Here is a 55,349-nt window from a genome sequence, read left to right on the forward strand (position 1 = left end):
GCTGGCGCGGCAGGCGATCGAGCAGTTCTTCCAGTTCGAGAATTTTCGCCGCTTCTTCCACCTGTCTGTCGATTTGCGCCTTCGGCAGCTTGCTCAGCTTCAGGCCGAAGGCGAGGTTTTCGCGCACCGTCATATGCGGATAGAGGGCGTAGTTCTGGAACACCATCGCGATGCCACGTGATTTTGGCGCCAGGTTGTTGACGATTTTGTCCCCAATCCGCACCTCGCCGCCGCTGATGGTTTCCAGACCCGCCAGCATGCGCAGGGTGGTCGATTTGGCGCAGCCGGAGGGGCCGACGATCACCATAAATTCGCCATCGGCAATCTTCAGGTCGATACCATGCACCGCTTTAAACCCGTTGGAGTAAACTTTTTCCAGTTTGTTGAAAATGACTTCAGCCATGATATTTCCCTCTTAACCTTTGATTCCGCTGCTGGTCACGCCCTGCACGAAGTAGCGTTGAGCCAGGAAGAAGACAATGATGGACGGCAGAATGGAGATACTCGCCATTGCCAGAATTTCGTTCCACGGCGCGCCTTCCGTGACGTCGATAGACATTTTTAGCGCCAGCGCGATGGGATACTTATCGACGCTATAGACGTAGATCAGCGGACCGATAAAGTCGTTCATCGACCACATGAACTGGAACAGCGCCACCGAGATAATGGCCGGCTTGAGGATCGGCACGACCACGTACCACAGCACCTGAATGGAGTTGCAGCCGTCGATCTGCGCTGCTTCTTCCATATCGCGTGGGACGCCACGCAGAAACTGGATCAGCATGAAGACAAAGAATCCCTGGGTGGCGAAGGCCAGCGGCAGGTACAGCGGCAGATAGCTGTTCAGCATCCCCATTTCACGGAACATCAGGTACTGCGGGATCAGCAGGACGGTGCTCGGCAGCAGCATGGTGGTGATGAGCGTCGCGAACCAGAACTTCTTCCACGGGATCTCAAAGCGTGCAAAGCCGTACGCCACAATGGTGGAGGAGATGATCGTTAACACCACCTTCGGGATCACATACTTAAAGGTGTTAAGCATATAGTGGCCGAAATGGTATTCGGTGCCGGTCTTCCAGCCGTTGATAAACCCGTCCCAGGTTGCGTGGGCAGGCCACAGTCCGAGGGTGGTGAAGATCTCATGGTTCGGCTTGAACGAGGCGGAGAACATCCATGCCAGCGGGTAGAGCATCAGCAGGCCGACCAATATCAACACGACGTAGCGCACCACCCGACTCACTTTTTCCCGACGCAGCGTACGAGCGACCTCACGATCGGCGTTGCTCATTACCGGCGTCATCTGTTGAATATCAGCCATTTTTGCCTCCCTTATCGGCGGAGTAGAAGACCCAGTATTTCGATGACTTAAAGGCTATCGATGCAAAGACCGCGACGACGAGGAACAGCACCCACGCCAGCGCGGCGCCATAGCCCATGTCGAAGTACTTAAAGGCGGTATCGTAGATATAGAGTGAGAACAGGTAGGTGTAATAGGTCGGGCCGCCGCCGGTTATCACGTACGGGCCGGTAAACTCCTGGAACGCCTGGGTGGTCTGCATAATAAAGTTGAAGAAAATGACCGGGGTAATCAGCGGCACGGTGACCTTCATGAACATCTGCCACTTTGAGGCGCCGTCGATCATCGCCGCCTCATACTGCGACTGCGGAACGTTCTGCAGCGCGGCGAGGAAGATGACCATCGCGGAACCAAACTGCCAGACGCGCAGCAGGGTGACCGACATCAGCGCCAGCGAAGGCTCCCCCAGCCAGTTGACGGCATCGATGCCAAAGACGGCGAGGAAGCTATTCAGCAGGCCGTCAATGGCGAACAGGGCGCGCCACAGTACCGCAATAGCCACCGAGCTGCCGAGAATCGACGGAATGTAGTAGGCGGTACGGAAAAAGCCGATGCCGCGCAGTTTGAAATTGAGCACAAAAGCAATGCCGAGGGCGAAAGCCAGTTTTAAGGGAATAGTTAAAAAAACGTAGGCAAAGGTCACGCCCATCGATTTCCAGAACAGGCTGTCCTCGGTCAACATATAGCGATAGTTTTCGATGCCGTTAAATACCGGCGGGCTCATCAAGTCGTACTCAGTAAAACTGAGAAAGAAAGATGAAACAAAGGGAAAAGCGGTAAAGACGATCAGCCCGATGATATAGGGCGATATCCATGCCAATCCCAGCAGCTTGTTTTCATTCATACATACCTACCTGGCTTACGCGTTGTAATACGGATTCGGTGATGCGGCGCTGTCGGCCTTTTACTGCTGACAACGCAAAAGTGTCTGAACGCTTCCTCTGATTAACATATCCTTGTTAATGAATGGGTTAGTATTTAAGTGAGCCAGCAAGTGGCGTGCTTTCAGGCTCGCTTTTATACGGCTATATTTTTTATAAAACACCGTTTTAATTTCATTTTATTGCAATTTGTTTCTGCGTCATGCAGATCTGGGCGGAAATGTGATCAAAGTCGAAACGATGTTTCAAAAAGGTGAGGTGGTAAGCATTTTAGGGGTCTGCGGGAGCCTGAAAAGAATGAAGGTTCAGCGTTAACTGAGCGAAAAATATTATTACCAGGATAATGATTGTGACGGCATCTTTTTTAATGCCTGCGATAAGACGTAAACCGGGGACGGTGAATGCCCCCGTCATGGATCAGCGTGAGAGAAAATCTTCGCGGACCGGCGTGAAGGTATCGAGCAGCGTGCCGGGCTGCAGGCAGACGCAGCCGTGCATGATCCCTGGCTGCTTATACAACGTATCGCCGGCACTGACGACGCGCGTCTCCTCGCCGATGGTGAATTCAAACTCACCGGAGAGCACATAGGTGAGCTGTTCGTGGGGATGGTTATGCATCGGGCCGACGGCGCCGGCGGCAAAATTCACCTCCACGGCCATCATTTTTCCGTCGTGGGCCAGAATGCGGCGGGTTACGCCATTGCCGAGGTCTTCAAGGGTGGTGTCTTTATAGAAAATAAACATCGGGCGGTCCTGTTGTTAAAGTGAAACATTGTTTCACTTTAACTTATCCCACTCTTCATGAAAAAGAAATACGCGGCCAGAGAAGTGGAAAGTTGATCACAAGTTTGCTTCACTGGCAGAAACGACATAAGGAGCAGAAGATGAAAACCATTGGCCTGTTAGGCGGCATGAGCTGGGAGTCCACGATCCCCTATTATCGGTTGATCAATGAGGGCGTTAAGGCGCGACTGGGCGGCCTGCACTCTGCCAGCCTGGTGCTGCACAGCGTCGATTTTCACGACATCGAAGCCTGCCAGTCCGCCGGCGACTGGGAGCGCGCCGGGGCGATCCTTGCCGACGCCGCGGTCGGGCTGCAGCAGGCGGGGGCCGAAGGCATTGTCCTGTGTACCAACACCATGCATAAAGTCGCGGATGCCATCGCCGCCCGCTGCCAGGTTCCCTTCCTGCATATCGCCGATGCCACCGGGCGGGCGATTGCCGCCAAAGGCCAGCGCCGGGTCGCGCTGCTGGGCACCCGCTATACCATGGAGCAGACCTTTTACCGCGGCCGTCTGCAGGAGCAGTTTGCCATCGAGACGCTGATCCCCGAGGCTGACGATCGGGCGCGGATCAATCAGATCATCTTCGACGAACTCTGTCTCGGCACCTTCAGCGAGGCGTCGCGGGATTATTATCTGCAGGTGATCGCCGCCCTGGCGGAGCAGGGGGCGGAAGGGGTTATTTTCGGCTGTACGGAAATTGGCCTGCTGGTGCCTGCCGAGCTCAGCCCGCTGCCGGTCTTTGACACTGCGGCGATCCACGCAGAAGACGCGGTCAACTTTATGCTCTCTGCAGGACCGACGCCAGCGGCGTGAGGATCTGCGGCAGACTCTCCTGCAGGTGCGCAACAAAGGCGTCGACCAGCGCCGATCGCGGGCGGTGGAGCGGGCGGATCAGGCTGACGGTAAACGGCACCTCGACGCTAAAGCGGCGCACCACCACGCCGCTATCGGCATAGTCCAGAGCGGTCAAGGGATTCACCACCGAGATCCCGGCGCCGGCGCGCACCATGGCGCAGATCGAGGCCGCGCTGTGGGTTTCGACCACCATCCGCCGTTTAACCTGATGCTCAAGGAACAGGGCGTCGAGCAGCTGGCGATAGCTGTCGGTGCGCGACAGGCTGATGTAGTTTTCGCCCTGAAAATCGGCGGGGGTCAGCGTCGTCTGCACCGCCAGCGGATGGCCGGCAGGCAGCACGCAGACTTCATTCAGCGTCAGCAGTGGGGTGCGTTCGGTGCCCGCCGGGGTATGCAGGGTCTCCGTCAGGCCGAGGTCATGGCGCTGGGCGGAGAGCCACTCCTCCAGCAGCGGCGACTCCTGGGGGACGATCTGCAGGCTGACCTCCGGGTAGCGAGCGAGAAAGGGCGGCAACAGCAGCGGCAGAAAGGACTGGGAAAAGACCGGCAGGCAGGCGATCGACAGCTCGCCCTGGCGGAACTCGCGCAGGCTCTCGGCGGCGCTGACGATGCGGTCCAGGCCGTACCAGGAACGCTGAACCTCCTCAAACAAACGCAGGCCCTGCACCGTCGGTTGCAGGCGACCGCGGGTCCGTTCAAACAGCTGCAGGCCGAGCACTTTCTCAAAGCGCGCCAGCTCGCGGCTGACCGTGGGTTGTGAGGTGTGCAGCATCCGCGCCGCTTCGGTCAGATTGCCGGTGGTCATCACCGCGTGAAAGATTTCGATATGACGCAAATTAACGGCTGGCATGCGGTCTCCATGAGGCTCGGCTGTAACCATATCATTTTTGCATAGAGTCGCGATAAAACGATATTTTTTATTCGTCCGCCACTGTGGCGTAATCGAAAAAAAACAGCGACCAACACACGCACTGCACCGGAGTTCTTATGCCACACTCGCTTTACGCCACCGATACTGACCTGACCGCGGATAACCTGCTGCGCCTGCCCGCGGAATTTGGCTGTCCAGTCTGGGTCTATGATGCGCAGATTATTCGCCGCCAGATTGCCCAGCTCAGCCAGTTTGACGTGGTACGTTTTGCGCAAAAAGCCTGCTCTAACATTCATATTCTGCGTCTGATGCGTGAGCAGGGGGTGAAGGTGGACTCGGTGTCGCTGGGGGAGATCGAGCGGGCGCTGGCGGCGGGCTACGATCCGCAGCAGAATCCAGAGGATATCGTCTTTACCGCCGATCTGATCGACGACGCCACCCTCGATCGGGTGAAAGCGTTACAGATCCCGGTGAACGCCGGCTCGATCGACATGCTGAGCCAGCTGGGCGAGGTGTCGCCGGGCCATCGCGTCTGGCTGCGCGTCAACCCGGGCTTTGGTCACGGCCACAGCCAGAAAACCAATACCGGCGGGGAGAACAGCAAGCATGGCATCTGGTACAGCCACCTGCCGGCGGCGCTGGAAGTGATGCGTCGCTATCAGCTGCAGCTGGTCGGGATCCATATGCATATTGGCTCTGGCGTTGACTACGGTCACCTGGAGCAGGTGTGCGGCGCGATGGTGCGTCAGGTCGTCGACTTTGGCCAGGATCTGCAGGCCATCTCCGCCGGCGGCGGTCTGTCGATTCCTTACCGCGAAGGCGAAGAGGCCATCGACACCGCCCACTATTATGGCCTGTGGAACCGCGCCAGGGAGCAGATCGCGGCCCATCTGGGGCACCCGGTGAAACTGGAGATTGAACCCGGACGCTTCCTGGTGGCCGAGTCCGGCGTGCTGGTGTCGCAGGTGCGCAGCGTGAAAGAGATGGGAAGCCGTCACTTTGTGCTGATTGACGCCGGCTTTAACGACCTAATGCGCCCGGCGATGTACGGCAGCTATCACCATATCACCGCTCTGGCGGCGGATGGTCGCGATCTCAGCGCCGCGTCGCAGGTGGAAACCGTGGTGGCCGGGCCGCTGTGCGAATCCGGGGACGTCTTTACCCAGCAGGAAGGGGGCAAAGTCGAGACCCGCCTGCTGCCGGCGGTGGTGCCTGGGGACTATCTGGTGCTCCATGACACCGGCGCCTACGGGGCTTCGATGTCATCCAACTATAACAGCCGTCCACTGCTGCCGGAGGTGCTGTTTGATGGCGGCAAGGCGCGGCTGATCCGCCGTCGCCAGACCATTCAGGAGCTGCTGGCCTTAGAGCTTATTTAAAAAAGGTCCCGTCGTTACCGACTCGCGCAACACCAGCGTGCCGGTAAACGGCGGGATCGTTTCTATCGGCTGCTGGTTAGCAAGCTTGATCGCCTGATCGATAGCCGTGGTGATCATGTTGTCGATCGGCAGATAGACCGTCGACAGCCCCGGCTCCAGCCATTTCGCGCTTGGCGCATCGTCGAAGCCAAACAGTGACACATCCTGTGGAATACGCAGCCCCGCCTGATGCAGCGCCTTTGACGCCCCCAGCGCCATATCATCGTTACAGGAAAACAGCGCGCTGAAGCGGGCTTTCTCGTCCAGCAGTTCCCGGCACAGTTCGTAGCCGCGGGTCATCGTCGAGTCCCCGTACTTCACCCGGCTCGGATCCCACTCAATACCATGTTTTATCAGCGCGTTGCGGTAGCCCTGCAGGCGAGCCTGGCCGGTAGGGGTGTGCATCGGGACGGTCATGCAGGCGATATCGCGGTGGCCCTGGGTAATCAGATACTCCACGGCCTGAAAGGCGGCTTCCTGCTGCTCGAAGAACACGCAGCGTTCGCGGGCCTGCGCCACATCGCGGTTAATCACCACCAGCGGCATGGCGATCGAATTAATCAGCGACATGATCGCCTTTTCGCTCATGTGCCGGGTATAGAGGATGATCGCATCGCATTGCCGGTCGGCGAGCATCTGCACCGCTTCCTCTTCGCGCTCCGGCGTATCATGACCGTCAGTGACAATAAGCTGCTTTCCCCAGGCTTCCGTCTGGCGTGAAGCCTGCTGCAGCAGACGGCCAAAGTAGAAGCCGTCGAAGGTGGAGACGACCAGCCCGATACTATTGCTGGTCTGATTGGCCAGCGAGCGTGCGAGAAAATTCGGCCGGTAGCCCAGCTCTTCCATCGCTTTAAAGACCTGTTGGCGGGTGCTCTCTTTCACCTGACCTGTGCCGTTCAACACGCGGGAAACCGTCGCTTTCGAGACGCCTGCGCGAATTGAGACATCCAGCATTGTAGCCATTCATCGATTCCTGATTTCACGTGGTAAAGCGCAGTTTATCACAGACCGAAAAGGGACATATCGACGGGGCGGGGCGGAAAAACCATCGCGATCACGCTTTTGGCAGGAACTGACGAGCCGGCATAGTCTGGTATGCCAATGTCGATTCTATCGGATATTTGGGATACCACAGTGCGCGTTGCGAGCGCTGTCACAGAACTATTTTTGCCTGGCGACTATGTTTTGGTATGCCAAAAGTCTCTGGCTGTTCACCTGCCGCAATAAGCCCTTTACTCTGAGGTACTCTTTTATGGCATTACAGGACAAACTGATCGACGCGCTGGGGCGTTTCGCGACGACATTCAACAGCTATCGCTACATTATGGCGATCAAATCGGCGTTTATTACTCTGATGCCGGTGATCATCGTCGGGGCCTTTTCGGTACTGATCTCCAATATGGTGCTGGATCCGAAGAATGGGCTCGCCAGCTTTTCCTCGCTCTCCTTTCTTGCGGCGCTGAAGCCGATCACCAGCGCGCTCAACTACGCCACGCTCAATTTCCTCAATATCGGCGCCGTGTTTCTGATCGGTATTGAGCTGGGGCGGATCAACGGCATCAAAAGCCTGTTTCCCGGCCTGCTGGCGGTGATCTGCTTTATCTGCGTGACGCCGACGACGGTGGAGATGATGGTCGATGGCCAGATGCACGTGGTGAAAGATGTCCTGCTGCGTCAGTTCTCCGATACCCGCAGTCTGTTCCTTGGGATGTTCATCGCCATTCTGTCAGTGGAGATTTACTGCTGGCTGGAGGGGCGCAAGGGACTGAAAATTAAAATGCCGGATACTGTGCCGCCGAATGTCTCCGCCTCTTTTTCGGCGCTGATCCCGGCGATCATCACCACCACCGCGATCGCCACCTTGGGTTTTCTCTTTCACCAGCTGACGGGGATGTATCTCTACGATGCGGTCTACCAGGTGGTGCAGCAGCCGCTGGAGCGGGTAGTGCAGAGCCTGCCGGGGATCCTGCTGCTGATGTTCGTCGCCCAGCTGTTCTGGGTGATCGGCATTCACGGCAACCAGATGATCAAGCCGATCCGCGAGCCGCTGCTTCTGGGGGCGATCACCGTCAATATGAGCGCTTTTGAGCAGGGAAAAGAGGTACCGAACATTATCACGATGCCCTTCTGGGACGTCTACATGAGCATCGGCGGCTCGGGGCTGACCATCGGCCTGCTGATTGCGGTGATGATCGCCACGAAGCGTAAAGAGATGAAAGAGATCGCCAAGCTGTCGATAGGCCCGGGGCTGTTCAATATTAACGAGCCGGTGATCTTCGGGATGCCGATCATGCTCAACCCGATCCTCGCTATCCCGTTTATCATCACCCCGCTGGTGACCGGCAGCATCGGCTATTTCGCCACCCTGACCGGCTTCGCCGGCAAGGCGGTAGTGATGGTGCCCTGGACCACGCCGCCGCTGATCAACGCCTGGCTCTCCACCGCCGGCTCGATGGGGGCGGTGGTGACCCAGCTTATCTGCATCGTGACCGCGGTGCTTATCTATCTCCCTTTCGTCAAAATCGCCTCCCGCCGTGCCGATGCCGCACAGCGTCAGGCCGACAATCAACAGACCGCCAACCCTGTCTGAGGAGCCTATGACTACCGTACGGATGACCATTCCCGATGATTTTATCCTTGGCGCGGCGGCTTCCGCCTGGCAGACCGAGGGCTGGAGCGGGAAAAAACCGGGGCAGGACTCCTGGCCCGATCTCTGGTACAAAAACGACCGCCACGTCTGGCATAACGGCTATGGCCCGGCGGTGGCCACCGATTTTATCAACCGCTTTCAGGAAGATGTGCAGTTGATGAAGCTGGCCGGGCTGACCCACTACCGCACCTCAATCAACTGGTCGCGCTTTCTGACCGACTATGAAAACGTCACGGTGGATGAGGAGTATGCGGCCTATTACGACCAGCTGTTCGATGCGCTGCTGGCCAACGGCATCACGCCGATGATCTGCCTTGAGCATTATGAATTGCCCGGCTATCTGCTGGAAAAGTATGGCGGCTGGGGGTCGAAAACGGTGGTCGAGCTGTTTGTGCGCTACGCGGAGCAGGTCTTTGCCCGCTACCACCCGAAGGTGACCCGCTGGTTTACCTTTAATGAGCCAATTGTGGTACAGACCCGGGTCTATCTGGATGCCCTGCGCTGGCCCTATGAGCAGAACACCAGCACCTGGATGCAGTGGAACTATCATAAGGTGCTGGCGACCGCCAGCGTCGTGAAGCGGTTTCGCGAGCTCGGCTATCCCGGGACCGTCGGCTGCATTCTCAATCCGGAGGTGACCTACCCACGCTCACGCGCCCCCCATGACCTGCGCGCGGCGGAGATCTACGATCTGTTCTACAACCGCATGTTCCTCGACCCGCTGGTGCACGGGGTCTGGCCGCCGGAGCTTCTTGCACTGCTCGAGCAGCATCAGGTGACGTGGGAGACCAGCGAGGAGGATCTGGCGATTATTCGCGAGCACACCGTCGATGAGCTGGGGATTAATCTTTACTACCCGCACCGGGTCAAAGCCCCGTCGCGGGCCTGGCATCCGCATACCCCGTTTCATCCGGCCTGGTATTATGAGCCGTTTGAGCTGCCCGGCCGGCGAATGAACGCCTCCCGCGGCTGGGAAATCTACCCGCAAATCATCTTTGATATGGCAATGCGGATAAAAAATGACTATCGCAACATCCCCTGGTTCGTGGCGGAGAGCGGGATGGGCGTGGAAAACGAAGACCAGTTCCGTAACCGCGAAGGCACCATCGATGACAGTTACCGCATCCGTTTCATCAGCGAACATCTGTGGCACACCCTGCGCGCCCGTGAGGCAGGGGCCAACTGCCAGGGCTATATGTTGTGGGCGTTTACCGACAACGTATCGCCGATGAACGCTTTTAAAAACCGCTACGGGCTTATCGAAATCGACCTGCAAAACCATCGCGCCCGGCGACCCAAAGCCTCGGCGCACTGGTTTCGTCAGCTGGGCGAACGGCGTGAACTGGTGCTGGATATCGATGATGAATACCGCTAGCCGGGGGCAATATTTGCTAAGATAGCGGCGTATTTGACTCGCAGGCATGTAACGCACAGGTGATTTTGTGGAAAAAGCGATAATTCCGCCGGAAAAGAAGCCCTATCAGGAGATTGGTGATGACTTACGCGCCCAGATCGCGCAGGGGCGCTACCCGGTCGGGTCGCGTTTGCCGCCGGAACGCCATATTGCCGAAACCTACGGCGTCAGCCGGACCATCGTGCGCGAAGCGCTGCTGATGCTGGAGCTGCAGGGGACGGTGGATATTCGTCAGGGATCCGGGGTGTACGTCATGCGTATTCCCCACGAGAACGACAGCGAAGAGGAGCAATTGCTCAGCAGCGACGTCGGTCCGTTTGAAATTCTGCAGGCGCGCCAGCTGCTGGAGAGCAATATCGCCGCCTTTGCCGCGAAAATGGCCACCCGCGCCGATATCGACAATCTGAAGCGGATTATCGAGCAGGAGCAGCGGGCTATCGCTCTCAACGACACCGCGCAGGATAACGCTCGTCTGTTCCATCTGGTGCTGGCCGGGGCGACGCAGAACCAGATGCTGCTGGCGACGGTAGAGCGGATCTGGCTGCAGATGGACAGCAGCCCGCTGTGGCAGCAGTTCAATGTGCATATTGCCAGCCGCGCCTGGCGGCTGAAGTGGCTCGGTGACCGACAGACGCTGCTCGCCGCGCTGCGGCGTCGCGATGTGATGGGCGCCTGGCAGGCGATGTGGCAGCATCTGGAAAACGTCAAAAACAGCCTGCTGGAGCTGTCCGATGAAGACGCCCCCGACTTTGACGGCTATCTGTTCGACTCGGTGCCGATTTTTCAGGGGAAGCTGGTATGACGATCCTGCCGCTGTACGCTGCGCCGCAGTACGCCCCGCAGGTGACCGACTGGCTGTGGCGCGCCTTTGGCGGCGAGACGCTGCCGCGGGAGTTTTTCGCCAGCATTGTGCAGCATAGCCAGACGGCGGAGGCGCTGCCGTTGACCTTTATTGCCGTGGAAGGCGAGCAGTTGCTCGGCACGATTGGCCTCTGGCGCTGCGACTTGATCAGCCGCCAGGATCTGTTTCCCTGGCTGGCGGCGCTGTACGTCGCGCCCGCCGCCCGCGGTCAGGGGCTGGCCGGAAAACTGCAGCGGCATGTGATCGATTATGCCCGCCGCGCGGGCTTTCGGGAGCTCTATCTCTACTCCGCCTGCCGGGATTTCTATGAACGCTTCGGCTGGCGCTACCTCGGCGAGGGGCTGGATTACCCGGCCACCGCCGTGCATCTCTATCGCTACGATTTATCGCCTTCCAGCGGGGCCACCACCGAGTGACGGCGCACCAGCGTCGGGCTGAACAGGTGGGTGATCTCCGGCGCCGGGCGGTGCTCCGCCAGCGCTAATGCCAGCTCGGCCGCCTGGGTCGCCATGGTGACGATCGGGTAGCGCACAGTGGTCAGCCGCGGGCGGACATAGCGGGAGATCAGGACATCGTCGAAGCCAATCAGCGAAATCTCCCGCGGCACGTCGATGCCGTTGTCGTTGAGTACGCCCATCGCGCCGGCGGCCATCGAGTCGTTATAGCAGGCGACGGCGCTAAAGTGGCGGCCGCGGCCAAGCAGTTCGGTCATGGCCTGTTCGCCGCCGCTTTCATCCGGTTCAGCAAAGGCGACCAGCCGGTCGTTGCACGGCAGGCCGCTCTCTTCCAGCGCCGCGTAGTACCCCTGCAGCCGATCTTCCGCATCGGAGATATGGTGGTTTGAGCACAGATAGCCGATACGCGTGTGCCCCTGCTGGATCAAATGGCGGGTCGCCAGCCAGGCGCCATAGCGGTCGTCCAGCGCGACGCAGCGGGTTTCGTACCCGGGCAGGATGCGGTTGATCAGCACCATGCCGGGGATCTGCTTCATTAACCCCGCCAGTTCCTCATCGGGGATCATTTTGGCGTGCACCACCAGCGCCGCGCAGCGGTGGCGGATCAACTGCTCTATCGCCTGGCGTTCCTTCTGCACGTTGTGGTAGCCATTGCCAATCAGCAAAAAGTTGCCGGTGCGGTAAGCCACCTGTTCGACGGCTTTGACCATCGCGCCGAAGAAGGGGTCGGAGACATCACCCACCACCAGGCCGACGGTTTCCGTTGACTGCTGGGCCAGGGCCCGGGCGTTCGCGTTGGGGTGATAGTTCAGGGTTTCCATCGCCGCGCCCACGGACTGACGCGAGGCTTCGCTGGCTTTGGGAGAGTTATTGATGACGCGGGAGACGGTAGCGACGGAGACTCCTGCGAGTCGGGCTACATCCTTAATTGTCGCCATACCATGCCTTTTATAGGGTAAGCGTTTACATACTGCTATGTTACGGGAAAGAGCGGCAGATTCAAGGCGCGGCGGCGAAGGAATGGCGCAAATGTGATTCAGACCGGGCTTATGGGTAACCTGTTTACATTGACGCCATCGCTAATTGAAACCGGCGCAGGGAAATACAAACCTTTGCTTACACTTTGCGATGCGCTGTTGCGAATGTTCGCTGGTTTGTTCGCGGATCAGGTTGATATTCTGGCTATCCCAGAGGTATTGATAGGTGGAGTCAACGCCAAGTTGACCACTTTACTTACACCAGCCTGCGCAGATGCGCAGGTTTTTTTTTGCCCGCCGTCGACGTTGTTACAGATACCGAAAATCGTAATACCTGGTTGCACTTAGGCTCACTCCCTTGCGTTTTCCCGCTGGCCCGTTACGGTCGAAAAACGCGACAATCGAGATCCCAGAGGTATTGATAGGTGAGTTTCTTAGGTACGCTCTTCGTACTGAACGTCTTACACCGACCTGCGCAGATGCGCAGGTTTTTTTTATTCCGAAAATCTCCCCGCTGCACTGCTTTCCCACGCCTTCTCGTGTAACCTGCTTTGACTCATCAACCGGTCACATGGAGTTGTTATGCTTTTGGGATTTTTCAGACTGCTGTTCAAGGGGTTATACCGGGTCAGACTGACCGGCGACACGCAGGCTTTATACCAGCAAAAGGTCTTAATTACCCCGAACCACGTCTCTTTCCTCGACGGCATTCTGCTGGCACTGTTTTTGCCGGTCCGACCGGTTTTTGCGGTCTATAGCTCAATCAGCCAGCGCTGGTTTATGCGCGCGCTGACGCCGATTATCGACTTTGTGCCGCTGGACCCGACCAAACCGATGTCGATCAAACATCTGGTGCGCCTCATTGAGCAGGGGCGGCCGGTGGTTATCTTCCCGGAGGGGCGAATTTCGGTCAGCGGCTCGCTGATGAAAATTTATGACGGCGCCGCCTTTGTCGCCGCCAAATCGCAGGCGACCATCGTGCCGTTACGCATTGAAGGCGCCGAACTGACGCCGTTCAGCCGGCTGAAGGGGCTGGTGAAACGTCGCCTGTTCCCGCGTATTCAGCTGCATTTGCTGCCGCCCACCCATCTGCCGATGCCCGAGGCGCCGCGCGCCCGCGACCGGCGGAAAATCGCCGGAGAAATGCTGCATCAAATCATGATGGAAGCCCGGATGGCAGTGCGTCCGCGGGAAACCCTGTATGAGTCGCTGCTGGCGGCGCAGGACCGCTTCGGCGCGCGCAAACCCTGTGTGGAGGATATTAACTTCCAGCCGGATACCTATCGCAAGCTGCTGACCAAAACCCTGTTTGTCGCCCGCATTCTGGAAAAATACAGCCAGCAGGGCGAGAAGATCGGCCTGATGCTACCCAACGCCGGCATCAGCGCGGCGGTGATTTTCGGCGCTATCGCCCGTGGGCGCATTCCGGCGATGATGAACTATACCGCTGGGGTGAAAGGGCTCAGCAGCGCGATAGCCGCTGCGGAAATCAACACTATTTTTACCTCACGCACCTTCCTCGATAAAGGCAAACTCTGGCATCTGCCGGAGCAACTGACCCAGGTGCGCTGGGTGTTCCTGGAAGATCTCAAAGGCGATATCACCCCCGCTGACAAACTATGGATTTTCGGTCATCTGCTGGCGCCGCGTCTGGCGCAGGTTAAGCAGCAGCCGGAAGACGCGGCGATGATCCTCTTTACCTCCGGCTCAGAGGGCAATCCGAAAGGGGTGGTGCACAGCCATAAGAGTCTGCTGGCCAACGTCGAGCAGATCAAAACCATCGCCGACTTTACCGCCAACGACCGCTTTATGTCGGCGCTGCCGCTGTTCCACTCCTTTGGCCTCACCGTCGGTCTGTTGACGCCGCTGTTTACCGGGGCAGAAGTGTTTCTCTATCCCAGCCCGCTGCACTATCGCGTGGTGCCGGAGCTGGTCTACGATCGCAACTGCACGGTGCTGTTCGGTACCTCGACCTTCCTCGCCAACTATGCCCGCTTCGCTAATCCGTATGATTTCTACCGCCTGCGCTATGTGGTCGCCGGCGCGGAGAAGCTGCAGGAGAGCACCAAACAGCTGTGGCAGGATAAATTCGGCCTGCGCATTCTTGAAGGCTATGGCGTGACCGAGTGCGCGCCGGTGGTATCGATTAACGTGCCGATGGCGGCGAAGGTCGGCACCGTGGGCCGTATCCTGCCGGGGATGGACGCCCGCCTGCTGGCGATGCCAGGCATCGAGCAAGGGGGACGACTGCAGCTGAAAGGGCCAAACATCATGAAAGGCTACCTGCGGGTGGAAAACCCCGGGGTACTGGAAGCGCCAGCGGCGGAAAACCAGCACGGTGAGAAGGAAGTGGGCTGGTATGACACCGGCGATATCGTGACCTTCGACGAGCAGGGCTATGTTCGCATTCAGGGCCGCGCTAAGCGTTTCGCCAAAATCGCCGGCGAGATGATCTCCCTGGAGATGGTGGAGCAGGTGGCCCTCGGCGCGTCGCCGGACAAGATGCACGCCACAGCGATTAAACAGGACGCCAGCAAAGGCGAGGCACTGGTGCTGTTTACCACCGATAATGAACTGACTCGCGAAGCCCTGCTGCGTTACGCTCGCCAGCACGGAGTACCGGAGCTGGCGGTACCGCGAGATATACGCTGGCTGAAGCAACTGCCGGTGCTCGGCAGCGGCAAGCCAGACTATGTCACCCTGAAAAACATGGTCGACGAGGCGGAAACAACCCATGAGTGAGTCAGTACATACTAACCCTTCGCTGTACTCGAAAGGGATGATGGCGGTGATCTGCGCCCAGTTCCTGTCGGCCTTCGGCGACAACGCGCTTCTCTTCGCCACCCTGGCGCTGATGAAGCAGCTCTATTATCCGGAGTGGAGCCAGCCGGTCCTGCAGATGTTGTTTGTGGGCGCTTACATTCTTTTTGCTCCTTTTGTCGGCCAGTTTGCCGATAGCTTTGCCAAAGGCCGGGTGATGATGGTGGCCAACGGCCTGAAGCTGCTCGGCGCCGGCTGTATCTGCTTTGGCGTCAATCCGTTTATCGGCTATACGCTGGTAGGGATTGGCGCCGCCGCCTACTCGCCGGCCAAGTATGGCATTCTCGGCGAACTGACCACCGGCGATAAGTTAGTGAAGGCTAACGGATTGATGGAGTCCTCGACCATCGCGGCGATCCTGCTGGGCTCGATGGCCGGCGGGATCCTCGCCGACTGGCACGTGCTGGCGGCGCTGATCGTCTGCGCGCTGGTCTACGGCGGGGCGGTAGTGGCAAACCTGTGGATACCCAGGCTGCCGGCGGCGCGTCCGGGGCAGTCGTGGCGTTTTAAGCCAATGACGCACAGCTTCTTCAGCGCCTGCCGCACGCTGTGGCGCAACGGCGAAACCCGCTTTTCGCTGATGGGGACCAGCCTGTTCTGGGGCGCTGGCGTGACCCTGCGCTTCCTGCTGGTGATCTGGGTGCCGGTGGCGCTGGGCATTACCAGCAACGCCATGCCTACCTATCTTAATGCGATGGTGGCGGTGGGGATTGTGCTGGGGGCCGGGGCGGCGGCGAAGCTGGTGACCCTGGAGACGGTATCGCGCTGTATGCCGGCGGGAATATTGATCGGTATCGCCGTGATGGCCTTTGCGGTGCAGCAGTCGCTGCTGCCGGCGTTCGGTCTGCTGTTACTGCTCGGGGTGTTCGGCGGGTTCTTTATCGTACCGTTGAACGCGCTGCTGCAGGAGCGTGGGAAACATTCGGTCGGGGCAGGTAACGCCATTGCGGTACAGAACCTGGGCGAAAACGTGGCGATGCTGCTGATGCTGGGGCTCTATTCGCTGGCGGTGAGCGTGGGCGTTCCGCCGGTCGCCGTTGGGATAGGGTTTGGTGCGGTCTTTGCCGTGGCCATCGCCGCGCTGTGGGTCTGGGGGCGGCGTAAATAACCTCCCGGCTTGCGCTGCGCTTAACCGGGAGACGGGTTCGCCAATGTCTGCTCTTCGGTAGCCCGGGTAAGGCGTATACGCCGCCACCCGGGGCTTTGCTTTCTTACGGTGCCGGGTAGGTATAAACCTGATGCACCGCTTCAATCTCCGCTAATACCTCTTCACTCAGCTCAAGCTGCAAACTTTCCACGTTGGCCTGCAGCTGCGTCATGGTCGTCGCCCCCAGCAGGGTGCTGGCGACAAATGGCTGCCGACGCACAAAGGCCAGCGCCATTTGCGCCGGATCGAGGCCGTGGCGTTTGGCGATATCCACATAGGCCGCTACCGCTTTCTGCGACTGTTCGCTGCTGTAGCGCGTAAAGCGGCTGAACAGCGTGTTACGCGCCCCTGCCGGTTTGGCGCCGTTGAGATACTTCCCGGTTAGTGTGCCGAAAGCCAGGCAGGAGTAGGCCAGCAACTCCACGCCTTCGAACTGACTCACTTCCGCGAGGCCGACTTCAAAGCTGCGGTTCAGCAGGCTGTAGGGGTTCTGAATGGTCACGATCCGCGGCAGGTCGTGCTTATCCGCCAGGTGCAGATAACGCATCACGCCGAAGGCGGTTTCGTTCGACACGCCGATGTAGCGGATCTTCCCGGCACGCTGGAACTCGGTCAGCGCTTCGAGGGTATCCAGCAGGGTCACTGCGGGCGCGGCATCAGCCCAGGTATAGCCCAGCTTGCCAAAGCAGTTGGTTGGGCGCTGCGGCCAGTGTACCTGATACAGGTCGAGATAATCGGTCTGCAGCCGCTTCAGGCTGGCGTGCAGCGCTTCGCGGATATTTTTGCGGTCCAGGACGTGATTGGGCCGAATGCTACTGTCGTTATTGCGCGCGGGCCCGCTGACTTTCGAGGCAAGCACCAGCTTTTCGCGATTGCCGCGTTTCGCCAGCCAGTTGCCGACGTAGGTTTCGGTCAGCCCCTGAGTTTCCGGGCGCGGCGGGACGGGGTACATTTCGGCGACATCGATCAGATTGATGCCATTGGCAACCGCATAGTCGAGCTGCTGATGGGCATCGGCCTCGCTGTTCTGCTCGCCAAAGGTCATGGTCCCCAGCCCGAGGGTGCTGATTTCAAGAGAACTGTGTGGGATACGGTGATACTGCATAGCCAGCTTCCTTTTTATTTATAAGGTCAGGCATTCCCCGACAAAGGAGTATCAACATGGCAGAGGGTGAGAAAAAGAGGAAGTAAAAAATCAAAAAAGCCGGGTGACGAGGAGGGGCGGTGGGTGGAACCCGCGGTGTCCTGGTGTATCCCGACTCTTCTCAAAAGACTGGTTGTCGGTAAGCGCAGCGTCAACAGAGGCTGGGGCCGACGGGGAAAGATTAACGCTTAATGATTTGCGAAACGTCGTCACGATTGATCTGCATTTTATTACCCTGCTGATCTTCGTAACTGATTAAACCGGTATCGTCATCCACGGTAGGTTTACCGTCGGTCAGGATCATTCGCCCATCTTTGGTCGCCATGACGTAATCGCTGCTGCAACCGGAAACCGAGAACGCCAGTCCTACGGCGGAAATCAATACTGCCCATTTTTTCATCGTCATCACCTCTTGAGTAGCTGCACCCCATACCCGTCTATTAATAGCCTGATTTGTGAGACATAAAAAGCAGTAAAGTCTGAAAAAGGGTTGCAGCCTGTGACCAGGCTGCAATTTTGTGGTTTACAGCGGGTTTTTCTTATTGCGCAGCAGGTTAAGGCTCTCCACCGCAATAGAGAAGAACATGGCGAAGTAGATGTATCCCTTCGGCACATGGACGTCGAAGCTTTCAAGCATCAGGGTAAAGCCGACGAGGATCAGAAACGACAGCGCCAGCATTTTCACCGAAGGATGACGGTCAACAAAATCGCCGATAGGTCGCGCGGCGAACATCATCACCCCCACCGCAATCACTACCGCCGCCATCATGATGAACAGATGATCCGACAGGCCGACGGCGGTGATCACTGAATCGAGGCTAAAGATGATATCCAGCAGCATGATCTGCACGATAGCGCCGAGGAAGGAGTGGACGTTCGTCTTCAGCCCCTCTTCTTCACCTTCGATAGATTCATGGATCTCTTTACTGGCCTTCCAGATAAGGAACAGTCCGCCGAGCAGCAAGATCAGGTCGCGAAACGAAATCTCCTGTCCGAAGGCACTGAACAGCGGGTTAGTCAGTTTCACCACCCAGGCGATAGAGGCCAGTAGCGCCAGGCGCATGATCATCGCCCCCATTAAGCCGATCCGACGCGCATGGGCGCGCTGGGCGGTGGGGAGCTTGGCCACGACCAGAGAGAGAAAAATTATATTATCGATCCCGAGCACGATCTCCAGCAGCGTCAACGTGCCCAGCGCCAGCCAGGCGTTAGGATCGGTTATCCATGCAAATAACATTGTTCAAAGTCCTGCAAAATAGAAAGCAGCAATTATATGCAAGCCCTAACGCAGAACAAAAAATTAATCGTGTTGTAACAAGAAATGGCGGGCGAGCAGGGCGGCGGTAAAATTCTTTTTCAGGTAAAAGCCGCGCGGCAGCGTCAGGATCGTCTCCCCGTGCGCGCCGATGGCCTCGGTCAGCGCCTTGCTGTTGGCGGCTTTCGGTCTTAACTGCAGCACCTCGCCGTGGCGGGCGGTAATGCGCTCAACTTCGCCCAGAACAATGAGATCCATCAGTTCCTCCCAGTCCATGCGCAACTGGCGCTCCTCGTCTTCGTCGGGGCTCCACAGCAGTGGTGCGCCGACGCGACGCGCCGCCAGCGGGATGGTGCGCTCACCCTCCACCGGGATCCACAGGACGCGCTGCAGCTTATGCCGCACATGGCTGCTCTCCCAGGTGACGCCGCTATTGCCGGTTAACGGGGCGACACAGACGAAGGTGGTCTCCAGCGGACGTCCCTGGCTGTCGATGGGGATCGTTTTGAGCTCGACCCCCAGCGCGGCGAAATCCTGCTCGGGTTTACTGCCTGCGCTGGCGCCCAGCCACAGCTCCAGCAGAATGCCCGTCCAGCCTTTATCGCGTTTCAGATCGCGCGGAATGGGGATCCCGGCCAGCGCCGCCAGCTCGCCCAGCGAATAGCCAGCCAGCTGACGGGCCTGGGCCAGCAACTGTTCCTGACTTTGCGGCGGCGAGGAGAGAGGGGCGATAGTGGGCATAGGGCGCTACCTTTGGCTAAAAAATGAGCGCTATTTTTGCGCGTTGTGGATAGAGTTTACCGTTTTCTGAGTAACTATACCAATATCATGATTTATATGAGTTTTTAAACTTATTGCGCCGCGGGTGAAAACCGTGAAAACAGGTTTTCCAGAACTGGTCACTGACAATAAACAGGATCTTACACCATGTTATCCACAGAAAAGTGGGATAACTGGGGAAAAGCCTCACTACTGGTTCGATTTACAGCCTTGACGTGCGACGAAAATCGAAATTTTAGAGAAAACCTGCCCGCGGTCTGCGCGTAATCTGTGGATAAAATCGACATTGCTCGATCTTTCATCAGTCAGCGGATCGCATATGTGATGATCGTCACGTTACGCTGTAATAAGTGAAAGGAATATATTCTAACTTAATGAATATGCTATCATTATTTTAAGGTGTTAGCGGTGCGATGTTCAGATTACTCCGGGTTTTCCCGGGGTAATTCCGTACTTCTTCACAACTCTATCCACAGAAAAAGTGAATAAAATAGGGCGCCAACCGCATTCATTGTTTATAACTCTGGCAATTACTGTGAGTTATTCAAATGTTATCCGTTCTCAGTGTGCGAACAGAGTGGTTTACCGTTTCCGGCGAGTGTGAAACAATCATTCACATTGAAGCTTATCTTGAGGTAGTCCGGTGATTGATGACGATGGCTACCGCCCAAATGTCGGTATTGTAATCTGTAATCGTCAGGGCCAGGTCATGTGGGCCCGACGCTATGGTCAGCACTCGTGGCAGTTCCCGCAAGGGGGCATAAATCCAGGAGAATCCGCAGAGCAGGCGATGTATCGGGAATTGTTTGAAGAGGTCGGGTTAAGCCGTAAAGATGTGCGGATCCTTGCCTCAACCCGTAACTGGCTGCGTTACAAGTTGCCTAAACGTTTGGTGCGTTGGGACACAAAGCCGGTTTGTATCGGCCAGAAACAAAAGTGGTTTCTTTTGCAGTTGATCGGCAACGATGCGGACATCAATATGCAAACCAGCAGTACACCAGAATTTGATGGTTGGCGCTGGGTGAGTTACTGGTACCCGGTTCGCCAGGTGGTGTCGTTCAAGCGCGACGTCTACCGCCGGGTGATGAAAGAGTTCGCCAGCGTGACCATGTCGCTGGCGGAGAGTGCACCTAAGCCGCAAAGCGCGCCTGCTTATCGACGTAAAAGAGGTTAAGCCACGCACATTATGCTCACTCGGTTGCGAGAAATAGTCGAGAAGGTCGCGAGTGCGCCGCGTTTAAACGAGGCGCTGGATATTCTGGTGACGGATGTCTGCCAGGCGATGGAGACGGAAGTCTGCTCGGTTTACCTGGCTGACAATGACCGACGCTGCTATTACCTGATGGCCACCCGCGGGTTAAAAAAACCTCGCGGGCGCACCGTTGCGCTGGCGTTCGATGAAGGCCTGGTGGGTCTGGTTGGCCGCCTGGCGGAGCCCATCAACCTCGCCGATGCGCAAAAACACCCCAGCTTCAAATATATCCCTGCCGTCAAAGAGGACCGCTTCCGCGCCTTCCTTGGCGTGCCGATCATTCAGCGCCGCCAGCTGTTGGGCGTGCTGGTGGTCCAGCAGCGCGAGCTGCGTCAGTTTGATGAAAGCGAAGAGTCTTTCCTCGTTACCCTCGCCACCCAGATGGCGGCGATCCTCTCCCAGTCCCAGCTGAACGCCCTGTTCGGCCAGTATCGTCAGACGCGCATTCGCGCCCTGCCGGCCTCTTCCGGGGTGGCGATTGCCGAGGGCTGGATGGACGTCAGCCTGCCGTTGATGGAGCAGGTGTATGAAGCCTCGACACTGGACACTGCCTCGGAACGCGAACGCCTGACCGGCGCGCTGGAAGAGGCGGCTAACGAATTTCGTCGCTACAGCAAACGCTATGCTGCCGGCGCGCAAAAAGAGACGGCGGCGATCTTCGATCTCTACTCGCACCTCCTCTCTGACGCCCGCCTGCGTCGCGAGCTGTTTGCCGAAGTCGACAAAGGCGCGGTGGCCGAGTGGGCGGTCAAAAAGATCATTGAGAAGTTCGCCGAACAGTTTGCCGCGCTCAGCGACGGTTATCTGAAAGAGCGGGCCGGCGATCTGCGTACCCTGGGTCAGCGTCTGCTGTTCCATCTCGACGACAGCATTCAGGGGCCCAACACCTGGCCGGCGCGCATTATCCTCGTGGCGGACGAGCTGTCGGCCACCACCCTCGCCGAAGTGCCGCAGGATCGTCTGGTCGGCGTGGTGGTGCGCGATGGCGCCGCCAACTCCCATGCCGCCATTATGGTACGCGCCCTCGGGATCCCGACGGTGATGGGCGCCGATATCCAGCCCTCTCTGCTGCATGGCCATACCCTGATTGTCGATGGCTATCGCGGTGAGCTGCTGGTGGATCCCGAACCTGTCCTGTTGCAGGAATATCAGCGCCTTATTAGCGAAGAGAACGAGCTCAGCCGCCTGGCGGAGGACGATCTCCAGCGCTCGTCGGAGCTGAAAAGCGGCGAGCGGGTGAAAGTCATGCTCAACGCCGGCTTAAGCCCGGAGCACGAAGAGAAGCTCGGCAGCTTTGTTGACGGCATTGGCCTCTACCGTACCGAAATTCCCTTTATGCTGCAGAGCGGCTTCCCCTCTGAAGAGGAGCAGGTCTCGCAGTATCAGGGCATGCTGCAGATGTTTAACAGCAAACCGGTGACCCTGCGTACCCTGGACATCGGCGCGGATAAACAGCTGCCGTATATGCCGATCAGTGAAGAGAACCCGTGCCTCGGCTGGCGCGGGATCCGCATCACCCTCGATCAGCCGGAGATCTTTTTGATCCAGGTGCGGGCGATGCTGCGCGCCAACGCCGCCACCGGCAACCTCAGCATTTTGCTGCCGATGGTGACCAGTCTGGAGGAGGTGGATGAGGCCCGTCGGCTGATCGACCGCGCCAGCCGGGAAGTGGAAGAGATGATCGGCTACGCCATCCCACGTCCACGCCTGGGGGTGATGCTGGAGGTCCCGTCGATGGTCTTTATGCTGCCGCAGCTGGCCAGTCGGATCGATTTTATCTCGGTAGGGACGAACGACCTGACCCAGTACCTGCTGGCCGTCGACCGCAACAATACCCGGGTCGCCAGTATGTATGACAGCCTGCATCCGGCGGTATTGCGGGCGCTGGCGATGATTGCCCATGACGCGGAGCGCTTTGGCATCGATCTGCGACTGTGCGGCGAGATGGCCGGCGACCCGATGTGCGTGACGATCCTTATCGGCCTCGGTTATCGCCATCTGTCGATGAACGGCCGCTCGGTGGCGAGGGTGAAATATCTGCTGCGCCGCATTGATATCGAAGAGGCGCAGGAGCTGTCGCGACGCAGCCTCGATGCCCAGATGACCGCCGAGGTGCGCCATCAGGTGGCGGCCTTTATGGAGCGTCGCGGTCTCGGCGGCCTGATCCGCGGTGGGCGATAGCGGTAGCCCGGGTGAGGCGTAAGCCGTAACCCGGGGATCCTCTGTTCGCGCCATCCGGCAAAATGAGGGTACCGCCGGGAAAACGGCATTCTGTTAGCATCCGTATACATATCTTTTACACGTTCGGCGCGGATCGCACCCCAGGCTTATGCTATGATTCGCCTCCTTCGGCGTGCCCGTTTTTATCGGGCATAGATCATCACCGCTGTCCACTTTCGGCGGAATAACAAGTCTTTATGGTGACAGATGAATAGTGGCTACCTGCATTTTCCGGAGTTCGATCCGGTCATTTTTTCTCTAGGCCCGGTCTCCCTCCACTGGTACGGTTTGATGTACCTGGTGGGTTTTGTCTTTGCGATGTGGCTGGCCACCCGTCGCGCTAATCGTCCGGGCAGCGGCTGGACGAAAAATGAAGTGGAAAACCTGCTCTACGCGGGTTTCCTCGGCGTCTTCCTGGGCGGCCGTATCGGCTACGTGCTGTTTTACAACCTGCCGGTATTCCTTGCCGATCCGCTGTATCTGTTCCGCGTCTGGGACGGCGGCATGTCGTTCCACGGCGGCCTGATCGGCGTGATCCTGGTGATGATTATCTTCGCCAAACGCACCAAACGCACCTTCTTCCAGGTCTCCGATTTTATCGCGCCGCTGATCCCGTTTGGCCTTGGCGCCGGGCGTCTGGGCAACTTTATCAACGGTGAGCTGTGGGGCCGCGTGGACCCGAGCTTCCACTACACGATGATTTTCCCGGGCTCCCGTGCCGAAGACCTGGCGCTGCTGCCGACGCATCCGGAATGGCAATCGCTGTTCGATACCTACGGCGCGCTGCCGCGTCACGCGTCGCAGCTGTACGAGCTGGCGCTGGAAGGCGTGGTGCTGTTCCTGATCCTGAACCTGTTTATCCGTAAACCGCGCCCGACCGGCTCCGTTTCCGGTCTGTTCCTGATTGGCTACGGCCTGTTCCGCATTATCGTGGAATTTTTCCGCCAGCCCGACGCTCAGTTCACCGGCGGCTGGGTGCAGTACATCAGCATGGGGCAGATTCTTTCGATCCCGATGGTGCTTGCGGGTATCATTATGATGGTTTGGGCTTACCGCCGCCGTCCGCAGCAACAGAATTCTTGAGGAACCATGAAACAGTATCTTGATTTGATGCAGAAAGTGCTCACCGAGGGCACGCCAAAAAATGACCGCACCGGCACTGGCACGATCTCTATTTTCGGCCATCAGATGCGTTTTAACCTGCAGGAAGGCTTCCCGCTGGTGACCACCAAGCGCTGTCATTTACGCTCCATCATCCATGAACTGCTGTGGTTCCTGCAGGGAGACACCAACGTCGCCTATCTGCACGACAACAACGTCACGATCTGGGATGAGTGGGCAGATGAAAACGGCGACCTGGGGCCGGTCTACGGCAAACAGTGGCGCTCCTGGCCTGCGCCGGATGGTCGTCATATCGACCAGATCACCACGGTGATGAACCAGCTGAAAAACGACCCGGACTCCCGCCGGATCATCGTCTCGGCGTGGAACGTCGGCGAGCTGGATAAAATGGCCCTGGCGCCGTGCCACGCCTTCTTCCAGTTCTACGTCGCCGATGGCAAGCTCTCCTGCCAGCTGTACCAGCGCTCCTGTGACGTGTTCCTCGGCCTGCCGTTTAACATCGCCAGCTACGCGCTGCTGGTGCATATGGTGGCGCAGCAGTGCGATCTGCAGGTCGGTGATTTCGTCTGGACGGGTGGCGACACCCATCTGTACAGCAACCATCTTGAGCAGACCAACCTGCAGTTGAGCCGCGAACCGCGTCCGCTGCCGAAGCTGGTCATCAAACGCAAACCGGCGTCGATTTTCGACTACCGTTTTGAAGACTTCGAGATTGAAGGTTACGATCCGCATCCGGGCATTAAAGCGCCGGTGGCGATTTAACCCCCCTGCAGAGATGACCAACCGGCGCCCGATGGCGCCGGTTTTTTTTATGCCTTTTGCACCATCAGAATGGAGGCTATCTCCATAGCCTCAGGGATAAGGTCGCTTCAGCCTGCCCACTGCCCCCGGCGGTTGCGGTGGGCGAAGTTGGGTAGACGCTCGCAAAAAAATGTTCTTCTGTCGAGTATGCAAACCTTTTTTGCGTATCTGGCCGGGAAAGCTATTTTCCGTCGTCGCGCCAGGGCCAACCGCCGCGGCATACTCGACGCCATGAACAGAGAACATGGCTATACCCTGATGGAAACCCTGGTAACGCTGACATTGATGATGATCCTCAGCGTCGGCGGCCTGTACGGCTGGCAGCGCTGGCAGCAACAGCAACGACTGTGGCAAACCGCCGCCCAGGTGCGGGATTTTCTGGTCTTTCTGCGCGATGACGCCAACGCGTACAACCGTGACCGTGTGCTTCGCGTCGGCCAGGATGAGCAGGGCTGGTGCCTGAGTGCGCAGGGGGAAGGGGCGGACTGCACCGCCGGGTCGGCCTTCACGCTGCGCCCGCGCTGGCCGGGGATCACGCTGGTCGGTGTTACGCCTGGTCTGGGGTTTTATGGTCTGCGCAGCACCGCCTGGGCAGGGAATCTGCGGCTGCAGAGCGCGGCCGGCAGCTGGAGCATCGTGATCTCACACTGGGGGCGGATTCGTTTATGCCCCAGCGACAGCACAGGAGGATGCCAGTGAGCCGCCGCGGATTTTCCCTGGCGGAGGCGCTTATCGCCATGGCAATTGGCTCGCTGCTGCTGATCGGAGCCTGCCGCTTTCTGCCTGCCCTGCAGCGCCATATTCTGCGCCAGGGCGAACAGCTGGCCCTGGAGAATGAGCTGTGGCAGCGCGTGCATGCCGTGGGAAAACATCTGCAGCGCGCCGGGTACTGCCGGGGAGCGTGCAGCGGAGCCGGGCTGGAGCTAGCCGCTGACGGTGAGTGTCTGATTGTGCGCTGGGATGCGAACAGCAACGGGAGATGGGAAACCTCCCCCGCGGCAGCGGCGGAGAGCACCGGCTTTCGCCTGCGCGACGGTGCGCTGGAGACCTTGCGCGGGGCCAGCGACTGCCGCGGCAGCGGATGGGAAAAAATCACCAACCCGGCCGCTATCGTAGTGACGCGCTTCTCGGTACAGCGTCTGGTCACCACGGGCTTTGCGCCGGAGCTGAGCGTGACGCTGGCGGCGCGCTCTGCCCGGCAGGCGGGGCTGGTGAGTGAGGTGGAGCTGCGGGTGACGGGGTATAACCTGTGATCCGCCAGCGTGGGATGTCGTCGCTGCTGATGGTGCTCCTGTTGCTGACTCTCGGCAGCCTGTTACTCGAGGGGCTTAACCTGCAGCAGCGGGCGCTGCTGGCGCAAACTGCCAGCGAAACGCAGGCAATCCGCGATACGGCCATCGCCCATTCGGCGCTGCAGTGGGGAAAACAGCAGGCCTGGTCGGCGCAGGTGCCACTGGCCTGCCAGGAGCAGGCACAGCAGGGCTGGCGTGCCTGTCTGCGTATCTTCAGCGACGGTTCGCTGCTGCTCAGTAGCGCCAGCGGCGAGGTGCAGGTCTGGCAGTCCGGCGAGGTGCGCGGCGGACAGGTGCGTTTGTCCGCCCACGGCTGGAGCGATTTTTGCCCTCTCAGGGAGGTGAGCTTATGTCAAATGCCCTGAAGCGTCAGCGGGGGTTTAGCCTGCCGGAGACCGTGCTGGCGATGGCGCTGATGGTGCTGACGGTTACCGCGCTGGGCGGCTATCAGCGCGGAATGGCGCAAGGGGTTCACCAGTTGAACCAGACGCGTCAGCTGTGGCGCGACGCGTGGCGCTATAGCCAGCTCTCCGCGCCGCCGTCGCCGGAACACGGGCAGGTAAGCCGTATGCAGACATCGACGCAAAGATGTGTCAGCATCACGGTAACGATCAGCAGGCCCGTTGCAAAGCGGGCGCAGATGACCCGGCTGCATTGCCCGGTCAGTCAGTAGTCAGGAGCAATTATGTTAAGGGTATACCACTCAAACCGGCTGGATGTTCTCGAGGCGTTGATGGAATTTATCGTCGAGCGCCAGCGGCTGGATGACCCTTTTCAGGCCGAAATGGTGCTGGTGCAGAGTACCGGCATGGCGCAGTGGCTGCAGATGACCCTGGCCTCGCGCTTCGGGATTGCCGCCAATATCGATTTCCCGCTGCCGGCGAGCTTTATCTGGGACATGTTTGTGCGCGTCCTGAAAGATATTCCGGGTGAAAGCGCCTTCAGCAAGCAGAGCATGAGCTGGAAGCTGATGACCCTCCTGCCGCAGCACCTGGAGGAAGACGATTTTATCTTGCTGCGCCAGTATCTGAGCGATGACGGTGACAAGCGCAAGCTGTTTCAGCTGGCAGCCCGGGTGGCGGACCTCTATGACCAGTACCTCGTCTATCGCCCGGAGTGGCTGATGCGCTGGGAGGCCGGCCAGCGGGTTGATGGCCTCGGCGACGCACAGCAGTGGCAGGCGCCGCTGTGGCAGGCGCTGGTGAGCTACACCGCCGAGCTAGGGCAACCACAGTGGCACCGCGCCAATCTCTACCAGCGCTTTATCAGCACCCTGGAGAAAGCGGACGAACCACCCGCCGGGCTGCCGTCGCGCGTTTTCATCTGCGGGATTTCTGCGCTGCCGCCGGTCTACCTGCAGGCGCTGCAGGCGCTGGGTAAGCATGTTGATGTCTATGTGCTGTTCACCAACCCCTGCCGCTACTACTGGGGAGACATTAAGGATCCGGCGTTCCTGGCGAAGCTGTTGTCGCGCCAGCGACGCCATCACCGCGAGGCGCGCGCGCTACCCCTGTTTCGCGATACCGAGCAGGCGCCAGGGTTGTTTAATGACGCCGGGGAGCAGGATGTCGGCAACCCATTGCTCGCCTCCTGGGGCAAACTGGGGCGTGATTATATCTACCTGTTGGCAGGGCTGGAGCGCTATGAGGAGCTGGACGCCTTTGTCGATATTGCTCCTGATAACCTGTTGCATAACCTGCAGTCGGATATCCTCGAACTGCGCAACGCGGCGGTGGCCGGGCAGAGCGCAGAGGCGTTCGCCCACAGTCGCGACAAACGTCCGCTGGCGCTGGATGACCGCAGTCTGAGCATTCACGTCTGCCACAGTCCGCAGCGCGAAGTGGAGGTTCTGCACGATCGGCTGCTGGCGATGCTGGAGGCGGATCCGACGCTCACGCCGCGGGATATCATCGTCATGGTGGCGGATATCGACAGCTACAGCCCCTACATACAGGCGGTGTTTGGCGCGGCCAGCGGCGATCGCTGGCTGCCGTGGGCGATCTCCGACCGCCGCGCCCGCGAGTCGCACCCGGTGCTGCAGGCGTTTATTACGCTGCTCTCGTTGCCGGACAGCCGCTTCGCCAGCGAAGATGTGCTGGCGCTGCTGGATGTGCCGGTGCTGGCGGCGCGCTTTAATATCACGGAAGAAGGGCTGCGCTACCTGCGTCAGTGGGTGAACGAGTCCGGCGTCCGCTGGGGAATGGATGACGACAACGTCCGCGAGCTGGACCTGCCGGCGACCGGGCAGCATACCTGGCGGTTCGGCCTCACCCGCATGCTGTTGGGCTACGCCATGGACAGCCGCGAGGGAGAATGGCAGTCGGTGCTGCCGTATGACGAATCCAGCGGTTTGATCGCCGAACTGGTGGGTAACCTCGCGTCGCTGCTGATGCAGCTTAATCTGTGGCGACGCGGCCTCGCCCAGCAGCGGCCGCTGGCGGAGTGGCTGCCGGTCTGTCGCGATCTGCTGAATGACTTTTTCCTGCCGGACAGCGAGACCGAAGCGGCGCTGGCGCTGATTGAGCAACAATGGCTGGCGGTTATTGATAGCGGTCTGGAAGCACAGTATGGCGACCAGGTGCCACTGACGCTGCTGCGCGACGAACTGGCCCAGCGTCTGGATCAGCAGCGGATCAGTCAGCGCTTTCTTGCTGGCCCGGTCAACATCTGCACCCTGATGCCGATGCGCTCTATTCCTTTCAAAGTGGTTTGCCTGCTGGGGATGAACGACGGAGTTTATCCGCGAACGCTGCCGCCGCTGGGCTTTGATTTGATGAGCCAGAAGCCGCAGCGCGGCGACCGCAGCCGGCGTGATGATGACCGCTATCTGTTCCTCGAAGCGCTGATGTCCGCCGAACAGACGCTGTATATCAGCTACATCGGCCGTTCGATCCAGGACAACAGCGAGCGCTTTCCCTCGGTGCTGGTGCAGGAGCTGGCGGATTATATCGGTCAGAGCCACTGTCTCGCTGGCGACGAGGCGCTTGATTGTGACGCCAGCGAAGCCCGTGTCAAAGCTCATATCACCCATCTGCATACGCGCATGCCGTTCGACGTCGCCAATTTTCAGGAGGACGAGAACAAAAGCTACGCCCGCGAATGGCTGGCCGCCGCCGGTCAGCAGGGGGAAGCGCATAGCGACTTCATTCAGCCGCTCACCGCGCCGCCGATTGACAGCTTGCCGTTCGAGCAGCTCCTGCGTTTCTGGCAGCACCCGGTTCGCGCATTCTTTCAGCAGCGTCTGCGGGTCAATTTCCGCGCGGAAGAGGACGATATTCCTGACGACGAACCCTTCACTCTTGAAGGGCTGAGCCGTTATCAACTGAATCAGCAGTTGCTCAATACGCTTATCGAGGAGCAGGACGTCTCGGCTATGTTCCGCCGCTTCCGCGCCGCCGGCGAGCTGCCGTATGGCGCCTTTGGCGAGCTGGTCTGGGAGACGCAGCGCCTGGAGATGCAGGCCCTGGCCGAGCGAGTGATGGCCGAGCGCCAGCAGGCGCAGAGTATGGAGATCGATCTCCAGTGCGGCAGCGTAAATCTCACCGGCTGGCTGCAGCAGGTGCAGCCGGACGGTCTGCTGCGCTGGCGGCCTTCGCTGCTGAGCGTCTCCCAGGGGATGCAACTTTGGCTGGAACATCTTGTCTACTGTGCCAGCGGCGGCACCGGCGAGAGCCGGCTGTTTGTGCGTAAAGAGGGAGAGTGGCGCTTCCCGGCGCTGGCGCCCGCCGAGGCGCAGGCGTACCTTAATGCGCTGGTGGATGGCTATTTGCAGGGGATGTCACAGCCGCTGCTGCTGCTGCCGGAAAGCGGTGGTGCCTGGCTGAAAGCCTGTTACGACGCCGAAAAGGATGTCATCTTAATGGACGAAGAGACGCAGCAGAAAGCGCGGAGCAAATTCCTGCAGACCTACGAAGGTAACATGGTGGTCAGCGGGGAGGGCGCCGATATCTGGTATCAACGCCTGTGGCGTTCGCTGGAGCCGGCGCATTACGAAGAAATCATTGCCCAGACGCAGCGTTATCTGTTACCGCTATATCGTTACCATCAGTCCACACAAATTTAAATAGTATAAAAATTGCGCAGTGAATGGCGGTTCATTTATTATGCGCAACGTATCACGGACTGATGGACATAAAAGGCTGCACGCTGTGCAGCGCAAGTTTGTTAATGATGAGGTTCGTGAATGCCCCGCAGTTTATGGTTCAAGGTTTTTGTTGTGCTGGCCGCCCTCTGGGCGCCGTTTAGTCAGGCCGACACCGGATGGCAGCCGATTCAGGAGACGATCCGCAAAAGCGAAAAAGATACGCGTCAGTATCAGGCGATCCGCCTTGATAACGACATGGTCGTGCTGCTGGTTTCCGATCCGCAGGCGGCGAAATCGCTGTCGGCGCTGGTGGTGCCTGTGGGATCCCTGCAGGATCCGGCCGATCATCAGGGGCTGGCGCATTTTCTGGAACATATGACGCTGATGGGGTCGAAAAAATATCCCCAGCCTGACAGCCTTGCAGAGTTTCTTAAGCTGCACGGCGGCAGCCATAACGCCAGCACCGCGCCCTACCGCACCGCGTTTTATCTTGAAGTGGAGAATGATGCGCTGGACGGGGCCGTAGACCGCCTGGCCGACGCCATCGCCGCGCCGCTGCTGGATAAGAAATATGCCGATCGCGAACGTAACGCGGTCAACGCCGAGCTGACGATGGCCCGGACGCGAGACGGGATGCGTATGGCCCAGGTCAGCGCGGAGACCATCAACCCGGCTCACCCAGCGGCGCACTTCTCCGGTGGCAACCTCGAGACGCTCAGCGATAAGCCCGGCAGTCCAGTGCTTGATGCGCTGCATACCTTCCGCGATAGCTGGTACTCCGCCAACCTGATGAAAGCGGTGATCTACAGCAACAAGCCGTTGCCGGAGCTGGCGCGGATGGCTGCTGACACCTTTGGCCGCGTGCCGAATCGTCAGATCAGCAGGCCGGAAATTACCGTCCCGGTGGTAACGGATGCGCAAAAAGGCATCATTATTCACTATGTGCCGGCGATGCCGCGCAAAGTGCTGCGCGTCGAGTTTCGCATCGACAACAACAGCGATCGCTTCCGCAGCAAAACTGATGAGCTGGTCACCTATCTCATCGGCAACCGCAGCCCGGGCACACTCTCCGACTGGCTGCAAAAGCAGGGGCTGGCGGAAGGTATCCGCGCCGATTCCGATCCGGTGGTAAACGGCAACAGCGGTGTGCTGGCGATCTCTGCCACCCTCACCGATAAAGGCCTGGCGCACCGCGACGAAGTGACGGCGGCCATTTTCAGCTACCTTGATCTCCTGCGTACCCAGGGCATCGACAAACGGTACTTCGACGAACTGGCGCATGTGCTGGCGCTGGACTTTCGCTATCCGTCGATCAACCGCGACATGGACTACGTGGAATGGCTGGCGGATACCATGATCCGGGTGCCGGTCGAGCATGCGCTGGACGTGGTGAATATTGCCGACCAGTACGACCCGCAGGCGATCAAAGACCGGCTGGCGATGATGACCCCACAGAACGCCCGCATCTGGTATATCAGCCCCCAGGAGCCGCATAACAAGACGGCCTATTTTGTCGATGCGCCGTATCAGGTGGATAAGATTAGCGAGCAGACATTCGCTGACTGGCAGCAAAAATCGCAGGCCATCCAGCTGCAGCTGCCGGTGCTCAATCCCTATATTCCGGATGATTTCACCCTCATCAAAAGCGATAAAGCCTGGCCGCATCCGCAGCTGATCCTTGATGAACCGACGCTGCGGGTGGTGTATGCCCCGAGCCAGTATTTTGCCAGCGAGCCGAAGGCGGATATCTCCCTGGTGCTGCGTAATCCTCAGGCGATGGACAGCGCTCGCCGGCAGGTGATGTTTGCCCTCAACGATTATCTCGCCGGCATCGCCCTCGATCAGCTCAGTAACCAGGCGGCGGTCGGCGGCATTTCGTTCTCCACCGGCGCTAATAACGGATTAATGGTTAATGCCAACGGCTATACCCAGCACCTTCCGGCGCTGTTCAGCGATCTGTTGCAGGGATACTTCAGCTATACGCCGACCGAGGGGCAGCTGGAGCAGGCCAAATCCTGGTATGCGCAGATGATGGACTCCGCCGAGAAAGGCAAAGCCTACGATCAGGCGATAATGCCGATCCAGATGGTCTCCCAGGTGCCGTACTTCCAGCGCGAAGTGCGCCGGGCGCTGCTGCCCTCCATCACTCTTAAAGAGGTGCTCGACTACCGCGCCAACCTGAAAACCAAGGGGCGTCCTGAACTGATGGTGATCGGCAATATGACCGCCGATGCCGCCACGACGCTGGCCCGCCAGATCCAGCAGCAGCTGGGCGCTGACGGCAACGAATGGTGCCGCAACAAAGACGTGGTGGTGAACCGGCAGCAGTTGGCGATCTTCAACAAAGCGGGCAACAGCACCGACTCCGCGCTGGCCGCGGTGTTCGCGCCGCCCAATGTTGATGAGTTCAGCAGCACCGCCGCCAGCACCCTGCTGGGGCAGATTATTCAGCCATGGTTCTACAACCAGCTGCGTACCGAAGAGCAGCTCGGCTATGCGGTCTTTGCCTTCCCGATGAACGTGGGGCGCCAGTGGGGCATGGGCTTCCTGCTGCAGAGTAGCGATAAGCAGCCGGCCTTCCTCTGGCAGCGGTTCCAGGCCTTCTTCCCCACCGCGGAGGCGAAGCTGCGGGCGATGAAGCCGGAAGAGTTTGCTCAGCTCCAGCAGGCGGTGATAAGCCAGATGCTGCAGGCGCCGCAGACGCTGGGCGATGAAGCCTCGAAACTGAGCAAAGATTTCGATCGCGGTAATATGCGTTTTGATTCACGTGATAAAGTAGTGGCTCAGATTAAACTGCTGACGCCGCAAAAACTTGCCGACTTCTTCCATCAGACGGTGGTGGATCCGCAGGGCATGACGATACTGTCCCAGATTTCCGGTAGCCAGAATGGCAAAGCGGACTATGCCCAGCCGAAAGGCGGCAAAGTGTGGGAAAACGTCAGCGCATTGCAGCAATCCTTACCCCTGATGCGAGAGAATGAATGACCGACACCGCTGAGTCTTTGGATCCCCTGCGCTTGCCCCTGAGGGGCGAGCGCCTGATAGAAGCCTCTGCGGGCACCGGAAAAACCTTTACCATCGCCGCGCTGTATCTGCGGCTGCTGCTGGGGCTGGGCGGCGAGTCTGCCTATCCCCGCGCCATCAGCGTTGAAGAGTTGCTGGTGGTGACCTTTACCGAGGCGGCGACCGAAGAGCTGCGCGGGCGTATCCGCAGCAACATCCACGAACTGCGCATTGCCTGCCTGCGCGGCGAATCCGACAACCCGCTCTACAGCGCGCTGCTGGCGGAGATCGCCGATAAAGACGACGCCGCGAAGATGCTGCTGCTGGCCGAACGGCAGATGGACGAGGCGGCGGTATTCACCATCCACGGCTTTTGCCAACGGATGCTGAGCCTTAACGCTTTCGAGTCGGGCATGCTGTTCGAGCAGCAGCTGATCGAGGATGAATCCCGCCTGCGCTATCAGGCCTGCGCTGACTTCTGGCGCCGCCACTGCTATCCGCTGACCCGTGATATCGCGGCGGTGATCCACGACGTCTGGAAAGGGCCGCGCGATCTGCTGAAGTCCCTTGACCGCTGGCTGCAGGGCGAAGCACCGCAGCTTAAGTCGCCGCCAGCCCCCGACGAGACGCTGGCCGAACGCCATCAGCAGATCATCGGCCGCATTGACGCGCTCAAGCAGCAGTGGCGCGAGCAGGTGGGCGAGATCGAAGGCGTGCTGGAAAATTCCGGGCTCGACCGGCGGAAATTCAATCGTGGCAACCAGGGCAAGTGGATTGAGAAAGTGAACGCCTGGGCGCAGGAAGAGACGTTGAGCTACCAGCTGCCCGACGCGCTGGAGAAATTTGCCCAGTCGTTTCTGCATGAGCGCGCCAAAGCCGGTGGCGAACCGCCGGTGCACCCTCTGTTTAGCGCCGTGGAGTCGCTGCTGGCCTCGTCGCTAACGCTCACCGATCTGGTGCTAGCGAGAGCGATGGTCGAGATCCGCGATGCGGTCGCGCGCGAAAAGCGCCGCCGCGGCGAGCTGGGGTTTGACGATATGCTCAGCCGGCTTGACGAGGCGCTGCGCGGCGACAGCGGCGAGGCGCTGGCCAGCGCCATTCGTCAGCGTTTTCCGGTAGCGATGATCGACGAATTTCAGGACACCGACCCCCAGCAGTACCGTATTTTCCGCTGCATCTGGCGCCAGCAGCCTGAGACGGCGCTGCTGCTGATCGGCGATCCGAAGCAGGCCATCTACGCCTTTCGCGGCGCCGATATCTTTACCTATATGAAAGCGCGCGGCGACGTTGCCGCGCACTACACCCTCGATACCAACTGGCGCTCCTCGCCGGGCATGGTGGGCAGCGTCAATCGGCTGTTCAGCCTCAGCGATAACCCCTTCATGTTCCGCGAGATCCCGTTTCTGCCGGTGAAGGCGGCGGCAAAGAATCAAGGGCTGCGCTTTACCGTTGACGCGGCGGACGTACCGGCGATGAACGTCTGGCTGATGCCCGGCGATGCCGTCGGCTCAGGCGATTATCAGACGTTTATGGCGCAGCTCTGCGCCACGCAGATCCGCGACTGGCTGAGCGCCGGCCAGCAGGGGCGCGCGCTGCTGTGGCGTGGCGAAACCTCGCGCCCGGTACAGGCCTCGGATATCACCGTGCTGGTGCGCAACCGGCTGGAGGCGGCGCAGGTGCGTGAGGCGCTGCAGGCGTTGGGCATTCCCTCGGTCTACCTCTCCAACCGCGACAGCGTTTTCGAGACGCTGGAGGCCCAGGAGCTGCTCTGGCTATTGCAGGCGGTACTGGCCCCGGAGCGGGAAAATACCCTGCGCAGTGCGCTGGCGACCTCGATGTTTGGCCTGACCGCGCTGGATATTGAAAACCTGAATCAGGATGAGCAGGCGTGGGACGCGCTGGTGGAGGAGTTCAGCGAATACCGCCAGATCTGGCGTCAGCGTGGGGTGATGCCGATGTTGCGGGCGCTGATGACGGCCCGGCATATCGCCGAGAACCTGCTGGCGACCCGCGGCGGCGAGCGGCGCTTAACCGACATTCTGCATATCAGCGAACTGCTGCAGGAGGCGGCCAGCCAGCTGGAAAGCGAGCATGCCCTGGTGCGCTGGCTGACGCAGCATATCGCCGAGCCGGACAGCAACGCCGCCAGCCAGCAGATGCGTCTCGAAAGCGATAAGCACCTGGTGCAAATTGTCACCATTCACAAGTCAAAAGGGCTGGAATATCCCCTGGTCTGGCTGCCGTTTATCGCCCGGTTTCGTAAACAGGACCAGGCGTTCTACCACGATCGCGACACCTTCGCGGCGGTGCTGGATCTGGGCCAGGCTGAATCCAGCCTCGAGCTGGCGGAGGCGGAACGGCTGGCGGAAGATCTGCGCCTGCTGTACGTCGCCCTGACCCGCGCGGTCTGGCACTGCAGCCTCGGGGTGGCGCCGCTCAGCAGCCGGAAATCTGGCAACAGCGATTTCCACCTCAGCGCGCTGGGGCGGCTGTTGCAGGCGGGCGAAGCCATGGACGCCGCCGGGCTGGCCGCGCGGCTGGCGGACTTCTGTCATGGCGATATTGCATTACAGAGACCGGGCGAGCTGGATCTGACCCCGTGGCAGGCGCCTGCGGCGACCATCCCCCCGCTGTCGGCGCGCGAGCTGCAGCGCCGCATCGCCGACGACTGGCGGGTGACCAGCTACTCCGGACTGCAGCAGCATGGTTTCAGCGGCGGGCAGGATCTGCTGCCGCGCCTGGATGTTGATGCCGCCGGCGTCGGCGAAGTCGTGGAAGAGCCACAGTTGACGCCACACCAGTTCCCGCGCGGCGCCGCGCCGGGGACCTTCCTGCACAGCCTGTTTGAGGAGCTGGACTTCACCCAGCCGGTGCCCGACGGATGGATGGCAGAGAAGCTGCAGCTGAGCGGGTTTGATGCGCAGTGGGCGCCGGTGCTGACCGACTGGCTGGGCGGCGTGCTGAAGACCCGCCTGCCGGGGGCGGATATCGCGCTCAATCAGCTTGCGGCGCGGGACAAACAGGTGGAGATGGCGTTTTACCTGCCTATCGCCCAGCTGCTGACGGCGGAGCGCCTTGACGCGCTTATCCGCCAGTACGATCCGCTCTCCGCCGACACGCCGCCTCTGGATTTCCGCCAGGTGCGCGGCATGCTGAAGGGCTTTATCGATCTGGTCTTCCGCCACGAAGGCCGTTATTACCTGCTGGATTACAAATCCAACTGGCTGGGGGAAGATCGCGAGGCCTACACCCGGCCGGCGATGGAGCAGGCGATGCGTGCCCACCGCTACGATCTGCAGTATCAGCTGTATAGCCTGGCGCTGCACCGCTATCTGCGCCACCGGCTGGCCGATTATGACTATGACCGCCACTTCGGCGGCGTGATTTATCTCTTCCTGCGTGGTATGGACGGACAGGAGGGCGGGCAGGGGATCTTCACCACCCGGCCGGTACGACCGCTGATTGACGGTCTGGATCAGCTTTTTGCCGGCGAAACGCAGGAGGAGGCCTCATGACTTTCGAACAACTACTGCTGGCCGCGGTGGAGCAGCGTCTGCTGCGGCCATTGGACGTCCAGTTTGCCCTGATGGTGGCGCAAAACGACCCGCCGGCGGTTAAGCTGGCGGCGGCGTTACTGAGCCGGGATGCCGGAGAAGGGCACGTCTGCCTGCCGCTCTCGCGGCTGAACGACGATGAGGCGCTGAGCGGGAAAGCGGGGGAGATCCGCGATCGGCTGCTGGCCGAAGCTGGCGCGCCGGAGGACTGGCCAGCATTGCTGCTTTCCTCATCGGCGGTAAGCAGTGGCGATGCCCCGACGCCGATGATTTTGTGCGGCGACCGGCTCTATCTGAATCGGATGTGGCGCAACGAGCTGACCGTCGCCCGCTTCTTTAACGAAGCCAACCGGGTGCTGGAGATGGATGAGGCGCGGCTGGCGTCAACGCTAAATGCGCTGTTTCCCGCCACTGGCGAAACCGACTGGCAAAAAGTGGCCGCGGCGGTGGCGCTGACTCGCCGCATCTCGGTGATCTCCGGCGGCCCCGGCACCGGGAAAACCACCACCGTGGCGAAGCTTCTGGCGGCGCTGATCCAGATTGACGACAGTCCGCGCTGTCGTATTCGCCTGGCGGCACCGACGGGGAAAGCGGCGGCGCGCCTGACCGAATCGCTGGGCGCGGCGCTGAGAAAGCTGCCGCTGACCGATGCGCAGAAAGCGTTAATTCCCACCGAGGCCAGCACGCTGCATCGTCTGCTGGGCGCCCAGCCCGGCAGCCAGCGCATGCGCTATCACGCCGGCAACCCACTGCATCTGGATGTGCTGGTCGTGGATGAAGCCTCAATGATTGACCTGCCGATGATGTCGCGGCTTATCGACGCGCTGCCGGCCCACGGGCGGGTGATTTTCCTCGGCGATCGCGACCAGCTGGCCTCCGTGGAAGCGGGGGCGGTGCTGGGGGATATCTGCGCCTGGGCGAGCTCGGGCTACACTGCCGCGCGGGCGCAGGAGCTGACCCGGCTGACCGGTTCGCCGGTGCCAGCGGGCGAGGGGACTATCGCTGGCGCGCTGAGAGACAGTTTGTGCCTGCTGCAAAAGAGCTATCGCTTCGGCAGTCACTCCGGCATCGGGAGCCTGGCGCGGGCGGTGAACGCTGGCGCACGCGCGGAGGTGAAGGCCACGCTGCGCCAGCCGTTTGACGATATCGCGCTTCATCCCCTCAGCACGACCGACGAGTACGAGGCCATGCTCGGCGCGGCCCAGCAGGGCTATGAGCGCTACCTGCAGCTGCGCCGCGAGCGAGCCGAACCGCAGGCCATGCTGGCCGCTTTCAGCGAATTCCAGCTGCTGTGCGCGCTGCGCGAAGGGCCGTACGGCGTGAGCGGCGTCAATGAGCGGCTGGAGCAGCGGCTCAACCGCCAGCGGGCGATCGCCCTGCCGCGCCACTCCCGCTGGTATGACGGCCGACCGATCATGATATCGCGCAACGACAGCGCGCTGGGGCTGTTTAACGGCGATATCGGCATAGCGCTGGAGCGCAACGGCGAGCTGCGGGTGTGGTTCCTGATGCCCGACGGCACCATCAAGTCGGTGCAGCCGAGTCGCCTGCCGGAGCATGATACCGCCTGGGCGATGACCGTGCATAAATCGCAGGGCTCCGAGTTCGAACATGCGGCGCTGATCCTGCCGGCGCGCAGCGTCCCGCTGGTGACCCGCGAACTGGTCTACACAGCGATCACCCGCGCGAAACAGCGATTATCGCTCTATGCCGACGAGCAGGTGCTCTCCCAGGCCATTGTGACGCGCACCGAGCGGCGCAGCGGCCTGGCGGAGATTTTCGCCGGGCGCGAAGCCCCCTGAGAGGCCGCATCCGGGCGATGGGAAAATAATGCAGCCCGTTGCCCGGACTGGCAGAAAAATCAGTAGCTGAAGAACATGGGGATGAGCCAGAGCCCCGATATCGAGTTCATGGCAAAAAAATACCACCCATAGCGCATGGGGAGTGATGACGTTGAGAGATCGGCAATAACGATAACAACCAGTGAAATAATCAGGTTGGCTATCGACATGACGATAAACAGCAATGCCCCCATCAGCCCGGCCGCCATGGCGCCGGATGAGGGGCCTCCGCTACCCGCCATCATCGTTATCAGCAACAGTACCCAGGGATAAAGGGAGATGACCAGCACGATATTTTTGATGTTTCGGGTCACCCAGTTGGGCTGCTTTTCTATAGTCATTATCTGTCCTTAGCGTAATGAAATATTTATCGTGCGTTTCGCCTGAATCATGATGACGGAGGGGCGCTTTAAGGTCATATGGCCAGCAGTCCGAGCCACAATAGTGATATCGAATTCATCGCGAAAAAGCGGACTGCCGCGCCGCTGGCCAGCGGTGGGGAGGAACAGCGGGCAACAAAAATCACCAGCGAGGAGATGAGAACATTCATGCCGGATGTCAGGGCCAGCAGGAATAATATCGCGATGGCGGCGCCGAGTGCGGCATAACCATGCTGATGATGGCGCTGGTTATCCCAGAGGAGCAATATCATCAGCAACCACGGATAGAGGGTGACCGTGGCGGTAATGAGGTTGATATGTCTGACCAGCCAGTTCGGTTTGGTTTCCATTATTTCAGCGATCCTTGCAGGGCGGGTGGTGGCCGTTGTGCCAGTCGACGTCCTGTCGACAGCCAGTAGCATATCGGTGAGCCAGCGAGAAAGAAATGGTCTGCGCGGAAACCAGGAATTTCGCCCGCGTGTCGCAGACAGGCGCCGTTGCGAAGAGGGGCTGAAGAACGGCCCGGAATGAGACGATAAACGCTGTTTTATCCCGGGCCGTTAGAAAGAGTGAAGAAGGGCTTAAGCGAGGTCGGCCATCAGCACCTTCGACCGGCGCTGATAGTTATACATCTGCTTTTTACTCTCTGGCAGCAGGTCGATATCCACCGGCGTGAAGCCGCGCTCCTGGAACCAGTGGATGCTGCGGGTGGTTAGCACGAACAGCTTGCTCAGCCCCATCTGTCTGGCCTGGGCGGCAATACGCTCCAGCAGCACCTCTCCCCGCGACGAGCTCCGGTAATCCGGATGCACCGCCACGCAGGCCATTTCGCCGATCTTCTCTTCCGGGAAAGGATAGAGGGCAGCGCAGGCGATAGTGGTGTTATCGCGCTGAATAATGGTGAATTTGTCGATCTCCATCTCCAGCTGCTCACGGGAGCGGCGCACCAGGATGCCCTGCTGCTCAAGCGGGCTTATTAGCTCAAGAATACCGCCGATATCGTTGATGGTCGCCCGGCGGATCTGCTCCGCGCTCTCCATCACGATCTGGGTGCCGATGCCGTCGCGTGAGAACAGCTCCTGCAGCAGTGCGCCGTCTTCCTGATAGCTGATCAGGTGGCAGCGCCGCACGCCGCTGCGGCAGGCCTTCACGGCCCCGCGCAGAAAGCGCACGGTACCGGAGTTATAATCTTCGTCCGCTTCCAGCTCTTCGACGCGGGCCTGTGCTTCGTTGGGGAACAGTTCGGAGACAATTTCCCCTTCCTGGTTGTAGACCCCCTGCGACGAACAGAAGCCGATCATTTTCTCTGCCTTCAGCTTAATGGCCAGCTGGGTGGCGATCTCTTCAGAGGTCAGGTTAAAACTCTCGCCGGTGACCGACACCGCGACCGGCCCCATCAGCACAATGGCGCCACTGTCGAGCTGACGATGAATCGCCTCTTCGTCAATGCGGCGAATGCGTCCGCTGTGGCAATAATCGACACCGTCATCGACACCCAGCGGCTGGGCAATGATAAAGTTGCCGCTGACGACGTTGATATGGGCTCCCTGCAGCGGGGTATTGTTGAGGCTCATCGACAGGCGGGCGGTGATCTCCAGCTGCAGCATCCCCGCCGCTTGCTTAACCAGCTCAAGCGTTTTAGCGTCAGTCACTCGCGTCTGCTTGTGATAGACCGGCTCGTGATGGTGCTCGGCGAGGTTAGCGTCAATCTGCGGGCGGGCGCCATAGACCACGACCAGACGAATGCCCAGGCTATGCAGTAATCCTATATCATTGACAATACTTGAAAAATTCTCATGCTCAATGGCTTCGCCGCCCAGCATGATGACAAACGTTTTTCCCCGATGGGCATTAATATAGGGAACAGAATGGCGGAATCCTTCTACCAGTTCAGTGCGACGTTCCTTCACCATGACAAACCCTCAATGCATGATTATTCGTAATTATTGTATTTTTATTCTGTTTTGCCGTTAAACGCAAGTGCCAATTTTAGGCTAAGCCACGAAAAACATGTGACCCGGCGCAGGGTGTCAATGAATGTTTACCCTTTTATAGATGACAGGTTATATGGCTTTCGTTAAAGTTTCTGGTCAATCTGTTTGTTTTGGGTACAAATGCGTTTTTATTGCTTGGGAGTGGCATGTCGGGAAATAACTCTGGATTAAGCCGTCGCCGTCTGTTGCAGGGCGCGGGCGCCATGTGGTTAATGAGCGTGAGCCCTGTGGGGCTGGCTGCCGATGCGCGAGTGGTCGCCGTCCGTGTCTGGCCAGCATCGACCTACACGCGCGTCACGGTAGAATCGAATCATGTGCTGAAATACCGGCAGTTTGCCCTCAGTAACCCGGAGCGGGTGGTGGTGGATCTTGAAGGGGTTAACCTGAACTCTGTGCTGAAGGGCATGGGGGGGCAGATCCGCGATGACGACCCCTTTATTCAGTCCGCCCGCGTGGGCCAGTTTGATCCGCAAACCGTGCGCATGGTCTTTGAGCTCAAGCAGAACGTTAAGCCGCAGCTGTTTGCTCTCGCGCCGGTGGCTGGCTTTAAAGAGCGTCTGGTGATGGACCTCTACCCCGCCAACGCCACCGATGTTCAGGATCCGCTGCTGGCGCTGCTCGAGGATTACAACAAAGGCGATCTGGAGCGTCAGGTGCCGCCAGCGCAAAGCGGACCGCAGCCGGGCAAAGCCGGGCGCGACCGGCCGATTGTCATTATGCTCGATCCCGGACACGGCGGCGAAGACTCCGGCGCCGTGGGGAAGTATCGCACCCGCGAGAAAGATGTGGTGCTGCAGATTGCCCGCCGCCTCCGGGCGTTGATCGACAAAGAAGGCAATATGAAGGCCTATATGACCCGCAACGAAGACGTGTTTATCCCGTTGAAGGTGCGTGTCGCCAAGGCGCAGAAGCAGCGTGCCGACCTGTTCGTGTCGATTCACGCCGACGCCTTTACCAGCCGCCAGCCCAGCGGCTCCTCAGTGTTTGCCCTCTCCACCAGGGGGGCAACCAGTACCGCGGCAAAATATCTCGCCCAGACGCAGAACGCCTCGGATCTGATCGGTGGGGTCAGCAAGAGCGGCGACCGCTATGTCGACCACACCATGTTCGATATGGTGCAGTCCCTGACCATTGCCGACAGCCTCAAATTTGGCAAGGCGGTGCTGGAGAAAATGGGCAACATCAATAACCTGCACAAGAATCGGGTAGAGCAGGCGGGCTTTGCGGTGCTGAAGGCGCCGGATATCCCCTCCATTCTGGTGGAGACGGCGTTTATCAGTAACGTGGAAGAAGAGCGGAAGCTGAAAACGGCCAAATTTCAGCAGGAGGTGGCCGAGTCGATCCTCGCCGGGATTAAAGCCTACTTCGCCGACGGCGCGACGCTGGCCCGTCGCGGATAACCACACAGGAAAGGGACATGGCCTTACTGAAAAGCGCCCATGGCGGCAATATCCGCGAGGCCGCCGCCCTGCTGGGTATTGCCCCCGCAGAGCTGCTGGATTTTAGCGCCAACATCAATCCGCTGGGGATGCCAGCTTCGCTCAGGCAGGCGATCGTCGACAACCCAGGCCGCGCCGAGCGCTACCCTGACGTTGAGTATCAACAGCTGCACCAGGCGCTGGCGGCCCACCATCAGCTGCCCGCGGCGCATATCCTTGCCGGCAACGGCGAAACTGAATCGATCTTCACCCTCGTCCACGGCCTTAAGCCGCGGCGGGCGATGATCGTCATTCCCGGTTTCGCGGAGTACCGGCGGGCGTTGCAGATTGTGGATTGCGAGGTGGTGGAGTATGCCCTCCGGGAGTGCGATGGCTGGCAACTGACTGACGCGATCCTCGATGCCCTCACTCCGGGGCTGGACTGCCTGTTTCTTTGCACCCCGAATAACCCCACCGGCCTGCTGCCGGAGCGGGGCCTGCTGGAAGCTATTGCGCAGCGCTGTCGGGCGCTGAACATCAGCCTGATCCTTGACGAGGCCTTCCTCGATTTTATGCCCGACCAGCCGGGATTTATTCCCCTGCTGGCGCAGTATCCGCACGTCTGGGTTCTGCGTTCTCTCACCAAATTTTATGCCATTCCGGGGCTGCGTCTTGGCTACCTGCTGAACGCTGACGCACAGGCGGTGGCCCGGCTACGCGAGCGACAAATGCCGTGGTCCATCAATGCCTATGCCGCTCTGGCCGGGGAGATTATCCTCCAGGACCGGGACTATCAGCGGGCCACCTGGCAGTGGCTGCAGGAGGAGGGGACGCGTCTCTATGCGCAACTGCAGGAGATTGCCGGGCTAACCGTGTGGCCCGGGCGCGCCAACTATCTGTTCTTGCGCTGCGACAGGCCAGGGCTTGACCTGCAATACGCCCTGTTGCGCCAGCATGTGCTGATCCGCAGCTGCGCCAACTACCCGGGGCTGGATAGCCGTTATTTCCGGGTGGCGATCCGCAGCGCCAGCGAAAACGATCAACTGCTGGCGGCGTTGCGCCGGGCTCTGGCCTGAGGCCTACTGCAGGGCGACGCCCCCGGGCACCATCGCCAGCAGATGCTGCTGCGGCCAGTGGGCGGCGATGTCGCTGTCTGCCAGTCGCCATTGGAGAAATTCGACGTCATGACGACGGCGGTCCAGCAGCAGGCCGACGACGCTGCCGCTGTGCGCCACGTTAAGGCCATACAATCCTGCGCTTTCCACCAGTTGCAGTAGCGCGTCAAACCCCGGTTTGGGTAACAGCTGCTGGCTGGCGATGGCGCTGATGGTCGCCGCTTCGCCCAGCAGCTGTGGGCTGCCGCAGTGGCAGGCCTGCTGCACTTTCTCCCACGCGAGCTGCAGCCGGGAGGCGTTAGCCAACAGACCCGCCTCGCGCGGCAACTGGTGGTAGTCGGTGGTGCGTAGCGTCAGCGGGCTCTCCAGTACTAACAGGTCGAGCGCCGGCGGCGCAGGGCAGGCGATTTGCGTGGCGGCGGTATTATGGTCGAACAGCGTCAGCTGGCGAAACAGGGTGCTGTCGGTAGGCTCCAGCGCGACGCACAGACGCGCCAGCGTCGGCTCATCCAGCGGATGGCCCAGATGGTGGGCGGTGGCGACGGCGGTGGCGGCGATATCGGCGGTGCTGCTGGCCATCCCTTTGGCCACCGGGATCGTTGAGTGCAGGGTGATGCGGATCTGCTGGCTCAGCGCTGGGGGATAGCCCCAGTGGGCCAGCAGCTGGTCGACCATCGCCCGCGACAGCGGCCGCTCATCTTTTCGCGGCACCCCGGTCTCGACCTCGACGGTGCTGTACCAGTCCACCGGGCAGGAGACCAGTTTCTCGCTGCCGAGGATCCAGCCCTGGATAAGTTCTCCGCACGAGGCGGGACATTGTGCAACAGCCACGTTTTCACCTTTCCGCTTACCTTCGCCAGGGCGCATAGTGGCATGGCGACCCGCCGGTTACCATGATTCTCCGCAAGAGGAGGTACGTCGTTTATGCCGACACCGCCAGCTCTCGCGCCTGCGGCAAGGCAAGACGCATGACGTCGCGGGCAATCATTAGCTCTTCATTGGTGTTGATCACCGCGACTTTGACCAGCGCGTTATCCGCCTGAATAAAGGTCGCGCTCCGCTGGTTTTTCTCGTCGTCCAGCGCGAGGCCGAGAAAGGGCAAATTGCGGCAGATTGTCGCCCGCGCCCGGGCGGAATTCTCGCCAATGCCGCCGGTAAAGATCAGCGCATCCAGGCCCCCCATCTGCATGATATAGCTGCCGATAGTTGCGCGAATGCGTTCGGCAAACAGCGACAGCGCCAGAGCTGCGCGTTCGTTGCCGGCGTCGGCTGCCTGTTCGACGTCGCGGTAGTCAGAGGACACACCGGAGATGCCAAGCAGCCCGGATTCATTATTCAGCAGCTGGTTGAGCTGCTGGGCGGATTTCCCCTCTTTCTCCACCAGCCAGGGAAGAATCGACGGGTCGATATCGCCGCTGCGGGTGCCCATCATCACCCCGGACTGGGGAGTAAAGCCCATTGAGGTATTCACCGACTGCCCGCCTTTGATGGCGCAGACGCTGCAGCCATTGCCCAGGTGGCAGCTCACTACCCGCAGGGCGCTCAGCGGTACCCCCAGCTTTTCCGCCAGCGCGCTGCTGACATAGTGATGGCTGGTGCCGTGAAAACCGTAGCGGCGAATGCCCAGCTCGGCGTAATAGCGCCAGGGCAGGGGATAGAGCCAGGCCTCCGGCGCCAGGGTCTGGTGAAAGGCGGTATCAAAGACCGCCACCGCCGGTACCGCGGGTAACAGCTGGCGAAAGAGACGTATGCCCAGCGCATTGACCGGGTTATGCAACGGCGCCAGCTCCGCCAGGCGTTCGATCTCCCGCAGGGTGTCGTCGCAGACCAGCGCGGCGTCTTTGAAGCGTTCGCCGCCGTGGGCGACGCGGTGGCCAACGCCGTCTATCTCCTGCAGGCTGCTCAGGATCCCGCGGCCGGTCAGCGCCTCCAGCAGCAGGGTCACGGCCTCGTGGTGATCGGCGATGGGCAGCGTCTCCTGCCATTTCTGCGCCGGCGTTTTCAGCGTAAAGCGGGCCTCGGGCAGGCCGATACGTTCGATCAATCCCTGGCAGAGTAGCGCTCCCTGCGGCATGTTAAGCAACTGAAACTTCAGGGAAGAGCTGCCGGCATTAATCGCCATGATTTTATAGGTCATTGATGTTCCTCTGTATTCAGGCAGGCGAGCAGGTCGTCAAGCCCGTCGCCGGTTAACGCGCTGGTGATAAAGATATGTTCGGCGCCCGCCGCGTTGAGCCATGCCTGGACCTGTTCCAGATGGGGCGGGGCGGCCAAATCGGCTTTGGTGACCACCCCGATAACCGGGCGGTTCATCGGGGCGGTAAACCCCGGAGAAAAAGGTGACCAGGGCGCATCGGCATTCAGTACCAGCGCGATGACATCGGCCTCGCAGGCGCTGGTGAGCAGCGCGCTGTACAGGCAGCGGTTTTCCAGATATTCCCCTGGGGTGTCGATCGCGGCCGGCGTCCAGACGATGGCCTGCGTTTTCTGATAACGCAGCGTTTCGCCACGCAATACCTGGGTCAGCGAGGTTTTGCCGCACTGACTGGGTCCGATAAGCATCAGGCGCTTCATGGGCTCAGGTCCGGGTGATCGGGCAGGCGGTGAAGCGCATCAACTCGCCGAGCGTGCGCGTAACCTGCTTTAGCGCGTACTCCACGGCGGAGACATCGCCGGTTAACACCACCGCGCCGGTGAAGCGATCGAGAAAGCCGATCTCCACCGCGCCGGACTTAGTGGCGATGTCACAGGCGATGATCGACGCCTCACTGGGGGTAATGGTGAGAATGCCGATAGCGGAGACCGCGTCCGGCAGGCCCAGCTTTTTGAACAGGTCTTTGCCCGGATTGGCGATGAGGTGTGCCAGAGTGACCTGTTTGCCCGGGACATACTCCTGGATCATGCGTTCGGTAGGGGGTTGCGGTTCCATTATCCCTCCATCAGCTGTTGCCACAGCGCGTCGTGCGGTCGCGGGATCACTGCCCGGTAAACCAGCAATCCTTTCTCGCCTGCGCTGTCGCTGGCCACCGTGACGGCGTTGTCGACATCGGCGATATCGCCAGCCACCACCATGTAGCACTTGCCGCCGATACCAAACGCCATATGGATGCGCACCAGGGTGACGTTGGCCGCTTTCACCGCACGGTCGGCGGCGCTGATGCACGCTGCCACGCTCCAGGTTTCGACGATCCCCGCCGCCTGCCGCTGCTCGACCACGTTGAGTCCGCTGATCGCCGGCAGTACGCTGGGGTGAATGTTGGCCAGCACCAGGCTGTCCACCAGCATCTCCCCGGCGCGCGCCGTGCCGGCGGCGATTGCCTGCTGCACGGCGCCGACGTCGCCGCCCAGCATCAGCAGGAATTTTCCCGGGCAAAGGGTTCTGCAAAGCAGGAGCTGTACGTTCGCGCTTTTCAGCATGACGTCGCCCAGCTCCATCCCCCTGGCGATGCTGGTTAGTTCTAAAATTCCGATAGCCTGGGTCATGATTAACCTCTTACAAGCGTAATGGCCTGCTCCGTGATGGCGGAGACCAGGCCGTCAATACTGGCGTGTACCGGCGCACCGAGGGCGTCGGCAGGGATGTCTGCCAGCAGCTGGCCGCGCGTTACTCGCTCTCCCGGCGCGACGCAGGGGACGGCGCTGATGCCGATATGCTGGCGCAGCGGCAGGGTGACACAGGCCACCTCCGGCTCCACCGCCGTCAGCGGCGCCTCCTGATACCAGGGAACAAGCCCCAGTTTGCTGATGAGCCGTTTGACCGGCACCAGGCGGTGCTTCGCCATCTCGTCCGCCGGACGCAGCGGTCCCTCGTAGCGCAGGTTTTTCGCCCTCAGCTCACGTTTCAGCAGACGGTTGATGCGCATGGGGGAAATACCCACCGGGCAGGCGACGCTCTCGCAAACGTTGCACTCCGAGCAGGTCAGGGCGCTGAGCAGCAGCGACGGGGTGGCCGCCTGGCGATAGTTCACCGCCCGCACCAGCAGGTGGGGAGAAAGCTCATGGCCGATCAGGTGCCGGGGACATAAATCTGTGCATAAACGGCACTGTTCACAGACGGTACGGGCGATGGCGAGCAGCGTTCGCTCATCCTGCCGCCGTCGCTGGATCAGTAGGTGGTTGCCCGGGAGCACCAGCAGGCCGCCGGTGGTTTTGGTGACCGGTGTCTCCAGGGAGGTCATAAGCGAGCCCATCATCGGACCGCCGTTGATAAAGCCCGGATCGTCAACCGTCGCGCCGCCGGCCAGATCCAGCACCTCGCGCAGCGACATGCCCAGCGGCACGGTCAGCGTCAGCGGGCGGGCGACAGCGCCATTGACGGTCAACGTCCGACGGGTCACCGGATAGCCCTGCTCCACGGCTCTGGCGATATTCAGCACCGTCTGCACGTTATTGACCACTACGCCGACGCTGACCGGCAGCGCGGCAGGCGGCACGCGACGATCCGTCGCCAGCCAGATAGTGAGCACCTCATCCCCGGCCGGATAGACGTCAGGCAGAATATGCAGCCGGGCCCATTCCGGGAGGCGCGGGGTTAACGCCGCAATCGCCGGAGCATATTTCGCCTTCAGGGCAATGATCCCTTCCCGGGCGCCGGTGGCGGTCATTGCGTAACCCAGGCCGCGAATCAGTCGGTCAGCCTGCTGCGCCATCAGCTGTTGATCAACCTTCAGCATCGGTTCGCATTCGGCGGCGTTCACCAGCACGGTATCTACCCGGGCCTGCAGTTTGATGTGGGTCGGAAAGCCCGCCCCACCGGCGCCCACCACGCCGGCGGCCCGGACGCGCTCGCGGATCTCCGCCGCGTCAATGTCTGGTAGTGGCACTATCGCTTCACTCATTGCAGGCTCTCCAGCAGTCGCGCGATGGCCTCACCATCGACCGGGCGCGGGTTGGTGCGCAGGGTGGCGTCGGCCAGCGCGGCCGGCACCATGGCGGGAATTCGCGATAAGAAAAGGGGATATTTTTCCTGCAAGGCGCCCTTGAGGGTGGGAATGGCGCACTGCTGTTTCAGTGTTTCCACCGCGGCAATCAGCGCCTGGAGAGCCTCCTGTTCGCCAGCTTCCGGCGGGCAGAACCGGCAGGCCCTGGCCAGGCGCGCATAGCGCTTCGCCGCTCGCGGCTCGCCGGCGTTGAAGCGGATCACCGCGGTCAGCAGCAGCGCGTTGGCCAGGCCATGGGGGAGGTGAAACTGGCCGCCAAGCTGATGGGCGATAGCATGATTGAGCCCGAGGCCAGCCTGGCTAAAGGCCATGCCGGCAAGGGTTGAGGCATTGTGCATTTTACTGCGGGTCGCGACGCAGTCGCCCTGGCGAACCGCAACGGGCAGGGCGCGAAATACCAGCCTGGCGGCTTTTTCCGCCAGCGCATCGGTAAAATCGGTGGCCTGCGGCGATACCCATGCCTCAAGGGCGTGGGTCAGGACGTCCAGTCCGGTATGGGCCGTGATGGTGGGCGGTACGCTGACCACCAGCACCGGGTCAAGGATCGCCATATCGGGACAGAGTGCCTCATGGAACAGCGGGTATTTGATCCCTTTTTCCGGATCGCTGATGACGCAGGCGCTGGTCACTTCCGACCCGGTACCGCTGGTGGTGGGGATCGCCACGCAGGTGTCGACAGGCAGCCCGCCCTGCTGGCTGAACCAGACGATCGCCTTGGCGGCGTCCATCGCCGAGCCGCCGCCGAAGCCGATCACCACCTGCGGACGCAGGGCCTGCATCTGCGCTATCCCTTTCGCCACGGTGTGAATGGTCGGATCCGGTGTAATATCGCTGAACACGCTGACGCGGTTGCTGGCGGGCAGCGCGGCGCGCAGCCGCTCGAACAGCGGCGATCGTGCCAGGAAGCCGTCGCAGACGATCCAGATGTGCTGATGGCTAAAACGCTGCAGCGCGGCCAGGCTGCCCGGGCCGCTATAGAGGCGCGTTTGCAAAGAAAAGGTGTGCATGGCGCCCCCGGTTAGCGAATGGAAAAACCGTTGGTCAACACGCAGCGCCGCAGGCGGGCGAACGTCCGCGCGGAGGTGGTGCCTTCCCCGGTTGGCGTGGCGATGGTGAAGGTGGTAAACCCTTCGCCGCCGACGCCGATTCCCGCGTAAGACGGGCCATTTTTGACAAAAATGGAGGTCTGCAGCGTGCGTGCCGCCAGATTGAGCCGCGAAACATTCTGCGAGTGCATGATAGCGGTGTGGTGCAGACCCTCCTCAACGCGCAGCGCCAGCGCCAGGGCACTGTCAAAATCGGCGACCCGGACGATCGGCAGCACCGGCATCAGTTGCTCGCAGGTCACCCAGCGGTCGTTCGCCTCCACCTCGGCTATCAGCAGGCGAGGGAGGCGGGGCGGAACGGCGAGACCGGCGGCCGCCAGCAGCGCAGCCGGACTTTTACCGACCAGTTTTTTATTCGCCGCGCCGTCGGGCAGGCAGACGGCGCGCAGGGTATCGGTCTCCTGCGGGCTCAACAACAGCGCGTCAAAATCCTGCAGTTGCTGGATCAGGCGGTCAGCGACGGAGGCGACGACGATCAGGCTTTTTTCGGCGATACAGGGCAGGTTGTAATCGAAGGCGGCGCCGCTGATGATATCTTCGGCGGCTTTGACGAGATCGGCCGTTTCATCAACGATGCACGGTGGATTGCCAGCGCCAGCGCCGATCACTTTTTTTCCGCTTTTCATCCCCATCGCCACAATGCCAGGGCCACCGGTGATAGCCAGAACGGCGATCTGCGGGTGGGCCATCATCTGTTGGGTGGCCTCAAAGGTCGGCTCGGCGACGGTTACCACCAGGTTACGGATCCCGCTGCAGCGGTAGGCGATGTCTTCGATCCTGGCAATAAGCTTTAACGAGACCTTTTTCGCGCCTGGATGAGGGCTGAAATAGACGCTGTTGCCCGCCGCCAGCATACTGATACTGTTATTGATAATGGTTTCTGTTGGGTTGGTGCTGGGCGCCACGGCGCCAATGACGCCAAACGGCGAGTACTCAAACAGCACCATCCCGCCATCGCCGGTGAGGGCGCTGGTGGTGAGATCCTCAATGCCCGGCGTGTTTTCAAGCGCGGCTTTATTTTTCAGATATTTATCTTCTTTGTTGCCCATGCCGGTCTCCGTGGCGCTCTCCTCCGCCAGCGTCGCCAGCTCGGGGGCCAGCGTCTCCCGCAGGGCGCTGATAATGGCGCTGCGGGTTTTTAGCGGACACTGCTGATAGCGCAGAAAAGCCTGATGGGCGGCGCCGATGGCGCTGCCGACGTCGCGGAAAATGCCCTGCTCTTGCTGAGGGACAGGAGGCGTCGGCGCGAGCTTTTCGCTGAGAATGGTGCGGATAAGGGTTTCCAGTTCTGCTGTATTCATTGATGTGTTCTCACGTTAATGGCCGCAATGGCAGCCTGTGCAATAGCCATATCCTGCTCGACGCTGCCGCCGCTAATCCCGAGGCCGGCTATTAGCTGACCATCGCGCCACAGCGGATATCCGCCGCCAAAGGTGACGGCTTTGCCCTGCAGATGGCTCTCCAGACCGTACAGCGCAGCGCCTGGCTGTACGGTCGTCGCGAGCTCGTGGGTGGCGGTTTTCATGGCGACGGCGGTCCAGGCTTTTTTGGGCGCCAGCTCGCTGCTGACCAGCAGCGCATCGGGCATTCGCCAGGCCACGGTTTCGGTACCGTGTGCGTCAACGATGCTGACCACCACCGGCACCTGCAGCTGGCGGGCGTGTTCGATGGCCTGACGGGTGAGTTGATGCAGCTCGTGAAAGGAGAGTGACCCGGCCTGGGCTTTGGGCGCGTCGGACGCAGGCGACCCGCTGGCGGCCAGGTAGCGGGCCGCGATCTCCGCCACGAGGCGGCGCTGGTGATCGGCCTGATCCTCGCTGCGCGCCAGGGCATACAGGCAGTCAGATAAGCGGTTCAGATAACGCAGCAGTATCTGACGGATAGTAACCTCTGCCGCCAGCTCGACCAGCCGACGCTCCGCCCGACGGGAAACGGTGCGGGCCAGGTGCAGAAGACTGGCGGCTTCGCAGCGTCCGGGCAACACAAACTGGTGCAGCGCCGGCACGCGGGCCATCTCGCGATCGATGGTCTGCTCCAGCAGGGCAATCTCTTCGCTGCTGATATAGCGCTGACCCGGTGATGGCTGTTCGCTGTCGCTGGCGAGCTCCGCGCTGAACCAGAAAATATGCTGCTGCAGGGCTTCGAGCAGGACGCGATGTTCCTCTTCAGCGACGGCGCAGACGCACAGGCTCAGCACCGCGTTCAGTTCATCCAGGGTGCCGTAGGCTTCGACGCGCGGATGCGTCTTGCTGACCCTCTGGCCGGTAAAGAGTGATGTACTGCCGGCATCGCCGGTTCGGGTATAGATAGCCACAGGCGCCCCCTTAGCGTGAAAGTGAGTCAACAATGCCCACAACGGCAAGATCGATGGCCTCATTCGGGCCGCTAAAGACGTGGCGTGCACTCGAGCCGCTGCAGAGCAGCACCAGCTCGCCGACGCCAGCGCCAACCGAATCTACCGCCACTTCATCGCCGCTCGCGGGCGGAAATGGATGTTCGTCGTCTGTGCTTACCCGGCGCACCAGCAGCAGTTTTTTGCCGTTCAGAGAGGGCGATTTTTGCGTCGAGACGACGGCGCCGGTCACGCGTGCCAGATGCATAGTTCACTCCTGCTTAATCAATTGAACATGCCGCGCGACGGCCGCTTCGCGGGCGAGGGCGGTGATAATGGGGTGGCGGCGCAGCACCAGATAACCTCCGTGGAGGCGGGCTACATCGGCGTAGGTGAGCACCGACGCGGCGTGAAGTCTGACGGGCTGGCCAAGCGGGTCGCTGAACGTCAGCGGCAAGCGGGCGAGTTTTTTTACCGCCAGCGCGGGGAGCAGGGCGGGAAGCAGCGTTAGCTGTACCCGAACGCCCCAGGCCATCGCCTCATGCAGTGCGCAACCGGCGGCCGCCAGCGCGCGCTGGCCGGTAAGCTGTTCCAGCAGCGGTAAATCCACCTGCACGATGCGCAGCGAAGCGTGCTGGCACAGCAGGCTGCGGATATCCGCTTCGCCGAGCTGGGCCACGCTGAGCGTGGCCGTACTCAGGGCGCGACGGCGCAGGCGGGCGGCGACCTCCTCGACGATACGCTGCAGCATCGCGTGGTTCATGGCTTCGTCACCAGCGTAGCCCAGGCCTGCGCAGCGTCAGCGCCTGCCGCATTGGCTTCGTCAGTATCGATGTGCATCTCAAGACGCATATCCGGGGCTACGCGGACCGCTACATTGTCGAAGATAAGCCGCCTGTCGCTACCTTCGATCGCCACCGCGACGCTATCGCCATGGGCGACGCGCAGGATCAACGCATCAAGCGGGGACATATGAATATGTCGTTGGGCGACGATCGTCCCGCTGCTCAGCTCCAGTTCGGCAAAGGGGCTTATCAGGCGGATCCCCGGCGTGTCCTGCAGATTGCCTGACATGCGCAGCGGCGCGGCGATGCCGAGGGTCCGGGCGTCGGTGCGTGAGATTTCCACCTGGCTGGTCTGGCGCAAAGGGCCGAGCAGGCGCACGTTATTTAATCGTCCTTTGGGGCCAACCAGGGTCACCGTCTGCTCTGCAGCATACTGTCCGGGCTGCAGCAGCGCTTTTTTCGGCTGGATGGGCTGAGCGGGAAAAAGCCTGGCATAGTCCTCCGCCGCTAAATGGATATGGCGACTGGAGATACCGATTGGGATGGGACGCTGGCGCATCTCATCCAGCACTTTGTTGACTGTCGAAGCCAGCTGTTGTTTATCCATTACGCGTCACCTCGTTTACCGGCGTGCAGGCACTGCGAGCGGGGTTCGCCTTTTTGCCGTGGACAGTGCGGGTCCAGGCACAGGTTGCAGGTCACCTGCTCCGCAGGGCGGGGGAGGGTGTCTGCGGGATCTCTGCGCTCATCCATTACGGTGGCGTTCTCCTCTTCCTGAGCGGCGTCAGGCGTTGGTGAAGGCGCTTCGACGCGGGCTGGCAGCAGGCCTGCGCCGGGCCTGGCGATAACCTTCTGCGCCACCAGCCCCTGCTGCCGTTCGGCGAGTTCGGCCCCGGTCATCACCGCTGCCTGGACAGAGGCCACATCACCGGCGATCTTCACCACCATCCAGCCGGAGCCGTTGGTCTTTTCCAGGGCGAGCAGCGTGATGGCGGCCGCTTTCGCCATGGCGTCTGCGCAGGTGATGGCCAGGGCCAGGCCGCTGACCTCAAGTAATCCCAGTGATTGCTTCACGCGGTGCTCCTTCTTTCCAGGTCAGACGGATTTCGGCAGAATGGCCTCAACATCGCTGTGCGGACGTGGGATCACATGGCTGGACTTGACCTCGCCGACCACGCTGGCCGCCGCGCTCCCGGCGTCAACGGCGGCTTTGACCGCGCCGACGTCTCCGCGGACCATCACGGTAATCAGCCCGGAGCCAATTTTTTCGTAACCAATCAACTGCACGTTGGCGGATTTCACCATTGCATCAGCGGCTTCAATGGCGCCAACCAGGCCTTTCGTTTCAACCAGTCCTAGTGCGTTATTCATACTGTGTTCTCCTGTGGATTAAGCATTGCGATCCCGAAATGGGATCCCTTTGACGAGACGAGCCGCATTGTTGCCAGTGTTTCGCCGGGCCAGCCTGTCCTGGTGATACCTCAGCGAAAACAGCGGAGTTGATGCGGGTAAATTTTTGTAGTGCACGATGAGCTGTTCCCGGTCGCAGGCGATGCCCACCAGCAGCGGCGAACGCTGCGCCGCCTGCCAGGCGTGATGGACCAGATCGCCGCCGGTCCGCGGTTGCAGAACGAAAGGAATGCCTTCCTCTTCAATGCCCAGCAGGACATCGCGCCACTGTTCGCTGCATTCGTCAGTGACCGCAATGACGATGGCGGGGGTGACGAGGCTACTCTCCATGCGTGCCTCCTTTTTGCCAGGAGAGGAGTAATCCGCTGGCGACCGCATTGCGCGGGCCTTCACTGCCGCGGATGTTGCCGCGCCCGGCAACCAGCCGGTAGTGCGCCAGCGCGTCGGTGACCAGCTGGGGGATCTCGAAATCGAGGGACGAGCCGCCCACCAGCACCACGAACGGGATGTCGCGAATGTTGCCGGTAGGGCTGACCTGGCGTAGCGCCCGCAGGGCGTTAGTGACAAAGACGCGTGATTTGGCGCTACGGCGAATGGCGCGCACTTTCTCCAGCGGCAGATCGCCGGGCAGGGGAACCAGTTCATCCGGTTTCACCACGCAGACGCGGGCAAATACCGCCGGTGGTAAGGCCGACGGAAAAAACTGGACGCTGCCGTCTTCATGACGCAGATGAAACAGGCTTTCGACTTTCGCCAGCGGGTATTTTTTGATCTCTTCCGCCAGGTAGCGGTCCTCAAGCCCCAGCTCGCGGGCGATGATCATCGTGACCATATCGCCGGCGCCGGCCAGGTGAGTGGCGCTGATCTCCCCTTGTGCATTGATAATCGAGGCGTCGGTCGACCCGGCGCCCAGATCGAGGATCGCCAGCGGGCGCGTGGTGCCGGGAGTGGTGAGCGCCCCGAGAATGGCCGCTTCCGCCTCGGCGCCACCCACCTGAACCGCAATCTGCAGTTTGTGCTCAATTTCAC

53 protein-coding genes are annotated in these 55,349 nt (G+C 60.4%); 22 read left to right on the forward strand and 31 right to left on the reverse strand.

The annotated features are described in order from the left end of the window. The 4 genes from CWM53_RS17065 to CWM53_RS17080 all read right to left on the reverse strand — a co-directional run. The coding region (locus CWM53_RS17065) for an ABC transporter ATP-binding protein (protein ID WP_133124358.1) at nucleotides 1-403 on the reverse strand (403 nt) is incomplete at its 3' end. Nucleotides 404-415: 12 nt separating this feature from the next. After that, entirely contained in the window at nucleotides 416-1,318 is a 903-nt protein-coding gene (locus CWM53_RS17070) for a carbohydrate ABC transporter permease (protein WP_100730067.1), read from the reverse strand. Beyond that, complete coding sequence (locus tag CWM53_RS17075; RefSeq protein ID WP_004205419.1) at nucleotides 1,311-2,201, reverse strand: carbohydrate ABC transporter permease; 891 nt, start codon at nucleotides 2,199-2,201, stop codon at nucleotides 1,311-1,313. The genes CWM53_RS17070 and CWM53_RS17075 overlap by 8 nt, the downstream gene beginning before the upstream one ends. Before the next feature lie 454 nt (nucleotides 2,202-2,655). Beyond that, nucleotides 2,656-2,982, reverse strand: a complete 327-nt coding sequence (locus CWM53_RS17080; RefSeq protein ID WP_100730068.1) for a cupin domain-containing protein — start codon at nucleotides 2,980-2,982, stop codon at nucleotides 2,656-2,658. Nucleotides 2,983-3,122: 140 nt separating this feature from the next. On the opposite strand from CWM53_RS17080, the gene CWM53_RS17085 reads away from it, so the two are divergent. After that, a complete protein-coding gene (locus CWM53_RS17085) occupies nucleotides 3,123-3,836 on the forward strand; it encodes an aspartate/glutamate racemase (protein ID WP_074387652.1) in 714 nt (237 codons plus the stop codon). On the opposite strand, the gene CWM53_RS17090 is transcribed toward CWM53_RS17085, so the two are convergent. Then, the gene (locus CWM53_RS17090) at nucleotides 3,802-4,728 is read right to left on the reverse strand and encodes a LysR family transcriptional regulator (RefSeq protein WP_012967277.1); all 927 of its coding nucleotides are present in this window, start codon (nucleotides 4,726-4,728) and stop codon (nucleotides 3,802-3,804) included. The two genes, CWM53_RS17085 and CWM53_RS17090, sit on opposite strands and share 35 nt — an antisense overlap. Before the next feature lie 137 nt (nucleotides 4,729-4,865). Between CWM53_RS17090 and lysA the strand changes: the two genes are divergently transcribed. Then, nucleotides 4,866-6,128, forward strand: a complete 1,263-nt coding sequence (gene lysA / locus CWM53_RS17095) for a diaminopimelate decarboxylase (protein ID WP_023340698.1) — start codon at nucleotides 4,866-4,868, stop codon at nucleotides 6,126-6,128. On the opposite strand, the gene CWM53_RS17100 is transcribed toward lysA, so the two are convergent. Then, entirely contained in the window at nucleotides 6,114-7,121 is a 1,008-nt protein-coding gene (locus tag CWM53_RS17100) for a LacI family DNA-binding transcriptional regulator (RefSeq protein ID WP_162708846.1), read from the reverse strand. The two genes, lysA and CWM53_RS17100, sit on opposite strands and share 15 nt — an antisense overlap. Before the next feature lie 298 nt (nucleotides 7,122-7,419). Between CWM53_RS17100 and CWM53_RS17105 the strand changes: the two genes are divergently transcribed. The 4 genes from CWM53_RS17105 (at nucleotide 7,420) to CWM53_RS17120 (ending at nucleotide 11,509) form a co-directional block, all read left to right on the forward strand. Then, nucleotides 7,420-8,757, forward strand: a complete 1,338-nt coding sequence (locus tag CWM53_RS17105) for a PTS sugar transporter subunit IIC (protein WP_008806339.1) — start codon at nucleotides 7,420-7,422, stop codon at nucleotides 8,755-8,757. Nucleotides 8,758-8,764: 7 nt separating this feature from the next. Beyond that, complete coding sequence (locus CWM53_RS17110) at nucleotides 8,765-10,192, forward strand: glycoside hydrolase family 1 protein (RefSeq protein ID WP_064180001.1); 1,428 nt, start codon at nucleotides 8,765-8,767, stop codon at nucleotides 10,190-10,192. A gap of 67 nt (nucleotides 10,193-10,259) precedes the next feature. Then, nucleotides 10,260-11,033, forward strand: a complete 774-nt coding sequence (locus CWM53_RS17115) for a GntR family transcriptional regulator (RefSeq protein ID WP_004205433.1) — start codon at nucleotides 10,260-10,262, stop codon at nucleotides 11,031-11,033. Continuing rightward, the gene (locus CWM53_RS17120) at nucleotides 11,030-11,509 is read left to right on the forward strand and encodes a GNAT family N-acetyltransferase (RefSeq protein ID WP_074387654.1); all 480 of its coding nucleotides are present in this window, start codon (nucleotides 11,030-11,032) and stop codon (nucleotides 11,507-11,509) included. The genes CWM53_RS17115 and CWM53_RS17120 overlap by 4 nt, the downstream gene beginning before the upstream one ends. Here CWM53_RS17120 and galR read toward each other — a convergent pair. Further along, nucleotides 11,470-12,486, reverse strand: a complete 1,017-nt coding sequence (galR, locus tag CWM53_RS17125; RefSeq protein ID WP_061153410.1) for an HTH-type transcriptional regulator GalR — start codon at nucleotides 12,484-12,486, stop codon at nucleotides 11,470-11,472. The genes CWM53_RS17120 and galR overlap by 40 nt on opposite strands. A 621-nt stretch (nucleotides 12,487-13,107) precedes the next feature. Between galR and aas the strand changes: the two genes are divergently transcribed. Both aas and lplT read left to right on the forward strand, forming a co-directional pair. Further along, on the forward strand, nucleotides 13,108-15,267 hold the full coding sequence (aas, locus tag CWM53_RS17140; RefSeq protein ID WP_074387657.1) for a bifunctional acyl-ACP--phospholipid O-acyltransferase/long-chain-fatty-acid--ACP ligase: 2,160 nt from the start codon (nucleotides 13,108-13,110) through the stop codon (nucleotides 15,265-15,267). Continuing rightward, nucleotides 15,260-16,453: a lysophospholipid transporter LplT gene (lplT, locus tag CWM53_RS17145; protein WP_023290904.1), complete on the forward strand. Its 1,194-nt coding sequence runs from the start codon at nucleotides 15,260-15,262 to the stop codon at nucleotides 16,451-16,453. The genes aas and lplT overlap by 8 nt, the downstream gene beginning before the upstream one ends. A gap of 103 nt (nucleotides 16,454-16,556) precedes the next feature. Here lplT and CWM53_RS17150 read toward each other — a convergent pair whose 3' ends face one another. The 5 genes from CWM53_RS17150 to CWM53_RS31170 form a co-directional block, all read right to left on the reverse strand. Then, nucleotides 16,557-17,597 (reverse strand): NADP(H)-dependent aldo-keto reductase, encoded by a 1,041-nt coding sequence (locus tag CWM53_RS17150; RefSeq protein ID WP_002915975.1) that lies wholly within the window; start codon nucleotides 17,595-17,597, stop codon nucleotides 16,557-16,559. Nucleotides 17,598-17,817: 220 nt separating this feature from the next. Further along, the gene (locus CWM53_RS17155; protein WP_002915974.1) at nucleotides 17,818-18,036 is read right to left on the reverse strand and encodes a YgdI/YgdR family lipoprotein; all 219 of its coding nucleotides are present in this window, start codon (nucleotides 18,034-18,036) and stop codon (nucleotides 17,818-17,820) included. A 123-nt stretch (nucleotides 18,037-18,159) separates the two neighbouring features. Next, on the reverse strand, nucleotides 18,160-18,873 hold the full coding sequence (locus tag CWM53_RS17160; protein WP_074387658.1) for a TerC family protein: 714 nt from the start codon (nucleotides 18,871-18,873) through the stop codon (nucleotides 18,160-18,162). Between the two features lie 63 nt (nucleotides 18,874-18,936). Further along, a complete protein-coding gene (mutH, locus tag CWM53_RS17165) occupies nucleotides 18,937-19,632 on the reverse strand; it encodes a DNA mismatch repair endonuclease MutH (RefSeq protein WP_047666896.1) in 696 nt (231 codons plus the stop codon). Nucleotides 19,633-19,717: 85 nt separating this feature from the next. Further along, nucleotides 19,718-19,861: a hypothetical protein gene (locus tag CWM53_RS31170; protein ID WP_165451949.1), complete on the reverse strand. Its 144-nt coding sequence runs from the start codon at nucleotides 19,859-19,861 to the stop codon at nucleotides 19,718-19,720. Nucleotides 19,862-20,314: 453 nt separating this feature from the next. Between CWM53_RS31170 and rppH the strand changes: the two genes are divergently transcribed. From rppH to recD, 12 genes are all read left to right on the forward strand, one after another. Continuing rightward, nucleotides 20,315-20,845: an RNA pyrophosphohydrolase gene (gene rppH, locus CWM53_RS17175; RefSeq protein WP_004205443.1), complete on the forward strand. Its 531-nt coding sequence runs from the start codon at nucleotides 20,315-20,317 to the stop codon at nucleotides 20,843-20,845. Nucleotides 20,846-20,857: 12 nt separating this feature from the next. Then, nucleotides 20,858-23,104 (forward strand): phosphoenolpyruvate--protein phosphotransferase, encoded by a 2,247-nt coding sequence (gene ptsP / locus CWM53_RS17180; protein ID WP_074387659.1) that lies wholly within the window; start codon nucleotides 20,858-20,860, stop codon nucleotides 23,102-23,104. A gap of 246 nt (nucleotides 23,105-23,350) precedes the next feature. Next, nucleotides 23,351-24,226, forward strand: coding sequence for a prolipoprotein diacylglyceryl transferase (lgt, locus tag CWM53_RS17185; protein ID WP_061153416.1), 876 nt, complete (start codon nucleotides 23,351-23,353; stop codon nucleotides 24,224-24,226). Between the two features lie 6 nt (nucleotides 24,227-24,232). Beyond that, nucleotides 24,233-25,027 carry a thymidylate synthase gene (gene thyA / locus CWM53_RS17190; RefSeq protein ID WP_074387660.1) on the forward strand — a complete coding sequence of 265 codons (795 nt, stop codon included), beginning with the start codon at nucleotides 24,233-24,235 and terminating at the stop codon, nucleotides 25,025-25,027. Nucleotides 25,028-25,213: 186 nt separating this feature from the next. After that, on the forward strand, nucleotides 25,214-25,765 hold the full coding sequence (locus CWM53_RS17195; protein WP_077268446.1) for a prepilin peptidase-dependent protein: 552 nt from the start codon (nucleotides 25,214-25,216) through the stop codon (nucleotides 25,763-25,765). Further along, nucleotides 25,762-26,319, forward strand: coding sequence for a prepilin peptidase-dependent protein (locus CWM53_RS17200; protein ID WP_077268447.1), 558 nt, complete (start codon nucleotides 25,762-25,764; stop codon nucleotides 26,317-26,319). The genes CWM53_RS17195 and CWM53_RS17200 overlap by 4 nt, the downstream gene beginning before the upstream one ends. Next, a complete protein-coding gene (locus CWM53_RS17205; protein ID WP_074387662.1) occupies nucleotides 26,316-26,723 on the forward strand; it encodes a DUF2509 family protein in 408 nt (135 codons plus the stop codon). Before CWM53_RS17200 ends, CWM53_RS17205 begins: the two co-directional genes overlap by 4 nt. Continuing rightward, entirely contained in the window at nucleotides 26,708-27,031 is a 324-nt protein-coding gene (locus tag CWM53_RS17210; RefSeq protein ID WP_074387663.1) for a prepilin-type N-terminal cleavage/methylation domain-containing protein, read from the forward strand. Before CWM53_RS17205 ends, CWM53_RS17210 begins: the two co-directional genes overlap by 16 nt. 12 nt (nucleotides 27,032-27,043) lie before the next feature. Then, on the forward strand, nucleotides 27,044-30,421 hold the full coding sequence (gene recC, locus CWM53_RS17215; RefSeq protein ID WP_074387664.1) for an exodeoxyribonuclease V subunit gamma: 3,378 nt from the start codon (nucleotides 27,044-27,046) through the stop codon (nucleotides 30,419-30,421). Nucleotides 30,422-30,541: 120 nt separating this feature from the next. After that, nucleotides 30,542-33,427 (forward strand): pitrilysin, encoded by a 2,886-nt coding sequence (gene ptrA / locus CWM53_RS17220; protein WP_100730069.1) that lies wholly within the window; start codon nucleotides 30,542-30,544, stop codon nucleotides 33,425-33,427. Continuing rightward, complete coding sequence (gene recB / locus CWM53_RS17225; RefSeq protein WP_100730070.1) at nucleotides 33,424-36,960, forward strand: exodeoxyribonuclease V subunit beta; 3,537 nt, start codon at nucleotides 33,424-33,426, stop codon at nucleotides 36,958-36,960. The genes ptrA and recB overlap by 4 nt, the downstream gene beginning before the upstream one ends. After that, entirely contained in the window at nucleotides 36,957-38,801 is a 1,845-nt protein-coding gene (gene recD, locus CWM53_RS17230; protein WP_074387667.1) for an exodeoxyribonuclease V subunit alpha, read from the forward strand. The genes recB and recD overlap by 4 nt, the downstream gene beginning before the upstream one ends. A 59-nt stretch (nucleotides 38,802-38,860) precedes the next feature. Here the strand turns inward: recD and CWM53_RS17235 are convergent, their stop codons facing one another. The 3 genes from CWM53_RS17235 to argA form a co-directional block, all read right to left on the reverse strand. Further along, entirely contained in the window at nucleotides 38,861-39,181 is a 321-nt protein-coding gene (locus CWM53_RS17235) for a hypothetical protein (protein ID WP_077268448.1), read from the reverse strand. 74 nt (nucleotides 39,182-39,255) lie between these two features. Further along, nucleotides 39,256-39,570, reverse strand: coding sequence for a hypothetical protein (locus CWM53_RS17240; RefSeq protein ID WP_049162135.1), 315 nt, complete (start codon nucleotides 39,568-39,570; stop codon nucleotides 39,256-39,258). 231 nt (nucleotides 39,571-39,801) lie between these two features. Continuing rightward, complete coding sequence (argA, locus tag CWM53_RS17245; RefSeq protein ID WP_061153427.1) at nucleotides 39,802-41,133, reverse strand: amino-acid N-acetyltransferase; 1,332 nt, start codon at nucleotides 41,131-41,133, stop codon at nucleotides 39,802-39,804. Nucleotides 41,134-41,360: 227 nt separating this feature from the next. Here argA and amiC point away from each other — a divergent pair, with 227 nt between their 5' ends. Together amiC and cobD are read left to right on the forward strand one after the other, a co-directional pair. Beyond that, nucleotides 41,361-42,614 carry an N-acetylmuramoyl-L-alanine amidase AmiC gene (gene amiC, locus CWM53_RS17250; RefSeq protein ID WP_008806319.1) on the forward strand — a complete coding sequence of 418 codons (1,254 nt, stop codon included), beginning with the start codon at nucleotides 41,361-41,363 and terminating at the stop codon, nucleotides 42,612-42,614. Between the two features lie 17 nt (nucleotides 42,615-42,631). Beyond that, nucleotides 42,632-43,708 (forward strand): threonine-phosphate decarboxylase CobD, encoded by a 1,077-nt coding sequence (gene cobD / locus CWM53_RS17255; protein ID WP_074387668.1) that lies wholly within the window; start codon nucleotides 42,632-42,634, stop codon nucleotides 43,706-43,708. Between the two features lie 3 nt (nucleotides 43,709-43,711). Here the strand turns inward: cobD and CWM53_RS17260 are convergent, their stop codons facing one another. The 16 genes from CWM53_RS17260 to CWM53_RS17335 form a co-directional block, all read right to left on the reverse strand. Beyond that, complete coding sequence (locus CWM53_RS17260) at nucleotides 43,712-44,578, reverse strand: L-threonine kinase (RefSeq protein ID WP_133122271.1); 867 nt, start codon at nucleotides 44,576-44,578, stop codon at nucleotides 43,712-43,714. Nucleotides 44,579-44,669: 91 nt separating this feature from the next. Further along, nucleotides 44,670-45,884: an acetate/propionate family kinase gene (locus tag CWM53_RS17265; RefSeq protein ID WP_100730071.1), complete on the reverse strand. Its 1,215-nt coding sequence runs from the start codon at nucleotides 45,882-45,884 to the stop codon at nucleotides 44,670-44,672. Beyond that, complete coding sequence (gene pduV / locus CWM53_RS17270; RefSeq protein ID WP_100730072.1) at nucleotides 45,881-46,321, reverse strand: propanediol utilization protein PduV; 441 nt, start codon at nucleotides 46,319-46,321, stop codon at nucleotides 45,881-45,883. Before pduV ends, CWM53_RS17265 begins: the two co-directional genes overlap by 4 nt. Before the next feature lie 4 nt (nucleotides 46,322-46,325). Beyond that, nucleotides 46,326-46,676 carry a propanediol utilization microcompartment protein PduU gene (pduU, locus tag CWM53_RS17275; protein ID WP_074387672.1) on the reverse strand — a complete coding sequence of 117 codons (351 nt, stop codon included), beginning with the start codon at nucleotides 46,674-46,676 and terminating at the stop codon, nucleotides 46,326-46,328. Beyond that, the gene (gene pduT / locus CWM53_RS17280; RefSeq protein WP_023298168.1) at nucleotides 46,676-47,230 is read right to left on the reverse strand and encodes a propanediol utilization microcompartment protein PduT; all 555 of its coding nucleotides are present in this window, start codon (nucleotides 47,228-47,230) and stop codon (nucleotides 46,676-46,678) included. The genes pduU and pduT overlap by 1 nt, the downstream gene beginning before the upstream one ends. A 2-nt stretch (nucleotides 47,231-47,232) precedes the next feature. Beyond that, on the reverse strand, nucleotides 47,233-48,585 hold the full coding sequence (locus tag CWM53_RS17285) for a 4Fe-4S dicluster domain-containing protein (protein ID WP_100730073.1): 1,353 nt from the start codon (nucleotides 48,583-48,585) through the stop codon (nucleotides 47,233-47,235). Further along, nucleotides 48,582-49,694, reverse strand: a complete 1,113-nt coding sequence (pduQ, locus tag CWM53_RS17290; RefSeq protein ID WP_074387674.1) for a 1-propanol dehydrogenase PduQ — start codon at nucleotides 49,692-49,694, stop codon at nucleotides 48,582-48,584. The genes CWM53_RS17285 and pduQ overlap by 4 nt, the downstream gene beginning before the upstream one ends. Before the next feature lie 11 nt (nucleotides 49,695-49,705). After that, a complete protein-coding gene (gene pduP, locus CWM53_RS17295) occupies nucleotides 49,706-51,094 on the reverse strand; it encodes a CoA-acylating propionaldehyde dehydrogenase PduP (RefSeq protein WP_074387675.1) in 1,389 nt (462 codons plus the stop codon). Beyond that, nucleotides 51,091-52,107 (reverse strand): two-domain cob(I)yrinic acid a,c-diamide adenosyltransferase PduO, encoded by a 1,017-nt coding sequence (pduO, locus tag CWM53_RS17300; protein ID WP_074387676.1) that lies wholly within the window; start codon nucleotides 52,105-52,107, stop codon nucleotides 51,091-51,093. Before pduO ends, pduP begins: the two co-directional genes overlap by 4 nt. Nucleotides 52,108-52,117: 10 nt before the next feature. Further along, complete coding sequence (locus CWM53_RS17305) at nucleotides 52,118-52,393, reverse strand: EutN/CcmL family microcompartment protein (RefSeq protein ID WP_008806309.1); 276 nt, start codon at nucleotides 52,391-52,393, stop codon at nucleotides 52,118-52,120. Between the two features lie 3 nt (nucleotides 52,394-52,396). Beyond that, complete coding sequence (gene pduM / locus CWM53_RS17310; RefSeq protein WP_074387677.1) at nucleotides 52,397-52,888, reverse strand: microcompartment protein PduM; 492 nt, start codon at nucleotides 52,886-52,888, stop codon at nucleotides 52,397-52,399. Next, nucleotides 52,885-53,517, reverse strand: a complete 633-nt coding sequence (locus tag CWM53_RS17315; RefSeq protein WP_012540670.1) for a phosphate propanoyltransferase — start codon at nucleotides 53,515-53,517, stop codon at nucleotides 52,885-52,887. Before CWM53_RS17315 ends, pduM begins: the two co-directional genes overlap by 4 nt. Then, nucleotides 53,517-53,984, reverse strand: a complete 468-nt coding sequence (locus CWM53_RS17320; RefSeq protein ID WP_074387678.1) for a BMC domain-containing protein — start codon at nucleotides 53,982-53,984, stop codon at nucleotides 53,517-53,519. The genes CWM53_RS17315 and CWM53_RS17320 overlap by 1 nt, the downstream gene beginning before the upstream one ends. Before the next feature lie 21 nt (nucleotides 53,985-54,005). Then, on the reverse strand, nucleotides 54,006-54,281 hold the full coding sequence (gene pduJ, locus CWM53_RS17325) for a propanediol utilization microcompartment protein PduJ (protein WP_002915806.1): 276 nt from the start codon (nucleotides 54,279-54,281) through the stop codon (nucleotides 54,006-54,008). Nucleotides 54,282-54,299: 18 nt separating this feature from the next. Beyond that, a complete protein-coding gene (locus CWM53_RS17330; RefSeq protein ID WP_012540672.1) occupies nucleotides 54,300-54,650 on the reverse strand; it encodes a glycerol dehydratase reactivase beta/small subunit family protein in 351 nt (116 codons plus the stop codon). After that, on the reverse strand, nucleotides 54,640-55,349 hold a 710-nt coding region (locus tag CWM53_RS17335), incomplete at its 5' end, for a diol dehydratase reactivase ATPase-like domain-containing protein (RefSeq protein ID WP_319829942.1). The genes CWM53_RS17330 and CWM53_RS17335, both read right to left, overlap by 11 nt.

Source organism: Klebsiella sp. A-Nf5 (assembly GCF_002810545.1).
GTDB classification, from domain to species: domain Bacteria; phylum Pseudomonadota; class Gammaproteobacteria; order Enterobacterales; family Enterobacteriaceae; genus Klebsiella; species Klebsiella variicola.

What these genes read in the sequence shown, in the direction of transcription:
- CWM53_RS17330 (WP_012540672.1), bottom strand. Translation starts at nt 54,650, where the DNA reads ATGGAGAGTAGCCTCGTCACCCCCGCCATCGTCATTGCGGTCACTGAC.
- cobD (WP_074387668.1), top strand. Translation starts at nt 42,632, where the DNA reads ATGGCCTTACTGAAAAGCGCCCATGGCGGCAATATCCGCGAGGCCGCC.
- lgt (WP_061153416.1), top strand. Translation starts at nt 23,351, where the DNA reads ATGAATAGTGGCTACCTGCATTTTCCGGAGTTCGATCCGGTCATTTTT.
- CWM53_RS17150 (WP_002915975.1), bottom strand. Translation starts at nt 17,597, where the DNA reads ATGCAGTATCACCGTATCCCACACAGTTCTCTTGAAATCAGCACCCTC.
- CWM53_RS17315 (WP_012540670.1), bottom strand. Translation starts at nt 53,517, where the DNA reads ATGGATAAACAACAGCTGGCTTCGACAGTCAACAAAGTGCTGGATGAG.
- CWM53_RS17285 (WP_100730073.1), bottom strand. Translation starts at nt 48,585, where the DNA reads ATGAGTGAAGCGATAGTGCCACTACCAGACATTGACGCGGCGGAGATC.
- argA (WP_061153427.1), bottom strand. Translation starts at nt 41,133, where the DNA reads ATGGTGAAGGAACGTCGCACTGAACTGGTAGAAGGATTCCGCCATTCT.
- aas (WP_074387657.1), top strand. Translation starts at nt 13,108, where the DNA reads ATGCTTTTGGGATTTTTCAGACTGCTGTTCAAGGGGTTATACCGGGTC.
- CWM53_RS17235 (WP_077268448.1), bottom strand. Translation starts at nt 39,181, where the DNA reads ATGACTATAGAAAAGCAGCCCAACTGGGTGACCCGAAACATCAAAAAT.
- CWM53_RS17075 (WP_004205419.1), bottom strand. Translation starts at nt 2,201, where the DNA reads ATGAATGAAAACAAGCTGCTGGGATTGGCATGGATATCGCCCTATATC.
- CWM53_RS17100 (WP_162708846.1), bottom strand. Translation starts at nt 7,121, where the DNA reads ATGCTGGATGTCTCAATTCGCGCAGGCGTCTCGAAAGCGACGGTTTCC.
- CWM53_RS17195 (WP_077268446.1), top strand. Translation starts at nt 25,214, where the DNA reads ATGCAAACCTTTTTTGCGTATCTGGCCGGGAAAGCTATTTTCCGTCGT.
- recC (WP_074387664.1), top strand. Translation starts at nt 27,044, where the DNA reads ATGTTAAGGGTATACCACTCAAACCGGCTGGATGTTCTCGAGGCGTTG.
- pduJ (WP_002915806.1), bottom strand. Translation starts at nt 54,281, where the DNA reads ATGAATAACGCACTAGGACTGGTTGAAACGAAAGGCCTGGTTGGCGCC.
- CWM53_RS17105 (WP_008806339.1), top strand. Translation starts at nt 7,420, where the DNA reads ATGGCATTACAGGACAAACTGATCGACGCGCTGGGGCGTTTCGCGACG.
- pduQ (WP_074387674.1), bottom strand. Translation starts at nt 49,694, where the DNA reads ATGCACACCTTTTCTTTGCAAACGCGCCTCTATAGCGGCCCGGGCAGC.
- CWM53_RS17090 (WP_012967277.1), bottom strand. Translation starts at nt 4,728, where the DNA reads ATGCCAGCCGTTAATTTGCGTCATATCGAAATCTTTCACGCGGTGATG.
- ptsP (WP_074387659.1), top strand. Translation starts at nt 20,858, where the DNA reads ATGCTCACTCGGTTGCGAGAAATAGTCGAGAAGGTCGCGAGTGCGCCG.
- pduU (WP_074387672.1), bottom strand. Translation starts at nt 46,676, where the DNA reads ATGGAACCGCAACCCCCTACCGAACGCATGATCCAGGAGTATGTCCCG.
- galR (WP_061153410.1), bottom strand. Translation starts at nt 12,486, where the DNA reads ATGGCGACAATTAAGGATGTAGCCCGACTCGCAGGAGTCTCCGTCGCT.
- CWM53_RS17110 (WP_064180001.1), top strand. Translation starts at nt 8,765, where the DNA reads ATGACTACCGTACGGATGACCATTCCCGATGATTTTATCCTTGGCGCG.
- CWM53_RS17155 (WP_002915974.1), bottom strand. Translation starts at nt 18,036, where the DNA reads ATGAAAAAATGGGCAGTATTGATTTCCGCCGTAGGACTGGCGTTCTCG.
- CWM53_RS17120 (WP_074387654.1), top strand. Translation starts at nt 11,030, where the DNA reads ATGACGATCCTGCCGCTGTACGCTGCGCCGCAGTACGCCCCGCAGGTG.
- recD (WP_074387667.1), top strand. Translation starts at nt 36,957, where the DNA reads ATGACTTTCGAACAACTACTGCTGGCCGCGGTGGAGCAGCGTCTGCTG.
- CWM53_RS17070 (WP_100730067.1), bottom strand. Translation starts at nt 1,318, where the DNA reads ATGGCTGATATTCAACAGATGACGCCGGTAATGAGCAACGCCGATCGT.
- ptrA (WP_100730069.1), top strand. Translation starts at nt 30,542, where the DNA reads ATGCCCCGCAGTTTATGGTTCAAGGTTTTTGTTGTGCTGGCCGCCCTC.
- pduV (WP_100730072.1), bottom strand. Translation starts at nt 46,321, where the DNA reads ATGAAGCGCCTGATGCTTATCGGACCCAGTCAGTGCGGCAAAACCTCG.
- pduT (WP_023298168.1), bottom strand. Translation starts at nt 47,230, where the DNA reads ATGACCCAGGCTATCGGAATTTTAGAACTAACCAGCATCGCCAGGGGG.
- lplT (WP_023290904.1), top strand. Translation starts at nt 15,260, where the DNA reads ATGAGTGAGTCAGTACATACTAACCCTTCGCTGTACTCGAAAGGGATG.
- lysA (WP_023340698.1), top strand. Translation starts at nt 4,866, where the DNA reads ATGCCACACTCGCTTTACGCCACCGATACTGACCTGACCGCGGATAAC.
- pduM (WP_074387677.1), bottom strand. Translation starts at nt 52,888, where the DNA reads ATGAACCACGCGATGCTGCAGCGTATCGTCGAGGAGGTCGCCGCCCGC.
- CWM53_RS17265 (WP_100730071.1), bottom strand. Translation starts at nt 45,884, where the DNA reads ATGACCTATAAAATCATGGCGATTAATGCCGGCAGCTCTTCCCTGAAG.
- amiC (WP_008806319.1), top strand. Translation starts at nt 41,361, where the DNA reads ATGTCGGGAAATAACTCTGGATTAAGCCGTCGCCGTCTGTTGCAGGGC.
- thyA (WP_074387660.1), top strand. Translation starts at nt 24,233, where the DNA reads ATGAAACAGTATCTTGATTTGATGCAGAAAGTGCTCACCGAGGGCACG.
- CWM53_RS17160 (WP_074387658.1), bottom strand. Translation starts at nt 18,873, where the DNA reads ATGTTATTTGCATGGATAACCGATCCTAACGCCTGGCTGGCGCTGGGC.
- pduP (WP_074387675.1), bottom strand. Translation starts at nt 51,094, where the DNA reads ATGAATACAGCAGAACTGGAAACCCTTATCCGCACCATTCTCAGCGAA.
- recB (WP_100730070.1), top strand. Translation starts at nt 33,424, where the DNA reads ATGACCGACACCGCTGAGTCTTTGGATCCCCTGCGCTTGCCCCTGAGG.
- CWM53_RS17085 (WP_074387652.1), top strand. Translation starts at nt 3,123, where the DNA reads ATGAAAACCATTGGCCTGTTAGGCGGCATGAGCTGGGAGTCCACGATC.
- CWM53_RS17210 (WP_074387663.1), top strand. Translation starts at nt 26,708, where the DNA reads ATGTCAAATGCCCTGAAGCGTCAGCGGGGGTTTAGCCTGCCGGAGACC.
- CWM53_RS17080 (WP_100730068.1), bottom strand. Translation starts at nt 2,982, where the DNA reads ATGTTTATTTTCTATAAAGACACCACCCTTGAAGACCTCGGCAATGGC.
- mutH (WP_047666896.1), bottom strand. Translation starts at nt 19,632, where the DNA reads ATGCCCACTATCGCCCCTCTCTCCTCGCCGCCGCAAAGTCAGGAACAG.
- CWM53_RS17240 (WP_049162135.1), bottom strand. Translation starts at nt 39,570, where the DNA reads ATGGAAACCAAACCGAACTGGCTGGTCAGACATATCAACCTCATTACC.
- CWM53_RS17305 (WP_008806309.1), bottom strand. Translation starts at nt 52,393, where the DNA reads ATGCATCTGGCACGCGTGACCGGCGCCGTCGTCTCGACGCAAAAATCG.